Genomic DNA, 56502 nt, shown 5'->3' with positions numbered 1-56502 from the left:
AAGGAGGACATCGTCCTCTCCGACGAGTACGACGCGCTCATGGAGCAGCTCCTGCGGGAGCGCCCCGCGGGTGAGCCGGTCGTCGAGTCGCTGCGGCACGTCCTGCACCACGCGGTCGGGCAGATCCAGGCGGGCGGCGAGGCGGAGCAACGCGAACTCCTCGTCCGCGCCCGGCTGATGATCCATTCCGTCCCCGTACGGTCCCGGCTGATGGAGTCGATGTCCCTGACCGGGCGCATCGTCTGCCGGGCCATCGGGGAGCGCACCGGCCGCGACCCGGACGACTTCGAGGTGCGGACGCTCGCGATGGGCATGATGGGCGCGCTCCTCGAAGCGATCATGTACTGGGCGGAACGCGACTGCCGCGACGACCTCACCGACCTCGTCGACCGCGCCCTCGACATCTTCGAGCGCCGCGCCTGAGCCTGGTGCGTGATGCACGCGGCGGCCTTCGCAGACACGTGCGAACGGCAGCCACCGCGGCGAAAGGCCGGCGGGGCACTACGGTGAGGCGGGAAGGCCTCCGCGCGGTGCAGATTCGACACCTCCACCACGCGGGGGCCTTCGCTTGCTCGAGCCCGGCAGTCCGGCAGCCCGGCAGGGCGATCCGCCTAGCCCGCAGAGCAGTCCAGGTGGCCCTTCCACATGTAGCCCAAGTGGTCGCCGTTGCCCGAGTGGTAGACCCGGAAGTAGTCGGACGTGCCTCCGGTGGCACCGACCGGGGTTCCCTGGTTGATCCAGTGGGCGACCGCGCTGGGCCGCGCCTCGGTGTAGATCGGTGACTGCCCCTGCGGCGCGACGGTGCAGACCGCCCCGGCCGCCGCGGGGCCGGCCTGGGCGACGGTGAACCCGGCGGCGAGCGCGGTCACGGCAGCCGCCGAGGCGGTCGCGCGGGCGATACGTGAGACAGGCATGGGTGAAGCCTCCTGACGGCGTGCGGGTACGGCCGGCTGGTCGGGCCGGTCGGTCCTTCCGGCGGTGCCGGGGCACCTGGCCCGGTGTCCTGCCCGGGCCCGGACGACCTATGCAGACTGCCTCGGCGCGGAGCCCGATCCGTGCGACACGGCCGTTGTCAGTGGCGGGTGGCACCATCCGTAGCCATGGACGGACAGGTGGCGCTGCGGGACGTACAGGACGCGGATCTCGAGGTGTTCCTCGAGCAGGAACACGATCCGGAGGCCGCTCGACGGTCGAATTTCCCGCCGCGGGAGCGGGAGAGCTTCATGACGCACTGGCGGACGCGGGTCCTCGGCGACCCCACCGTCCGCGTTCGAGCCATCCTCCACGAGGGCGAGTTGGCGGGCAGCGCCGTGGCGTGGTGGGAGGGCGACCGGCGCTTCGTCGGGTACTGGCTCGGCAGGCCGTACTGGGGCCGGGGCGTCGGCACCCGGGCACTGACGCTGTTCCTGGAGCAGGAGACCGAGCGCCCGCTCCACGCCGACCCGCATGCGGGGAACACGGCGTCGGTGCGGCTGCTCGAGAAGCTCGGATTCCGGCGCAGTGGCACGGTCCGGCACGGCGAGCACGAGCACATCATGCTGGTGCTCACCGATGCCGGACCATCGACCCCCCGGCCCACAACCGACAGCTGAGCGGCGGCAGTCGGCCTACCTTCGGCGCAGATCCGCCTTGCCGCAGGCGCGGCCGTCGTCGTTCGGGTCCAGGCGGAGCGGGTCCTCCTGGCCGTTGACCTCCAGCGGGCCGTAGCCGTTGTCCTTCAGCCAGGTGCAGCGTTCCTTCGTGGCCGGGGCCACGGTGTCGGGGAACGTGGTCGGGACGCAGACGTCGGCGCTGCCGTAGTGCCGGTCGCAGCCCGAGATCTGCGGGGCGACCGGGACGGAGTCCTTGCGTGCGGCCGGCTTCTTCGGGGACTCGGCGGGGTCGCCCGCGAAGTCGTGGACGTGGGCCGACGGGGCGTCCTTCGCCAGAGCCGCCGGGCCGCCGAGCTTCACCCACCGGGCGACCGAGGGCACGCCGTTCGCGTCGGTGGCGAAGAGCATGTACCAGCCGGGCGGGGCCAGGTTCGGGTTGGCGGTGACGTTCAGGTCGATGTTGTCGCCGTCGACGGTGAGGGGCAGGTCCACCGACCGCTGGTTCGGGTCGGAGGAGTGGGTGACCGCGGCCGGGCGGATCAGCTGGGCCTTGGCGATCGGCTTGTCCACGGTGATCCGCTGGACGTCGCCGTAGGTCCACTCCTTGTCGATCACCGAAGTGATCTTCGGACGCTCGCCCTTGAAGAGGTACGGCGGCGAGTAGACCGACACGTCGTGGTTCCAGGAACCGTCGCCGGGATTGTCGCCGTTGGTCATCACGCGGCCGTCCGGGAGCAGGAAGGCGGAGGAGTGGTAACCGCGCTCCTCCGGGTCCGTGGACACCGCGTCGAAGGTCTCTGTCGCCGGGTCGAAGAGCGAGGACTCGTAGACCGGGTTGGCGCGGTTGTGCAGGGCGCCGCCGGACTCCAGGACCTTGCCGTCCGGCAGCAGCACCGCCGAGCCGTACATCTTGCCCTGGGCGCCTGTCTGGTCGACCTTGCCGTCGCCGAGGTCGACCTCGCCCTGCGGCAGCAACGGACCGTTGCGGTAGGCGGGGTTCGCCTCCTTGAGGTCGACGATGTCGGTGAGGCGGTTGGCCTCCGGGTTGGAGTCGACGTTGCCGCCGCCCATGGTGAGGACCTTCTGGTCCTGGGCCGGGGGCAGCAGCACGCTCACCGACTGGTCGCGCTCGTCCTTGTTCTGCAGGCCGGGCACGTCGGTGATCGTGTTCGCGTCGTAGTCGTAGAAGGAGGCGCCGGTGCCGGGCGTGCCGTTGCCGAAGGTGTGGCTGCCGGAGTAGAAGAGCCTGCCGTCCTGCATCAGAATCATCGCCGGGTACAGACCCCAGTACGACCAGGTCTGGTTGACCTCGGCGGTCGGCAGCCACTGGTTCTGCTCGGCCGACCAGCGCTCGGCGGTCACCGAGCCGGTCGAGTCCTCGCGCAGACCGCCGAACGACAGGACGTCACCGTCACCCATGATCGTCGCCGACGGGTACCAGTGGCCGTCGTTCATGTCGTTGGTCTTCGTGTACGCCTCGGTCGCCGGGTCGAAGACGTAACTGTCCTTGTAGCCCTGATAGCCGACCGTGCCGTCCGCCGTCGGGTAGCCCTGGGTGCCGCTCATCACCAGGACCTTGCCGTCCTTCAACTGCACATGTCCCGCGCAGAACATGTCCTTCGGCGTCGGGATGTCCTTGTACGAGCCGTCCTCGGGGTCGTAGAGGGCGGTGCTGAAGGTGCCGGCGTCGAACTTCTCCGGGTCGTTCCCGGAGCCGGCGATCAGCAGCACCTTGCCGTTGTGAAGGACGACCGAATGCATGGAGCGCACCGGGTTCTTGGTGGGCAGCACCTCCCAACTGCCGTCCTCGCACTCCTCGGCCGTCCCCGTGCAGTCCGGGCCGACGACCGGCGGAGGCACCTCCTCCATCACGTGGTCGTCGGTGGTGACCGAGCCGACGCCGTACACCGAGACGCCCCAGCTGATCTGCTCGGTGCCGGGCGGGACGGGCGGGGTGCGCACCTCGGTGCGGGCGTAAGTCCCGCTCACCGGGAGGGTCTTGAGGTCGGTCCAGTACTGCCAGCCGCCCTCCGCGTCCTTGCGGAAGAGGGTCAGGGAGGCGTCCGGGGTCGTCGACTTGTACCAGAGCGAGAGGTCGTACTGGCGGTCCTCGGTGACCGTGGGCGCGCAGTCGGCGTTCTCGGTGATCAGCGCCTTGCGGTCGCCGTCCGTGCGGCGGGTGATGTCGACCTTCATGGCCTTGGTTCCGGAGTGCGCGTCGGCGACGGTCTCGAAGGTGAAGTCGTTGTCGCCCCAGCCGCCCTCGGTCCAGCACTCCGGCATGTCACCGGTGCCGGACTGCTCGAAGCCCGGGTTCGTGACCAGGTTGGGTGCCGCGGTGGCGGTGCCCGGCGGCAGCGCGAGCAGCAGGCCGGCGGTGAGCGCGCCCACGCCGAGCAGCGCGGTCGCGCCGCGTCTGCGTGCGGGGCGCGGGGTACGGGGTCTGCCCGAGGTACGGGGCGAGAGCCTGGGCCGGCTTCGGCGCGTGCTGCTGAACAAGGTGCTGTGCATGAGAGATCCCCCCTGGGATGCGGCTCGTACGGCGATACGTGACGTCCGGCTCTCACCTCCCTCGGCGGGTGCGGGTGCGAGTGCGGGTACGCGTGCGGGTGGCGGTACGGCGCGGAGCCGGGGCGGCAGGGAGCGTGGCCGCCGTGGGAGGCGTCACCGGTCGTCGCCCGCGGAAGACCCGTCACGAACCCGCCGGATCTCCACCCGGTCCGCGCCCTCCCCGAACTCCGCGACCTTCTCCGAGTGTCGGAGCGCCGCCTTCACCGTCGGCAGGTCCGTCGCGTCACGGCGGACCGTCGGCGAGGCCACCACGTAGTCCAGATCGCGCCAGCCGCGCGGCATCGTCCTCGTCACCGCCGGGTCCAGGTCCGCCTTGTAGAACCAGATCGCCCCGAGGCCCGGCTCGTAGCCCGCGTGCACCAGGTCGAGCCAGAGCGCGTCGTCGACCAGCACCCGGGCGTCCGGGCGGTCCTTCACCTCCGTCGCCATCCACGCCGCGGCCGCCCGGTAGGGGCCGTTGGCGTCGACGGTGGCCGCGATGCGGTTCCCGTCGTACCAGCGGGGCGCCACGTACCCGACGGCGCTCGCCGCCAGCGCGAGCGCCACCGCCCAGCGCACCCCCGTGAACAGCACCGGCTCCCCCGGCTCGCGGAACCTGCGCAGCACCGCGTGCGCCACGCTCGCCACCGCCCCGGCGAGCACCAACGCGAGGAACGGCAGCGCCTGGATGACGTACATCGCCGGCAGATAGCCCGAGGGCCGCATCGCGACGAGCGCCAGGATCGCCACCGCGAGCGCGGGCCCGGCCAGCGCCCGCGCCGTCACCGACCACCGCAGTACGAGGAGCAGCAACAGGGCCGCGGCGAGCCCGCCGATCGGCAGCACCCGGTCGTAGTACAGCCAGGACTGCAGGACGCCGTACGACCCCGAACCCGTGTCGAGGATGAAGCCGCTGCCCGGCCGGCCCATCTGGAAGGTGATGCCGTCCCAGAGCGACACGTGCCCGGCGCCCGGCAGCAACTCGCCCTTGAGCAGCGCGTACAGCGGATAGCCCAGGCCGATCAGGGCGCAGGCGGTGACGGCGCCGGTGATCGCGAACTTCCGGGTGTCGCGGTGGCTGTATCGCCACATCGTCACCAGGAGCGCGGGCAGCACCACCAGCATCGTCTCCTTGGTGAGCACCCCGACGGCGGCCGCCATCCCCGCCCCGAAGTGATGCCACAGATGCCGGCTCGGCGAGGCGGCGAGACAGAACGCCAGGAGCATCCACAGCACCGCGAGGTTGTCCAGGAAGATCTCCCGCTGCAGCACCACGGCCAGCGGCGAGAGGCCGAAGAGCACCATCGCCAGACCCGCCGCCCACCGCGGCAACCACAGGCGCCGGGCCAGGACATAGAGCAGCACCGCGCTCACGGCGCTGACCAGGAGCATCGCCAGGCGCATCGTTCCGACGTCCATGGAGTCGGGCGCGATCGCCGCCGGGATCCAGGTGAGCAGTGCGATCTGGATCCAGCCGAGCGGCGGGTGGTCGTACCAGTACGTGTAGTGGGCCAGGCCGTCGCCCTGCTGCACCGCCCAGGCCTGTGCCAGATAGGTGCCCTCGTCGTCGCTGAGCGCCGGGTATCCGGCGATGTTCCAGCCCTGTACGAGAAGGATCGCGGCGAGCAGGACCGCGCAGAGGATCAGGTCGGGCGGCGATCCGCGGAACCTGACGACCGGCCGAACTGTCAGGCTGCGCTTGTCACTTGACGGCGAGGCCTGAGTCGACGGCAGCTGGACAGGAGCGGCCGCCGCGGCGGCGTCCGAGGCCACCGCGGGAAGGGTGGAGGTCACGCGCTGATCTCCTCTCGGGAGTCGTACGTGAGGTGCGCTCCGACATGGCTGGTCAGCTCCCACTCGCCGCGACCGCGCAGCTCCCGCCAGACCGCTCGGATCGCCGCACCGGCCAGCAGCACCTGGTAGAACGGCCCGCCGACGACGAGCAACAGATAGTGCGTGAACCTGACCCTGAGCCCGTACTGCCGCCCGAAGTCGTGCAGCCCGACCACCTCGAACACGAAGGTCACGGCCGCGGTGATCAGCGGCAGGAAGGTGATGAAGGCGATACCCACCGGCACGTCGAGGAGCAGCGCGATGGCGACGTTCAGCGGGATGATCACGCCGGTGAAAGCCTGCAGGAACGGCGTCATCAGCGTGTAGCGGGCCAGCAACCGCTGCCCTGCGCCCGGCAGTCGGCGCCAGTCCTGTTTGCGGTAGACCTGCAGGAAGCCCTGGTTCCAGCGGGTGCGCTGCTTGAGCAGCGAGACCAGCGTGCCCGGCGTCTCCTCACGCGTCACCATGTCGCTGTCGTACGCGACGACGACGCGCTTGCCCGCACTGGACAGGCGTACACCGAGATCGCAGTCCTCCGCCAGACAGTCCGGGTCCCAGCCGCCTGCCTCGCGCAGCACCGGAGTACGTACGAACACGGTGTTGCCGCCCAGCGGGATGAAGCCCTTCTGCGCGTGCAGATGGAGCCGCGAGCGGAACCAGAAGAAGTACTCCAGGCAGTTGCGCAGGCTGTACCAGCTGGAGTGGAAGTTGATCAGCTGGACGCCGCCCTGGACGACGTCCGCACCCGTGGACCGGAAGGCGTGGTCGACATGGGTGAGCAGCTCCGGATGGACCTGGTCCTCCGCGTCGAACACACCGACCACATCGCCCCGGCAGTGCGGCAGCGCCGTGTTCAGGGCCTTCGGCTTGTTCTTGGCCTCATGAGTGTCGGTGATCACGCGTACCCGCGGATCACGGGCGGCCGCACGCACCGCGACGTCGGCCGTCCCGGGATCGTCGTGCCCGACGATCACCAGGACCTCGAAGCCGGCGTGGCTGGATTCGAGCAGCCGCCTGATCGTGTGGTCGAGCACCAGCTGCTCGTGCCGGGCCGGCACGAGCAGCGAGAACGTCAACCCCGTCCCGCCCCGCGGCGGTTCGAACCGGGTGGACGCCAGCATCTCCGGCGTGCGCCAGGCATGCATCTGCCACCACAACGTGAAGGCAGCCATCCAGAACAGCGTCAGCGAAACCACGGATATGACAACAGATGTGAGCAAAAGTCCCCCCAGACCCCCGAGGCGCGACCGGACCGGCCACACCTCCCCCACCTTCGTGGTGAGGATATGGGGGGAACGTGAAACTCAGGCTCTCTTCTGATAAATCCCACGTTTCATCCAAGCCCCCTGATGTACGACAAGCGCCCCCTGCCTACGGTTGCGCCAGCTTCGCGGCCAGGTCCTGTACGTCCGTTGACGGAGCGTCGCAGGTGAAATTGCGGCAGACGTACGCCGCCGGGCGCCCGTCCACCAGGGGACGGTCGACCAGCAGGGGCAGTTCGTCACTGCCCGCCCGGCCGAAGGCGACCACCGCGCCGGGCGCGGTGCTCAGGAACGCCGTACGGCGCAGTTCGCGGGCCTCCGGGTCGGCCTCGGCGCCGCCGTCCGCGCCACCCGCGACCGCACCGCCGGGCTCCGCGCCCCCGCCGTCCGCGGGTCCACCCGCCCTGCCCACCACGGCGATCTCGCGAGGCCCGTCGAGCAGCGCCTCCGCCACCGCGAGTCCGTGGCCGATGAACCGCGGCGCCCTCGGGCCGAGCGCCCGCACCACGCCGAGGGCCCCTTCGGCCGCCGTACGGTGCGGTTCCGAGCCGGTGTGCGCGGCGTACGAGAGCAGCGCGCCGGCGGCCGCGGACCAGCCGGACGGGGTGGCGTTGTCCGTCGGGTCCTGCGGGCGGCGGATCAGCCGCTCGGCGTCGTGCGCCGTGTCGTAGAGCATCCCGCCCTCGCCGGTGAACTGGTCGAGCACGATGTCGAGCAGGAATCCGGCGAACTCGAGCCACACGCCCTCGCCGGTGACCCCGGCCAGCGTGAGGAAGCCCTCGGCGACGTCCGCATAGTCCTCCAGGACACCGGAGTTGGCGCCCACCCGGCCGTCCCTGCTGGTCCGGCTCAGCCGCGCCTGGTCGTCCAGGTGCACGCGCAGCAGCAGGTCCGCGGCCTCCACCGCGGCCGCGACGTAGGACGGCTCCTCGAACAGCGCGCCGACCTCGGCGAGTGCCGCGATCGCCAGGCCGTTCCAGGCGGCGACCACCTTGTCGTCGCGGCCGGGCGCGGGACGGGTGCCGCGCGCCGCGAGCAGCCGCTGCTTCGCGCCGGCGATCCGGTCCGCGTCGAAGACCCGTTCCGACTGCGGGAGTTGGAGGACGGAGGAGCCCTCTTCGAAGGTGCCCTCCTCGGTCACTCCGAAGTAGGCGGCGGCCAGTTCGGCGTCCTCGTCACCGAGAGTCTCGCGCAGTTGCCGCGGCGTCCACACGTAGTACGCGCCCTCGACGTGCTTGCCGGTGCCGTCGTCGCTGTCCGCGTCCAGGGCCGAGGCGAACGCGCCCTCGGGCGTGCGCAGTTCACGCAGCATGAAGTCCGCGGTCTCCAGCGCGATCCGCTTGGCCAGGTCACTGCCGGTGGCCCGCCACAGGTGGGCGTAGGCACGGCAGAGGAGGGCGTTGTCATAGAGCATCTTCTCGAAGTGCGGCACCGTCCACTCGCGGTCGACCGAGTAGCGCGCGAAGCCGCCGCCGAGTTGGTCGTAGATGCCGCCCCTGGCCATTCGCTCGCAGGTGTCGACCGCCATCTGCAGCGCGCCCTCCGAGCCGGTGCGGGCGTGGTGCCGCAGCAGGAACTCGATCACCATCGGGGGCGGGAACTTGGGCGCTCCGCCGAAGCCGCCGCGCGTCGCGTCGTAGTCGCGGGTGAGGCCGAGCAGCGCCTGCGCGAGCTCCTCCTCTCCGGGCAAACCGCCTCCGCCGTGGGCGAGTTCACGCCCGGCGAGGTCCTGGACGATCTGCCCGGCGACCTCGGTGACCTCGCCTCTGCGGTCGGTCCAGGCCGCGTGCACGCCCTGCAGCACCTGGCGGAACGACGGCATGCCGTGGCGCGGCTCGGGCGGGAAGTACGTGCCGAAGTAGAAGGGTTCGGCGTCGTGGGTGAGGAACACGGTCATCGGCCAGCCGCCCTGGCCCGTCGCGGCCTGCACGGCCTCCATGTACACGGCGTCCAGGTCGGGACGTTCCTCGCGGTCCACCTTGACGCTCACGAAGTGCTCGTTCAGATACGCGGCCGTCACCTCGTCCTCGAAGGACTCGTGCGCCATGACGTGACACCAGTGACAGGCGCTGTAGCCGACGCTGAGCAGCACCGGCACGTCCCGCTTCCGTGCCTCCTCGAAGGCGGCGTCCGACCAGGGCCACCAGTCGACCGGGTTCTCGGCGTGCTGCAGGAGGTAGGGGGAGGTCTCATGAGCGAGTCGGTTGGGCATGCCCCAATCCTGACGCACGCGGCACGCTCACGCCGATGCGGCACGGGCCGGCGCGCGGCACGGGCGGCTCCGGCAGCCGGGACGACTGCGGCGGCGGGCGCCTGCCCCGGCTCGGGCCCGGCGAATCAATCGCGCCCGGCCTCGTCCGGCGGCGCCAGGAACTCGGTGAGCAGGGCGTACGGCCCGAGGCGGCGGGCCCGGCGGCCGTGCGGGGCCCGGGTGCTGCCGGGAAGGCGGCGCGGGGACCGGCACGGCGGGCGACCGGCGGGGGCAGGCGGCCGGAGGTGGCGTGGACGGGGCCGCCGCGGTATCGATCAGGCGGTGGCGTTCGCCGGGCCGCCGTCTTCGTCCAGGCGGGCAGTTCGCCTGACGCCCGCGACTCGGCGGTAGGAGGCGTCCAGGAGTTCGGCGACCTCCTGCCAGTCCACGTCCTCGGGGGCCGTGGCTCCGCCGGCGGCGAGATCGATGCCGATCCAGCCGGACGGGGCGAGGTAGGCGGGCTCGAAGCAGCGCGCGTCCTCGGCGAGGGCCGCGCGGTCCGTGTCGTCCGGCAGGACGATCAGAGCCTGCTCGTACGGGATGCGCGTATCGGCCGAGCCCTTTGTCGAACCCCCGTACCAGGCAAAGAACTTGCCTGCCCGGAAGCCCGGCCTGCCGTGCGCGATCCGCTCCTCCGCGTCCGGGAACGCGAGCGCCACCCGGCGCAGGCGCAGCAGGTAGGGGTCGTCGTCCTCGAACATCAGGGGATGCGGCATGTCACCAGAATCCGGTCTCGACCACTCGGTTTCGCTCCCACACTGCCATCCTCGCCCGACCGGCGGAACCGGACGTACCGCCGCCCTCCACGCACGGGCGTGGAGGGCGGCGGCGGATCGCGGGGCGGCGGGGCGGCTCTGCCGGACTGCGCGGGTCAGCAGGCGGCGCGGGCTTCGGCGGCGGCCTTCAGGTCCTTCAGCCAGATCTCGAGCCCCGCGCCGAGTGCCTCGGTCGAGGTGGGTACGTCGGCCTCGGCCTGGTCGCCGGTCCAGGTCTCCTCGGTGCGGACCAGGACGCCACCCTTGACCTTGGTGAACGTCCACACGTGGGTGCCCTCGTCGATGTGGATCCCCTCGCCGTCCGCGGGTCCGGTCCAGCGGACGCACTGGTTGCGCTCGAGCTGCTCGACGCTGGAGGTGATGTCGAGCGTGGTGGCGGGGGTCGAGGGCGTGGCCGGCACCGGGGTGGTCCAGTGGAAGGACGAACCGGCGCGCAGCGGACCGGAGTCGAGTCGCTGACTGGTCAGGACGGCGTCCTGCCAGGACGGCCAACTCTCCACGTCCGTCTGGGTCTTGAAGACCGTGCGCAACGGGGCGTCGATCAGGATCTCGGAGCGGTAGCGGACCAGCGCGTCCGGGTCGACGCCCTGCCCGCCGCACTCGGGAGCGCCTGTGTGGTGGCCGGAACGCGCCTGGGCGGAGGGAGCGGCGGCCTGGGCGGGCGAGGCGGCGACACCGAGGGCTCCGATCGCGGCGAGCGAGATCGCGAGGGCTGCGGTGCGGGAGCGGGTGGTGAACATGAGAGGGGGTTCCTTCCGTAACAGGCCTATGGGTGAGGGGAGTTCACGGGCTCCCGAGCGTGCGGCCGCTCAGCGCCGGTGGGCGCGACGGACGGCGATGAGGAGTGCGGCGGAGGCGGCGACGATCAGGACGACGAATCCGGGATGGATGTCCTTCGTCAGGCTCTGCGCCCCGTCGGGCCTCAACTGCCAGATGGCGAACGGGATCGCGTAGCCGACGGCGAGCACCGCGGCCGCCGCCTTGACCACGGCGTCGCGGCCGCGGACCAGGGCACCGACCAGCGCGACGAGGACGGGTGCGAACGCGACGAACGCGAATCCGGTGAGGACCAGGAGCGGGGCGAGCCAGGCGGAGACCGAGACCGCGAGGGGGGTGCGTCGCTCTGCACGGGCTACGACGCCGGAGGTGCCTGCCATGACCTGCTCCTTCACTCGCCGCCGCGGGGGCGACACGTGGCTTGTCCGCTGCGACCGGCGCCGGGGAACCGGTGACACCCCGGGGTCGCCGGGCGTGGTTCCTGCCGATCGATAACCTTACAGCCGTAAGACTACAGATATTAGCCTTACGCGCAAGAGGTAACGGCAATAAACTTCACGGTGTAAGGTCACGCATGGAGGATGCCGGCGTAGAGGGAAGGTGCCGGCGTAGAGGGCGGGCCGCAGGCCGGACCATGGGCCGGACCGCAGGTCAGGCGACGGTCCCGACAGGGGCTCGGGCGGTGGATCGAGTAGCGGCTCGGGCGGCGGGACCGGCGGCACCGAAGCGGACGGCACGCGCACGTCCCCCTCGCGGCCAAGGCGGCCGGCCGCGGGACGACATCACCTCCGCCGCCGCGGGGGAGGCGGACGAGACCGGCGACCAGCGGACGACCTCCCTGCGGCCGGCCTGCGACGACGTACGCCCCCTTCGGACCCGCGGGCTGCAGCTCACAGCGACGACGCATTTACCACTGGAAATTCCGTCGCAACCGCCATTGTGCGATGGCCCGACTCCCCCGCAATTATTCGCGCAATACGTTGTAGCTTCCTATAGAGAATTACCGGTCGGAGCAGGCCGTCTTGACGGTGGGTCCCCGGCTACCTAGGTTCGAGCGAACCGACTCGTGAGTTGCTGCCGGAAGGAGGCGAAGTCGGATGTCGACCATCTCCGATCTGCATCGCCTCGCCCAGCAGGCCGCCTGGGTCCCGGGCCGTGTAGCACACGGCTCCTGAGCATCCCCTCTTCCCGGCGTGCCCGATCGCGGCCCCGGTGCCTCCCCATCTCCGCCACCGCCTGCGGCGCATCGTTGCGTGCTGATCCATGCCCGGGCTCTCAGGCCGCGTCACCGATAGAGAAAGCCCTTGAAATGGCGACTACGATAAACAGAACGACCGCGCACCGAAATGAGGATCTGCCATGGTAGCGGCGCGGATCACGGTCAATGGGAAGGTCACACCGATTTCCCCGGCCGCTCCCCAGACGACGGTCCTGGATTTCCTGCGCGACCGCGGCCTCACCGGGTCCAAGGAGGGTTGCGCCGAAGGCGAATGCGGTGCGTGCTCGGTCATGGTCGCCCGTCCCGGGGTGAACAAGCCCACCGACTGGGTGCCGGTCAATGCCTGCCTGGTCCCGGTCGCGGCGCTCGACGGCCAGGAAGTCGTCACCTCCGAGGGCCTCGCCACCGCCGGTGAGCCCGGTACGCCGGCCACCCTGCACCCGGTGCAGGAGGAGATGGCCTCGCGCGGCGGCTCCCAATGCGGTTACTGCACACCGGGGTTCATCTGCAGCATGGCGGCCGAGTACTACCGGCCCGACCGCTGCGCGCACGCGGCAGCCGGCCGGACCACGGACGCCGACCAGGCGCAGGCCGACGGCACCGACGCCGGGCACGGTGACTCCGAGCACGGTCCGAACGGCTTCGATCTGCACTCGCTGAGCGGCAACCTCTGCCGCTGTACGGGCTACCGTCCGATCCGCGACGCCGCCTTCGCCGTCGGTACACCCGAGGAGGACGACCCGCTGGCGCAGCGCCGCGAGCAGGCCGCGCCCGAGCCGGTCGCCACCCGATACGCCCAGGGCGACAGCGAGTTCGTACGCCCCGGCACCCTCGCCGAAGCGTTGCGGACGCTGCGCGAGCGGCCCGACGCGGTCGTCGTCGCCGGCAGCACCGACTGGGGCGTGGAGGTCAACATCCGCTCCCGCAGGGCGGATTACGTCGTCGCCATCGACCGCCTGCCCGAACTGCGGGAGCTGCGCGTCGAGGACGACTTCATCCAGATCGGTGCGGCCCAGACGCTCACCGAGATCGAGCGGCGCCTCGACGGCACCGTCCCGCTGCTGGCCGAGCTCTTCCCCCAGTTCGCCTCCCGGCTCATCCGCAACAGCGCGACCATCGGCGGCAACCTGGGCACCGGCTCGCCCATCGGCGACACCCCGCCGGTACTGCTCGCACTCGACGCGTCCCTGGTCCTCGCCGACGCGGACGGTGAGCGCGAGGTGCCGCTGGCCGACTACTTCACCGGGTACCGGCAGAGCGTGCGCCGTCCGGGCGAGCTGATCCGTGCCGTACGCATCCCGCTGCCGCTGGCGCCCGTCACGGCGTTCCACAAGATCGCCAAGCGGCGCTTCGACGACATTTCCAGCGTGGCGGTCGCCCTCGCGCTCGAGATCGAGGACGGGATCGTCACCAAGGCGCGCATCGGCCTCGGCGGCGTGGCCGCCACCCCGATCCGCGCGCTGGCCACCGAGGCCGCCCTGGAGGGCAAGCCCTGGACGACCGAGACCGTGTCGGCCGCGGCGCAGGTGCTGCAGGCCCAGGGCACACCGATGAACGATCACCGCGCCAGCGCCGAGTACCGTTCCGCGATGCTCGGCCAGAGCCTGCTGAAGCTGTACGCACAGACCAACGAGGCGGTGCCGTCATGAGCCATCTGTCCGAGCGCCCCGAGAAGCCCCTTGTCGGTGTGGCCCAGCCGCACGAGAGTGCCTTCCAGCACGTCACCGGCAGCGCGCTGTACACCGACGACCTGGTGCAGCGTACGAAGGACGTCCTGCACGCCTATCCCGTACAGGCCATGAAGGCCCACGGCCGGATCACCGCACTGCGCACCGGGGCCGCGCTCGAGGTGCCCGGTGTGGTCCGGGTGCTGACCGGGGCCGATGTGCCCGGTGAGAACGACGCCGGTATGAAGCACGACGAGCCGCTCTTCCCCGACGAGGTCATGTTCCACGGCCACGCGGTGGCCTGGGTGCTCGGCGAGACGCTGGAGGCGGCCCGGCTCGGCGCTGCGGCCGTCGAGGTGGAGCTCGACGAGCTGCCGTCCCTGGTGACGCTCCAGGACGCGATCGGGGCCGAGAGCTACCACGGCGCCAAGCCCCTGATGGAGACCGGTGACCTGGACGCCGGCTTCGCCGAGTCCGCGCATGTGATCACCGGCGAGTTCCAGTTCGCCGGCCAGGAGCACTTCTACCTGGAGACGCACGCGGCTCTCGCCCAGGTCGACGAGAACGGGCAGGTGTTCATCCAGAGCAGCACCCAGCACCCGTCGGAGACCCAGGAGATCGTCTCGCACGTGCTCGGTGTGCCGTCGCACGAGGTGACGGTGCAGTGCCTGCGGATGGGCGGTGGCTTCGGCGGCAAGGAGATGCAGCCGCACGGGTTCGCGGCGGTCGCCGCGCTCGGCGCCAAGCTGACCGGCCGGCCGGTGCGGTTCCGGCTCAACCGGACGCAGGACCTGACCATGTCCGGCAAGCGGCACGGCTTCCACTCCACCTGGCGGATCGGGTTCGACGAGGACGGCCGCATCCAGGCCCTGGACGCCACGCTGACCGCGGACGGCGGCTGGAGCCTCGACCTGTCCGAACCGGTGCTCGCCCGCGCGCTGTGCCACATCGACAACACGTACTGGATCCCGAACGCGCGGGTCGCCGGCCGTATCGCCAAGACCCACACGGTCTCCAACACCGCGTTCCGTGGCTTCGGCGGCCCGCAGGGCATGCTGGTGATCGAGGACATCCTGGGTCGCTGCGCACCTCAACTGGGCCTGGACCCGATGGAGTTGCGCGAGCGCAACTTCTACCGTCCGGGCCAGGGCCAGACCACGCCGTACGGTCAGCCGGTCACTCAGGCCGACCGGATCTCCGCCGTCTGGGAGCAGGTGAAGGAGAGCGGCGAGGTCGCCGACCGCAAGCGCGAGATCGCGGCCTTCAACGCCGCGCATCCGCACACGAAGCGGGCGCTCGCCATCACCGGCATCAAGTTCGGCATCTCGTTCAACCTGACCGCCTTCAACCAGGGTGGCGCCCTCGTCCTGATCTACAAGGACGGCTCCGTCCTGATCAACCACGGCGGCACCGAGATGGGCCAGGGCCTGCACACCAAGATGCTGCAGGTGGCCGCGACCACCCTGGGCATCCCGCTGCACAAGGTGCGACTCGCCCCGACCCGTACCGACAAGGTGCCCAACACCTCTGCCACAGCGGCCAGTTCGGGTGCCGACCTGAACGGCGGTGCGATCAAGAACGCCTGCGAGCAGCTGCGCGAGCGGCTCCTGTCGGTGGCCGGATCCCAGCTGGGTGCGAACGCCTCCGACGTACGCATCACCGAGGGCGTCGCCCGTGCGCTCGGCCAGGACAAGGAGCTGGCCTGGGACGACCTGGTGCGGACCGCGTACTTCCAGCGGGTGCAGCTGTCGGCGGCCGGTTACTACCGGACCGAGGGGCTGCACTGGGACGCGAAGACCTTCCGCGGCTCGCCGTTCAAGTACTTCGCGAACGGTGCGGCGGCGGCCGAGGTGGAGGTCGACGGGTTCACCGGTGCGTACCGCATCCGGCGGGTCGACATCGTGCACGACGTCGGCGACAGCCTCTCCCCGATGATCGACATCGGGCAGATCGAGGGCGGTTTCGTGCAGGGCGCCGGCTGGCTGACGCTCGAGGACCTGCGCTGGGACACCGGCGACGGGCCCGGCCGTGGACGGCTGCTCACGCAGGCGGCGAGCACGTACAAGCTGCCGAGCTTCTCGGAGATGCCCGAGGAGTTCAACGTCACGCTCCTGGAGAACGCCACCGAAGAGGGCGCGGTCTACGGGTCCAAGGCCGTCGGCGAGCCACCGCTGATGCTGGCCTTCTCGGTACGGGAGGCGCTGCGGCAGGCCGCCGCGGCGTTCGGCCCCGCCGGGGTCGGCCTGCATCTCGCCTCGCCCGCGACGCCGGAGGCGGTGTACTGGGCGATCGAGACGGCCCGCAAGGGCGGCACCGAGGCCGACGGCCTCACGGGTGACGCCGGCGAGATCACCACCGGGACGAGTGCGCTCAGCCATGCCTGACATGACCTGGGTGACCGCGGTCGCGCGGTTGCGAGCACGCCGGGAGGCCGGCGTGCTCGTGACCGTGGCGACCGTGCGGGGCCATGCGCCCCGCCGGGCCGGGGCCAAACTCGTGGTGGGTCCCTCCGAGGCCTGGGGGTCGATCGGTGGCGGCAACATCGAGGCCGTCGCGATCGACCGGGCCAGGGAGCTGATGGATGCGTCCGGCACCGAGCCGGAGCTGATGGAGTTCGCTCTCAACGACAAGGTCACCAACCAGCACGGTGTGCAGTGCTGCGGTGGCGTCGTCTCCGTACTGCTCGAACCGCTGCCGGTGGTACCGGCGTTGGCGGTCTTCGGGGTCGGGCACGTGGGCCTCGAACTGGCGCGCGTGATGGCCCGCCACAACATCGACCTGCACCTGATCGACACCCGCCCCGACATGCTCACCGACGAGCGGCTCGCCGTGCTTTCGGACGCGGCGGCGCAGGTCCACGTGCACCACCAGCCGCTTCTCCCGGAGGAGGTCCTCGAGGAGCTGGCCCCCGGCACCCACGTCCTGATCATGACCCACGATCACGCGGAGGACGCGGCGCTTGCCGATGCCGCCCTGCGCACGCCCGGTCTGGGCTCGATCGGCCTGATCGGCTCGTCCGCGAAGTGGGCCCGCTTCCGGCACCGGCTGGCCACCGAGGGCGGCCACGACGCCGCCACCATCGCTCGGATCAAGACGCCGATCGGCATGCCCGAGATCTCCGGCAAGGAGCCGGCCACGATCGCGGTGAGCGTGGCGGCGGATCTGCTGCTGATGTTCGAACGGGCGGGAGAGCAGGACCACTTGAGGGCGGTGCCGGATGCGGCCTCCGCCGATTCGGCCGGCTCCACTCCGGGGGACACCTCGAAGTCCACGTATCCGCCGGTCGCCGACAGTGCTTGAGCGCACCGCCAATTCCCCTGCGGCATACCCTTCTTGACGCGGCACCTCTTGACGCGGCGCCTCTTGACGCGGCACTTCTTAACACGCACCTTTTAACACGCACCTCTTAAAGAGGGGCCCAATTAGCCCTCGCCAGCGGGCCTTTGTAGAAGTCCACGAACATTCGGTCCACCCCCGGTTGCGACTTCATGGCATCCGTTGCTGGCTGACTCCCCGAAGCTGCCTGTGTACTTCTTGCACACATGACCGAAGCGCGGGGGCCTTTTGAACTCCCTGCGCTCATCAGGGAGTTGTTTTGGCGATCCAGCGTAAACACACGATGTATCACTCGACCGTCATCGATGCCGATCCGGACACCGTGTGGGCCGTGGTCCGCGACGCCCTGAAGGTGGTGTCGATCGTGTCCGGTGAGGGCGCGAAGAAGGTGGGCTGGGCCGAGGGCGGCGCACCCGAAAAGGTGCCTGCCCGCTACGACTTCACGCTTGCCTTCAACGACGGTCTCGTCCAGCAGGAAGTCGCCGGACGCAACGAGGTGGACCGCGCCCAGACCTACCGCGCCGTCGCACCGGCGACCGGCGTCGACGCCTATCTCGCCACCATTCAGGTCCGGCCGATCACCAACGATCCGAGCCGCTGCTTCTTCGACTGGTCGCGTGAGCTGACGATCGCCGAGGACGCCGACACCGAGGTCGTCGAGACGATCATCGCCATCATGGCGAAGCAGACCGACCTCATGCGGGACCACTTCGCACAGAAATAGCCGCCGCCGACACCCCGCGTCGCCCTGTTGGCGGCGTCTTCCCGACATCTCTCGACGCGAAGGAAATTCTGTGCCCCAGCCGTTGTCGCACGACGCAACTCCCCTGCCCCAGAAGTCCGTACGGAATATCGAGATAGCCTGGCCCGATCTGGGAATCACCGTCACCGCCGAACTCGACGGCCGGAACCCGGAGTTGGCCGACACACTGTGGAATTCACTGCCCTACCAGAGCCTCCAGGGGCATGCCCTTGTGGCGGGCAGCCACCTCTATCACGTGGCACCGGTCCACGAATTGCTGCACACCCACCCGTCCCACCGGATCGCCGACCGACGCGAGGCGCCCGACGGGACGGTTTTCCTTTCCGGGCTTCAGCATCTGGGCATCAAATACGGCGAGTTGACCGAGCCGATGCCGGCCGCGCCGGTCGGCCGGATCCGTGAGCGGGACCTGCCGGGTCTGCTGGAGGCCGGGCAGGCGATCTGGGACGCGGTCTACTCGACGAAGAAGCAGATCCTGGTGGAGGTCCGTGCGGCCGGCACCGAGGGCGGCCACCGCATCCCCCGGCTCACCGCCACCGACCCGGACGCCGACCGCTTGATCCGCGACGTGCACGCCGAGACCGAGCGGATCTGGCTCGCCGAGCCGGTCGAACTCGCCGATCTGCACCGCGGATCGATCCACTCGGGTGCCGGCAGCTTCGACACGGTGCTGCCCACCCTGCTTTTCGTCAACGGCGAGACCCGGCCGCTGGGTTACGCCTCCTACGGCGGCCTGGTCCGCGGCGCCGTGAGCGACATGCCGCTGGAGTCGCTGCGCCAGATGGCCCGCCTGCTCGTCGGCGTACCGGCGGAGTTCCTCGGCTACTGCGGCCTGGAGAAGCTGTGGGCCTTCACCCAGCGCTTCCTGGACTGCCTCGACCGCCTGGAACGGGACGAGTTCCAGGCGGTGGTGAGCCAACTGGCCCTCTACATCAACTGCCTGGGCGGCTGGAACCTGCACCTGTTCCCCTGGGACGCCGGCGACGCACTGCGCCAGGAACGGCCCGACGCCGCACTCCGGGAACGTCCCGAGTCCGCGGTCGAGGCACCCGCCGAAGCGGGCCGCCCGGCATGAGCGCACTCCCCGCACGCACGGACGTCGTCGTCATCGGCGGCGGCGTCATCGGCACCTCCATCGCCTGCCAACTCGCCGAAGCCGGCGTCGACACCGTCCTGCTCGAACGCGGCGCGCTGGGATCGGGATCGTCCGCGAACACCGCGGGCGTCGTCCGCAGCTACTTCCCCGGCAGCCCCCTCACCAGCAGCCTCGCCGTGCGCAGCACGGAGGCGTACCACGCCTTCGCCGAGCGGACCGGGACCGATCTCGGCCTGCAGCGCGTCGGATTCCTCGAGCTGTTCACCGAGGAGCGGCAGGTCGAGGCCTTCCGGCGCGACCGCGCCGCCCAGCATGCCGCGGGTGTGGCCGTCGAGCTGGTCACCGCAGCCGAGGCCGCGCGACTCAACCCGCTGCTCGACGATCAGACCGTCGTGGGGGCGGCCTGGTCGCCCGAGGCGTACGCCTGCGACCCCGCCGCGATCGTGCGCGGTTACGCCACCGCCGCCGAACGGGCCGGGGCCCTCGTCCGTACGCACACACCCGTGACCGGTATCGACCCCGACGGGCGGGTACACACGTCCGCGGGCAGCATCCGCGCCGACACGGTCGTCTGCGCGGCCGGTCCCTGGGCGGATCAGGTCGCCGACCTCGCCGGTGTGCGCCTGCCGGTGACCACGTATCCCATCGAGCTGCTGCTCACCGATGCGCCGCGCCCCGCACCGCGGGCGCCGCTGCCGATGACGCTGCATCCGACGAGCCTGCGGATCCGCACCTGGGGAGACCGCATCCTGGTCGGCATGGGCCGCCCCGGCACCGACGAGTCCCGGGAGGCGTGGCTGGGACGGGTGGCCCGTCAACTCGGCGCCACCTACCCGTCGTTGGCGGGCCGACGACTCGAGCGCGGCTGGAGCGGAGACCTCGACGTGAGCCCGGACGGCACCGCCTTCATCGGCCGCGACCCGTCGCGACCGTTCGTCTACGCGGCCGGGTTCTCCGGCCAGGGACTGTGCCAGGCGCCCGCCGCCGGCGAGATCGTCCGCGATCTCCTGCTCGGTAAGCAGCCCTGGACCGACATCGCCGGACTCGCCACCGCCCGATGCACCGGCGGGCCGGCGCCGAGTCCGGCCGACGGAGAAGGGACACCGTCATGATCGTCTTGGGCTGCAACGGTTTCACCCGCGTATCGGAGGTCTTCGCCGAGCACTTCGGCGCGGTCGGCAAGGACAAGCACTACCTGCTCGGCCACGATGCGGCCGCCTCACTGCTCGTCGACGGCGAACTCGTCGCCGCGGTGGAGGAGGAGCGGCTCAACCGGGAGAAGAAGACCACCGACTTCCCGGTCCGTTCGATCGCCTGGTGCCTGGAGCAGGCGGGGCTGCAGTTCTCCGACATCGACCTGATCGCCATCCCGTTCGACTTCTCCGCCGGGGTGCTCGACGAGATGCTGTCGGGCATCGTGTCCGCGCCCGTGCCACCGGCTGCGAAGCTTCAACTCCTGGGCAGTATCGGCACCTTGTACTCCGAGGTCGTCAGCCACGAGGCGATCCTCGCCGATTTCGCGGCACGCACGGGCTTCACTCCCGACCCGGACAAGGTGGTGTTCGTACCCCACCACCTCGCACACGCCATGACCGGCTATTACGCGGCAGGCATGCGGGACAGCGCGTTCCTCATCAGCGACGGCCGCGCCGAAGTGCTCTCGACCCTCACGGGCGAGATCCGCGACGGCCGGGTCCGCGTCTTCGAGGAGTCGGCCATCGGCGCCGAGTACTCGATGGGCATGCTGTTCAGCGCCATCACCCGCTTCCTCGGGTTCGTCCCGAACAACGACGAGTACAAGGTGATGGGCCTGTCCGGATACGCGGACCCGCCGTCGCCGAACCCGTTCGTCGAGCAGTTCGTGGAGCTCGGCGACCAGGGCACGTACCGCTTCGCCAGGCCGCTGGAGACGGACAACCCGCAGAGCCTCGACCCGCTCTTCGAGGAGTACTTCGGGCCGTTCCGCGACTCCCTGGAGTACCGGTCCCGGGTGGCCGCCGCCGCACAGGAGATGCTGTCCGTCGTCACGCGTCACCAGCTCCGCGCTCTGGAGGCGAGGACCGATCTGGACCACCTCCTCTTCGAGGGAGGCGTGGCGCTCAACTGCCTCAACAACACGCCTCTGCTCCAGAGTTCACGCTTCGACGACATGGACGTGAGCTTCGGCGCCAGCGACACGGGAGTCACCCTGGGCGCCGCGGTCCACGCCTGGCTCCACCACCCGGACAGCGCGGGCGAGCCGAGACCCGCGCATCGGGTCACCCCGTACCTCGGGCCGGAGTACGACGACTCGGTGATCGAGAAGGCCCTCGCGGAGTGCGACGGCCGGATCGAGTGGAGGCGGCTGAGCGGCGACGAGGAGGTCGTCGAGAAGGTGGCGCAGCTGCTCACCGAGAAGGTCGTCATCGGCTGGTACGAGGGCCGGCTCGAGCACGGGCCCCGGGCGCTCGGCCACCGCAGCATCCTGGCCAACCCGAACTTCCCCGACATCAAGGACGTGATCAACACCCGGGTGAAGCACCGCGAACCGTTCCGCCCGTTCGCTCCGATCGTCCTCGAGTCGGACGCACCGAAGATCTTCGACATGGGCCGCAAGACGCGCTCGCCGTACATGACGTTCGTGTTCCCGGTGCGTCCGGAGTTCCAGGACGTGATCCCGGGGGCGACCCATGTGGACGGTACGTCCAGGGTGCAGACCGTCACGGACGAGGACACCCCGCGCCTGGCGTCGCTGCTGCGCCGGTTCACGGCACTCACCGATGTGCCGTGCCTGCTCAACACGTCGTTCAACGTGGCGGGTGAGCCGATCGTCTGTACACCGGCCGATGCGCTGAAGTGCTTCCTCGGCACGGAGATCGACCACCTCGTCCTGGGCGACTACCTCGTCTCGAAGACGGGTACGCCGGCGTGACCGAGGGGCAGGCCGGGGCGCCGACGACCCTGCTCCTGCTGCGGCACGGCGAGACCGCGCTGACTTCCCAGCGGCGCATCTCGGGCAGCGGCGGCGGCGACCCGGCGCTCTCGGCCACCGGTCGGCGGCAGGCGGAGGCCGTGGCGGGGGCTCTCGCGGCGCGCGGCACGGTGCAGGACGTGGTGTCCTCGCCGCTGGCCCGCTGCCGCGAGACGGCCCGGACGGTGGCCCTGCGCCTCGGTCTGGACGTGACCATCGACGAGGGGCTGCGGGAGGCGGACTACGGCGCCTGGGAGGGGCTCACGTTCGCCGAGGTGCGCGAGCGCTTCCCGCAGGAGCTGGCGGCCTGGCGTCGGTCGCCGACGGTCGCGCCGGGCCGCACGGGCGAGACGTTCGCGTCGGTGTCACGCCGGGTCTCCCGGTCGCGGGACCGGATCCTGGCGCGGCATGCGGGGCGTACGGTGCTGGTCGTCTCGCACGTCGCACCGCTGCGCACCCTGGTCCGCCTGGCGCTCGGCGCGCCCCCCGCGTCCCTGTTCCGGATGGAACTCGCGGCGGCCTCCGTGTCGGTCCTGTCCTACGACAGCCACGGCACCGCGTCCGTACGGGCGCTGAACGACATCTCCCATCTGGGCTGAACCGGCCGCAGGAACGGACGGGCCGGGCGTCATCACGACGCCCGGCCCGTCCGCCTGGATGGTCGGCTCCCGAACGCGGGACCCGCGGTGTGTCAGTAGTCGACGCGGTCCGACTTGGCCAGCCACGCGTCGAACGGCGCGGTGCGGTTCGGCAGGTCGATCTGCTCGACGTCCACCGGCCACATCGACGCAGGCTGCTTCTGGAACAGGTCGTAGAACTTACGGTCGTCGAAGCCGGCCACCGCGGCGTCGTGCCGGTCGGCGGAGAACACGATCCGGTCCACGCGCGCCCACAGCGCGGAGGACAGGCACATCGGACACGGCTCGCACGACGTGACCAGGACGCAGCCCTCGAGCGAGAAGCTGCCGAGCTTCTGACAGGCGGCGCGCATCGCGCTCACCTCGGCGTGTGCGGTGGGGTCCAGGTTCGAGGTGACCTGGTTGTTCCCGAGCGTGACGATCTCGCCGTCCTTGGCGATCAGGGCGCCGAAGGGACCGCCGCCGTTCGCCACGCTGGTGGTGGCGAGGTCGATCGCCTCGTTCAGCCACGCACGCTCGGCCTCGTGGACGCTGGTTTCTTGGGTCTGCGCGCTCACTTGTCACTTCTTTCGGAGTCGATGGAAGTTCCCCGGCTGCTCTGCCCGTACGGGGTGCGGGTCAAGTGGCCACGGACCACTCAGAGTTGTTGCTCTCGGTCATCATGTCGATACCGTCCGCGACCGCCGTCGCGTCCGGATGCTGAGCCGCCGCATCGAGCGCTTCCGCCCGCGGGGACGCCGGAGAAGGTTCCACGTCGTTCACCCCTTGCTTCGTTCAGCGTATGTGAGGAGTACACAGGCGACGCGGCGAAGTCAGCCAGGGGTGGAAGGCATGAAGACGCCCGGGGGCAGAGTCCGGCTCTTTGTAGGGTCCTACAAGTGCAGGATCCGCCGCGCGCACCACCCTGGGTCACGGCACAGGCGCCCAGCATCACGGCGCGACCGCGCGGCAACCCGCCGACCCGGAAGCCTTCCGCTGCGGGCCCGCACACCAACCGGCCCCCGCGGTACGTCACTTCACACAGCCGGGGCCACCCCTGCGGAGATCCGCCGAGCCGCCCACCCCCCGACGTCGCCCCCTCCGCCACCCCTCGACAAGCGAATGCATACCTATACGCTACTACGCATATTCATCCGCAATCCCGGCCTTGCAGCGAGGTGCACCCGGCCATGCAGCCACAGCCCCAGACGCAACCCCACACCCAGCCCCGCACGCCGTACCCGCGGGGCTTTCGCGGCGTCTCGACGAACATGGGCCTCAAGGACGTCGAGGACGACTTCACCGCCGTGGTGTCCGAGGTGCCCGCACGATCCGCCGCGGTGTTCACCCGGTCCCGTTTCGCCGGCCCGAGCGTCGTACTCAGCCGCGCATCGGCGGCCCGGCAGCGCAGCCGCGGCATGGTCGTACTCTCCCGCAACGCGAACGTGGCCACGGGGCGCGCAGGCGCCGCACATGCCGAGGAGGTACGCCGCAAGGTCGCCACGATCGCGGGGATCGCGCCGGACGAGCTGGTCATCGGCTCCACCGGCGTGATCGGCCGCCCTTACCCGATGGACAGCATCCGGACCGGCCTCGACGCCCTCACCCGGCCGTTCCCCGAGGCGGACTTCGCCGCGGCCGCAGCAGCGATGATGACGACGGACACCCGCCCCAAGTACGTATCGGTGCGCTGCGGGGACGCGGTGATCACCGGCATCGCCAAGGGCGTCGGCATGATCGAGCCGGACATGGCCACCCTGCTGACGTTCTTCTTCACCGACGCGGACGTCCCGGCCGCCGAACTCGACGCGGTCTTCCGGCGCGTGACGGACCGGACGTTCAACGCCCTGAGCATCGACACGGACACCTCGACCAGCGACACCGCCGCTGTGTTCGCCAACGGCCTCGCGGGCCCGGTCGACCCGGCCGCCTTCGAACAGGCGCTGTACGACTGCGCCCTGCACCTGGTGCGGGACATCGCCTCGGACGGCGAAGGCGCGGGCAAACTCATCGAGGTCCACGTCACCGGCGCCCGCGACGACGCCCAGGCCAAGCGCGTCGGCAAGAGCGTGGTCAACTCCCCACTCGTCAAAGCCGCAGTACACGGCAGCGACCCGAACTGGGGCCGGGTGGCGATGGCCGTCGGCAAACTCCACGAGGAGACCGACATCGAACCCTCCCGCGTCCGCATCCAGTTCGGCGACCTGCCGATGCACCCGGACGAGCCCACCGACACCCTCCTCCACCAGGCCGCCGAGTACCTCTCCGGCACCGAGGTCACCATCCGCATCGACCTGGGCCTCTCCCGGGGAGACTTCACGGTCTACGGCTGCGACCTCACCGAGAGCTACGTGAGAATCAACGCGGACTACACGACCTGACCCGGCCGACGGGGCGCACGGATGTTTGCCCGAAGGCTCAAGAAGGGCTCAGGGAAACGGTGCAGCGGGTAGGGGCCCTCGCGAAGTGCCGTTGTGCGCAGGACACTTGTTGCTCACGATCAGTCAGGCGTAGTCGTGGAGCATGGAATGCCGGTGTCCGGCAGCGAACCGGCTGCGGGCGGACTCCAAAGGGGGATGCAGATGCGGGACAGCCATCGGGTGGAGGCCGAGGGCCTGTTGGCGCGGGCCGTGGAGGAGGAGGTCAGGCGCTCCGGAGGCCGGGCCGACGGGAACGTGCTGCTCAGCCGGGCGCGCGGGTCCCTGGACGCGATGGCCGAGACATCGGCGGAGGAGTACGCGGCCTATCTGCAGGCTCTCGACGAGGCGGAGGCGGGCCGCAGAACCTTCGGGCAGCGGTTCGCGGAACAGGGCACAACTCCCGTACTGGTGACGGCAGTTGCCGCCCTCGCGGCGAGTGTCGCGGACCTTTCTTTCGGCACCGGGGCGGGCACCGCGCTCGCCGCGGGCGCGGTGGTCGCGGTCGCGGGCGCGGCCACCACCGTCGGCCGGGTGACCGCCGCACACTGGCCGGCCGCGCACCGGCAGGCCGGGGCACTGCACCAGCCGGGCGGGCCCGAGCAGTTGCGGCTGCAGTGGCTCACCGCGCTCGAGGTACGGGGCATCCGCCCGTACCTGGACCAGCAGCGCGTGGTGGCCGCGGCGACCACCACCGGCGCGAAGAAGCCGCCGCCCCTGCGGCGTACGGACAAGAGCGCGGCCGCGCGGCGACGTACCGTACTCGCCAACTCCTTCGGTCAACTGCCCGAACCTCAGGGCCCGTTCGCGGGCCGCAGGCAGGACATGGCGCAGATCGGGCAGTGGGTGCACGCGGCACGGGCCTCCACCGAGACCCGGCCCACCGTGGTGGTCCTGCACGGGCCGCCGGGCTCCGGACGCAGCACCCTCGCCCTGCGGGCCGCGCACGGGCTCAAGGACCAGTTCCGCGGCGCGTGCGTGGTGGACCTGCGCGGCAACAGCACCACCGACGGACCGCTCTCGACCCGGGACGCGCTCCTGCACCTCCTGAACCGGCTCGGCGCTCCGCGCGAGCAGCTCCTGTTCCGCGAACGGGTCTCCCAGGAACAGCAGTTGCGCCGCCTGACCGAGCTCTACCACCAGCACCTGACCGGCCTCCCGGTCACCGTGATCCTGGACGACGCCAACGACGCCGAACAGGTCCGCACCCTCGTACCCGACCGCTCCGACAGCCTGGTCCTCGTCACCTCGCGGCGCCCGCTGGAACTCGACCCCGAACTGCCCGCCTGGGTGCACCACCTGCCCGTCGGACCGCTCGACGCGGCCGGCGCCGAGGAGCTGCTGAGGGAGTCCGCGCAGGACTCCTCCGAGCCGTACGACGCCGATTCCTCCGACCTCGTACGGGAGTTGTGCGGCGGGCTGCCGCTCGCGCTGCGCGTCGCCGGATCGGCCATCGGCCCGCGCAGCACCCGGGAGCTGGCCGCCGACCTGTCGGCGTACGGCCCCGTCGACCCGGTGGAACGCGCCCTGTGGCTGCGCTACACCGACCAGCCCGATCCCGCACGGCGCCTCCTGCGCCGGCTCGCGCTCGCCGGGCGGGCCTCGCTCGGCGCCGCCGCCGCGGCTGCGCTCCTGTCCACGGACGAGACCGAGGCGGGCCGGCGACTCGACGGGCTCGCCGACGCGGGACTCGTGGTGCGGGTACGGGGCAGCAGGTACCGGCTGCACGGCCTGGTGCGGTCGTTCGCCCGAGCCCGGCTGCTCGACGAGGAGGAGCCCGGCGAGCGCACGGCCGCGCAGGAACGCCTGATCGCCAACTACGCCGAGCTGGCGGACTCGGTGATCCGCCTGGTCGACGGCAAGACCTCGACCCGCGCCGACCAGTTCGGTCCGCACGGCTTCACCTCCCTGGACGCCGCCCTGCGCTGGCTCGACGACGAGTCGAGCTTCATCACGGCGGCGCTCAGGCACGCGGAGGGCGTCGACCAGCAGGCCGTACTGAACCTGCTCGGCGCCCTGTGCGACTACTGCCTGCTGCGCGGTGACCTCTACCGCCTCGGGGAGATCTCCGAGCTCACCCAGGCCGTGGACCAGGGACTGCTCGGCCGGTCCGTGCAGTGGCGTACCGGTATCGCGGCCCGTCAGCTCGGCGAGCTGGACCGGGCGCGCAGCACCCTGTCCTCGGTGGTCGACCTGTACTTCGAGGCGCACCACGAGTCGGGCGCCGCACGCGCGCTCTGCTCGCTCGGCATCACGCTCCACCACCAGGGCCAGCTCACCGAGGCCGCGGCCAAACTGCGGGAGGCCCTCGACCTGCAGTCCTCCGAGGCACTCGCCGGCGACCGCGCCTGGACCCAGCACGCCCTCGCGGCGGTCGAACGGGACCGCGCGCACGTCACCGAGGCGCTCGCCCTGCTGAACTCGGCGCTCACCCTGCACCGCGAGAGCGAGTCCGTGCACGGCCAGGCCTGGGCCCACTTCCAGCTCGGCCAGCTCTGCCTGCGGATGGACGACGTACCGCGCGCCGAGTCCGAACTGCGCGAGGCCCTCGACCTGTACGGACGCACCCGGGACGGCCGTGGCGAGGCCTGGGCCCTGACCCAGCTGGCACGGGCCCGCCTGGTCGCCGGCGATCCGTCGGCGGCGGTGGACGGACTGCGCCAGGCGGTCTCGAGGCACCGCGACAACGAGGACGCACGCGGCGAGGCCTGGTCGCTGTACTACCTGGGTCAGGCCCTGGAGGGGACCGGCAGCCTCGATCAGGCGGTACGCGATCTGGAGCGCGCCCGGACGATGTTCTCGCGGATGCGGGACGTGTACGGGCTCGCCTGCGCGCGGCACCACTCGGGGCGGGTGACCCGGGACCAGAACGCGGCCCGCACCGGTTCGCTGCGCAACTCCGGCTTCGCCCGGCAACTCCTCGCGGACGCCCGGGCGGACTTCCAGCGGATCAAGGTCGCGCACGGCGAGGCATGGACCTGCCTGGAACTCGCGGTGGTCGACGCGGGCAACGCCCGCAGCCAGCAGGCGCTCGGCCTCTGCGACGACGCGGCGGGCCTGTTCGCCTCGTACGGGGACCGGCGCGGCGAGGACTGGGCGCGCTTCCTGCGCTGCACGCTGCTGCCGTACGCCTCGCCCGGCGGCTCGGAGGTGGGCACGGCCGTCGCCCAGGAGGAACTGTCCCAACTGAGCAGGTCGGGCCACCCGATCCGGGACCCCAAACTCGGCGACTATCTGGCCACGTACGCGCTGATGCTGGAGCGCGGCGTCGACCTGGAGTCCGGCTGGCAGGCCTGGCGCCTCGGTATGGTCCCGGGCCGGCACTCCCGGGAGGTCATGGGAGTGCCGGTGGGTGCGGACGCCGCGTAGCGCCCGCGCCGGATTCCGGCGAGTCGTGCCGAGCGGCCCGGCAACGGCGGCGGCCCTCGCCGAACACCCGTCACTCATGGCGTTCGTGCGCCACCACGGTGACGCACGAACGCCCCCACGAGGTCGGTGGTCGTGGGGGCGGGGCGCCGGGAGTCCGGCTACGTGTCGCCGTCCGCGCCGCGCCCGGTGCCGGCGGCCGGACCGCCGGCGCTCGCGGGCGCCTTCTTCGCCGTCGCCGGGGACCCGTCCTCCGGCTCCTCCTCGAAGTCGACCCTGCCCATGTGCCGGTTCATCGACTTCATCAGGAACCAGACGCCGATCGCGAGGGCCGCGAAGACGAGGAAGCCGAGGACACCCGGGGTGACCTTGTCCTTGTCGAGCTCCTCGGCCAGCGGGAGCAGCTGCGTCAGTGCCAGATTCGCGTTCACACTAGGCATTGTCCCGGATGCCCTCGAAGAGGTCCGCCTCGGGGAGGGAAGTGTCCACGAGGGACTTCGCCAGCTCGTACTCCTCGGTCGGCCAGACCTCCCGCTGGATCTCCATCGGGATACGGAACCAGCCGCCGTCGGGGTCGATCTGCGTGGCGTGCGCGATCAGCGCCTTGTCGCGGATCTCGAAGAACTCCGCGCACGGGACGTAGGTGGTCAGCGTGCGCTCGGCACGGTCGACCTCGGTCCAGCGCTTCAGCCAGTCGCCGTACGGGGACTCGAGGCCGCGGGCCAGGAGCGCCTCGTGCAGGGCGACCGTGCGGGGACGGTTGAAGCCCTGGTTGTAGTACATCTTCTGGGGCTGGAAGGCCGGGCCGAACTCGTCCTCGGGATACTTCGCGGTGTCGGCCGCACCGTCGAAGGCCACCATCGAGATCTTGTGGGTCATGATGTGGTCCGGGTGCGGGTATCCGCCGTTCTCGTCGTAGGTCGTGATGACCTGCGGGCGGAACGACCGGATCAGGCGGACCAGACGGCCCGCCGCCTCGTCGACGTCCTGGAGGGCGAAGCAACCGTCCGGCAGCGGCGGCAGCGGGTCGCCCTCGGGCAGCCCCGAGTCGACGTACCCGAGCCATTCCTGGCGGACGCCGAGAATCTCTCGGGCCTCGTCCATCTCCTTGGCACGGACCTCGTGGATGTGCTCCTCGATGTAGGTGTCCCCCTGGAGCTTGGGGTTGAGGATGGAACCGCGCTCCCCGCCCGTGCAGGTGGCGACCAGGACGTCCACCCCCTCGGACACGTACTTGGCCATGGTGGCCGCGCCCTTGCTCGACTCGTCGTCGGGGTGGGCGTGAACGGCCATCAGTCGCAGCTGGTCAGTCAAGACTCGATCCTCGTGATTGTGTCGCCCCAGGAACGCGCCCCCAGGGGACGCCCCCTAGTGGATTCGACGCGTCGGGCGGCTTCTATAGTGACCGAATCGGGGGGCGAATAATTCCGGGACCCCGGTCCCGTACATTTCGGGACCCCGCTCCCGTATCCCGCCTGCCGTGTCAGGCCCGGAGAGGACGATCATGAGCACGGTCCCCGACCAGCGCGAACAGCTCCCCGAAGGCCGTTACGGCCGGTCCGAGGACGCCCGCGCCGACCGCAAGCTGAAGATCGTCGGATCGGTCCTCGCGGTGGTGATGCTCGGGGTGATCGCCTGGATCGGCGTGGACTACATCGGCGGGAAGAACGCCTTCAACGGCGAGATGATCAGGTCCAAGGTGGTGTCGGACGAATCCGTCGCGGTGCATCTGGAGATCCACAAGGACCCCGGCACGCGCGGCGTGTGCACCGTACGGGCGCTCGCGGAGAACGGCGCCGAGGTCGGCCGCAAGAACGTCACCTTCGCCCAGCACACCGACCGCCTCGACGAGGTCGTCACCGTGCGCACGACGTCCCGCGCGACGGCGGCAGAACTCATCTCCTGCGAATCGGACTGACCGCCCGGCGTTTTCAGCCGGTAGCCCAATGCCTGGAAGGTTCCGGGCCCGCAGGCCACACTGAGAGAACACCCGCCGCACGGCGAGAAAACCGGCGAACCCCGGCCCGCACGGGCGAGGCCGTCCCCCTTCCGCGCCGGAATTGTTAGGCTCGTGGTTTCGCCCACCCAGAAGCGAACATGCTTCTGGGTAGGGCGTTGCTTTGTATTCCCAGTACGGACGAGGAGCACCTGTGACCCAGACCAGCGACAACGTCACCTGGCTGACCCAGGCGGCGTATGACCAGCTCAAGGCCGAGCTGGAGTATCTGTCTGGTCCCGCGCGCGGCGAGATCTCTGCGAAGATCGCCGCGGCCCGCGAGGAGGGCGACCTGCGGGAGAACGGCGGGTACCACGCGGCCAAGGAGGAGCAGGGCAAGCAGGAGCTCCGGGTGCGCCAGCTCACCCAGCTCCTCGAGCACGCGAAGGTCGGTGAGGCCCCGCCGGACGACGGCGTCGTCGAGCCGGGCATGGTCGTCACGATCGCCTTCGACGGCGACGATGACGACCCCCTCACCTTCCTGCTCGCCTCGCGCGAGTACGCCTCGGCGGAGATCGACACCTACTCGCCGCAGTCCCCCCTCGGCGAGGGCGTGAACGGCAAGAAGGTCGGCGAGCAGGCGGAGTACGAGCTGCCCAACGGCAAGATGGCCAAGGTCAAGATCCTCGGCGCGAAGCCGTACGCCTCGTGAGCGTCCGCCGTCTCCGGGCACCGGGGACGGCGGCAGGAGGGCCGGAACGCACTGCGCGTTCCGGCCCTCGTGCATGTGCGGGGACCGCTCCGGTGGCACGAGTCGCGCACCGAGCCGACCCTTTTCTTGACTGAGCGTTCTGGAAATGCCTAGGGTGTGCGTATGGCCAGAACCAAGGAATTCGACCCGGACGCCGCACTCCAGTCCGCCCTCGAGCTGTTCTGGCGGCGCGGGTACGAGGCGACCTCGATGGCGGACCTCGTCGAGCAGCTCGGCATCGGTCGCGCGAGCCTGTACGCCACCTTCGGGAACAAGCACGACCTGTACCTGAAGGCCATGGACCGCTACATCCAGTCCCGGGACCCGGCCCTCATCGACGAACTGTCCCAGCCGGGCCCGGTACTGCCGGCGGTACGCACCCTGGTGCGCCGCTTCGCGGACGAGGCGGCGGACGAGGCGACCCGGCGCGACGGCTGCCTGGTGACCAACACCGCTGTCGAACTGGGCCCGCACGACCGGGAGTCGACCCGCCGGGTGGAGAGCAGCTGGGAGCACATCGAGACCCCGCTGCACTCCGCGCTCGTCCGGGCCCGGGCACAGGGCGAGCTCGCCGCGCACCACGACCCGCAGGCGCTCGCCCGGATGCTGCTCGTACTGCTGCAAGGGCTGCGCGTGGTGGGCAAGGCGTCGAGCGATCCGGCGCGCGTGCGGGACGCGGCGGACCAGGCGCTGAAACTCCTGGACGACTGAGGCCCGCACCCTCCCCCGCCGACCGCGCCGATCGCGCCGGTCGCGCCGGTCGCGCCGGTCGCGAATCCCTTCACCTCGAACCCGCCCGGCACCCGAGCGACCCATGCCCCAAAAATGGAACGACTGGTCAAGAAAGGTTGGACCATGCCCCACACCCGGGAGCTCGGACCACCCCGGCGGTCCACCGCGTTCGCCCTCCTGGGCACGATCCAGGTCACCCTGATCTTCACGCTCGCCGCGATCGCCGTACCGCTGCCCCGCATCGGCCGCGAACTCGGTGTCGCCCGGGCCGATCTGATCCTGCTCAGCGCCGCATACGGGCTCACTTTCGCCGGCCTGCTGCTGCTCGGCGGGCGGGTGGCCGACCGGTACGGGGCCCGCAACGCCCTCACCGCCGGACTCCTGGTCTTCGCCGTCGCCTCGGCAGCGGCACCCCTCGCCCCGACGTACGCGACGCTGCTCGGCGCCCGGTTCGCGCAGGGCGTGGGCGCAGCCGTCGTGACCCCGGCCGCGATGGCCGCGCTGCGGACGGTGTTCCCCGGACCCGCCGCGTACGGCAGGGCGATGGCGACCTGGGGCGGCCTCTCCATCATCGGCGCGACCACGGGCAACCTGCTCTCCGGAGTCCTGTCCGCCCTGTGGTCCTGGCGGCTCGCCCTCGCCGCGCCCCTCCTGGTGGCGGCCGCCGGACTCGTCCTCGTGCCGCGTCTCCTGCCCGTCACGCCGCCGACCCCCGGCCGCCGACTCGACCTGCGCGGGGCCGTACTCGCCACCGGCGGTGTCACGGCGGCGAGTTACGGGCTGGTGATGACGGACGCCCGCGCCTGGACCTCGGCGCAGGTACTGGTCCCGCTGTCGGCCGGCGTCGTCCTGCTCGCCGCGTTCGCGGCAGCCGAGCGGCGCACCCCGGATCCGCTGCTGCCGCCCGGCTTCCTGCGCGACGGGCGCCGCAGGCTCGGGCTCGCCGCGATCTCCCTGACCGCCTCGGGCACCGCCCTCACCTTCGTCCTGCTCTCCCTCCGGCTGCAGCAGGAGCGCGGCTGGTCGGCGCTCGCCACCTCCGCGGCCTTCGTACCGTTCGCCGTGTCCCTGCTGACCGCCGGACGCGCGGCCGGAGCATTGACCGGTCGTTACGGCGCCCCTCGGGTGACCGGCGCAGGGCTCACCACCGGCGCGGCCGGGCTCGCACTGCTCGCCGCCACCGGGTTCACGACGCTCCCGTACGCGTACGGACTGCTGCCCGGCCTCGTGCTGCTGCCCGCCGGGGCCGCGCTCTCCTTCGCGGGGGCGTCGGTGCTGGCGACCGAAGGGGTGCCGCAGTCGCAGTCGGGGCTCGCCGGCGGAAGCCTCAACACGGCGATGGAACTGGGCCCCACCGCACTCTTCGCCCTCCTCCTGACGCTCGGCGGCGATCCGGCGTCCATGGCGGCCACGGCGGCGCTCTTCGCCGTCCTCGCCGCGCTGACCCTCGCGCGGACCCGTGCGCCCGCCCGTCCGACCGCAACAGCCGGCGGCCCCCGCACCACCCTCCCCGCACCCGACTCCACCGCACCAACCACCCACCTCACCAAGGGAGTTCACTGATGACCAGCAACGCCACCAGCCGCGGCCGTTTCGCCGCACAGACCGCTCTCGTCACCGGCGCCGGTACGGGCATCGGCCGCGCCATCGCCCTCGCCTTCGCCGCGGAAGGCGCGAACGTCGTCGTCGCCGGCCGCACCGAGGCCTCGCTCAAGGAGACCGTCCGCCTCATCGAGGCCGCGTCCGGCACCGCACTCGCCGTAACCACTGACGTCACCCGCGCCGAGGACCTGCGGACCCTGGTCGAGACGGCCGTCGGCCGCTTCGGCTCCCTGGACGTCGCCGTGAACAACGCGGGTGTCCTGCGCGGCGGCCCCGCCGTCGCCGACCTGCCCGAGGACGACTGGGGCACCGTCGTCGACACCAACCTGACCGGCGTCTTCCTGGCCCTGCGGGCCGAGGTCGGCCAGATGCGCACCCAGCCCTCCGGCGGCGCGATCGTCAACATCTCCTCGAACCTCGGCGCCCACCTGAGCGTCCCGGGCCTCACCGCCTACTCCGCGTCCAAGGCGGCCGTCACCGCGCTCACCCGCGGCGCGGCCCTCGACCACATCCAGGACGGCGTACGGATCAACGCGGTCAGCCCCGGCTCCACGCAGACCACGATGTCGATGCGCCCCGGCGAGACCGAGGCCGAACGCACCGAACGCATGCGCAGTGAGGCGCCGGTCGGCCGGACCTCCACCACCGCCGAGATCGCCGCCGCCGTCCTCTACCTCGCCTCCTCCGACGCGGCCTCCGCCGTCGGCACCGACCTGGTCGTGGACGGCGGCTCCTCGGCCTGACACCCGTCGTGTCACGTCGTCGGCCGCGCACCCCGGACTCCTGGGGTGCGCGGCCGACACGGGTTCCAACTACCGCACTTTCAGGCCGAATTGACGCTCGAGCCGACGCCGCGCCGCAGGCTCAGGCCGTCGCGTTGCGGTACTTGCGGACCGCCAGGGTGCGGAAGACGGCGATGATCACGACGGACCAGATGACCGAGGCGATGATCGGGTGCTCCATCGGCCAGGCTCCGGTGACCGACTTCGGCACGCCCTCCATCGTGTTCCCGAAGAGTTCGCGGGCGCCCGCGACGGTGGCGCTGAAGGGGTTCCACTCCGCGACGTGCTGCAGGAACTTCGGCATCCCGCTGACCGGCACGAAGGCGTTCGAGATGAACGTCAGCGGGAACAGCCAGATCAGTCCGCCGGAGGTGGCCGCTTCGGGAGTGCGTACGGACAGGCCGATCAGGGCGCCGATCCAGGAGAACGCGTACCCGAGCAGGAGCAGCAGCAGGAAGCCGAGGATCACCTTGCCGATGTTCTCGTGGACGCGCCAGCCGACGAGCAGGGCGACGCCCGCGAGCACCACGATGGTCAGTGTGGTCTGCACCAGGTCGGCGAGGGTGCGGCCGGTGAGGACCGCACCGCGTGCCATGGGCAGCGAGCGGAAGCGGTCGATGAGGCCCTTGTGCATGTCGTCGGCGATGCCCGCGCCCGCACCCGCCGTGGCGAAGGTGACGGTCTGCGCGAAGATGCCGGCCATCAGGAACTCTTTGTAGAGCCCCGCGTCGGTGGAGCCACCGACGCTGATGGAGCCGCCGAAGACGTACGTGAACAGCACGACGAACATGATCGGCTGGAAGAGCCCGAACAGCAGGATCTCGGGAATCCTGGCCATCCGGATCAAGTTGCGCTGGGCCACCACCAGGGAGTCCCGGATCGACTGGCGTGCGCCACCCATGGACCTGGGGACCGCGGCCCGTTCGGTGTCGGATACGACGCTCACGCCTGCTCCTCGTGGTCGGTGCTGTCGGTCCGGTTGCCCTCGTTCTCCTCGGCCGAGTGGCCGGTGAGGGAGATGAAGACGTCGTCCAGGGTCGGGCGGCGCAGGCCGATGTCGTCGATCTCCACGCCGCGGGCGTCGAGTTCACGGATGACCTCGGCGAGCAGCTTGGCGCCGCCGCTGACCGGGACCGTGAGCTTGCGTGTGTGGTGCTCGACGGTGCTGCCGGTGGTCGACTTGGCGAAGGCCGCGAGCACCTCCTGGGCGGTGCCGATGAGTTCGCGGTCCTGCACCACGACCTCGACTCGCTCACCGCCGGTCCGGGCCTTGAGCTCGTCGGAGGTGCCGCGGGCGATGGCGCGGCCGTGGTCGATGACGCAGATGTCGTGCGCGAGGTGGTCGGCCTCCTCCAGGTACTGGGTGGTGAGGAGCAACGTCGTGCCCCCGCCGACCAGTTCCTTGATGACCTCCCACAGGGCCTGCCGGTTGCGCGGGTCGAGCCCGGTCGTGGGCTCGTCCATGAACATCACGGGCGGCGAGACCACCAGGGCCGCCGCGAGGTCGAGGCGTCGGCGCATGCCGCCGGAGTACGTCTTCGAGGTGCGGTCGGCGGCGTCCGCGAGGTTGAAGCGCTCGAGCAGTTCGCTCGCGCGTGCCTTCGCCGCCTTCGCGGACATCTGGTAGAGGCGACCGACCATCTGGAGGTTCTCGCGACCGGTCAAGTACTCGTCGACAGCCGCGAATTGGCCGGACAGGCCGATCGAACGCCGTACGGCGTCGGGGTCCTTGACGACGTCGATGCCTGCCACCACGGCCTTGCCCGAGGTGGGGGTGAGCAGAGTCGTCAGGCAGCGCACCGCGGTGGTCTTGCCCGCACCGTTCGGCCCGAGCAGGCCGAGGACCGTGCCTTCGGGGACATCGAGGTCGACGCCGTCCAGAGCCTTTACGTCGCCGAAGTGCTTGACCAGCCCCTCGGCGTAGATGGCGCCTGGCATGTGGGTTCTCCCAGTGTGTGGGTGTGGCGTGAACAGCAGGTGAGCTTTGGGGTGATTGCTACCCGAAAGCTTAGATTTGCCGAGCGGTCGATGCCCGGCGACCCGTTACGTGGCTCACACCATAACGCGATACATCGCGTCCCGTCTCAGGGCAGCGCGAAATCCCTGCCGTCGGCCGTCGGTTCGTACGGCCGGTCGGCCCGCCGGCCGGTCAGTCGCGCACGGTGTAGCCCGCATCGCGCAGCGCCGCAGCGACCTCGACGCAGTGCGCGGGACCCTTCGTCTCCAAGTGCAGTTCGACCTCCGCCTCCGTGAGCCCCAGCCGCGGATCGGTCCTGGCGTGACTCACGTCCAACACGTTCGCGTCCACCCCTGACAACACCCCGAGGAGCGTGGCCAGAGCGCCGGGACGGTCGGTGAGACGCAACCGCAGCGACAGGTAGCGGCCCGCCGCGGCCATGCCGTGCCGCAGAATCCGCTGCATCAGGAGCGGATCCACATTGCCCCCGGACAGCAGCGCCACGACCGGTCCCGAGTACGCACCGGGGTCACTGAGCAGCGCGGCCACCGGACTGGCGCCGGCCGGCTCGACCACCAGCTTCGCCCGCTCCAGGCAGAGCAGCAGCGCACTCGAGAGCTCGTCCTCGGAGACCGTACGGACCTCGTCCACCAGATCGCAGACGATCTCGAACGGCAGGTCTCCCGGGCGCCCGACCTTGATCCCGTCGGCCATGGTGACGGGGCGGTCCACGGCCACCGGCCGTCCGGCGGCCAGCGAGGCCGGGTACGCCGCGGCCCCCGCCGCCTGCACGCCCACGATCCGCACATCGGGCCGCAGGGCCTTCACCGCGACGGCCACTCCGGCCGCTAGCCCGCCGCCGCCGACCCCGAGGACGAGGGTGCGCATCTCGGGGCACTGCTCGAGGATCTCCAGGCCGAGGGTGCCCTGTCCGGCGATCACATCGGGGTGGTCGAAGGGGTGGATGAAGACCGCGCCCGTCTCGCGCGCGTAGTCCTGCGCCGCGGCGAGCGTCTCGTCGACCACCTGCCCGTGCATGCGCACCTCCGCGCCGTACTCCCGGGTGGCCGCCACCTTGGGCAGCGGTGCGCCGGTCGGCATGAAGACCGTGGAGCGTACGCCGAGCAGCGAGGAGGCGAGTGCGACACCCTGCGCATGGTTTCCGGCACTCGCCGCGACCACTCCTGCCGCGCGCTCCTCGGGCAGCAGGCCGGAGATCCGCACGTAGGCACCGCGCAGCTTGAACGAACCGGTCCGCTGCAGGTTCTCGCACTTGAGGTGGACCGGTGCGCCGACCAGTTGGGACAGGTGGCGGCTGCCTTCCATCGCGGTCACCCGAGCCACTCCGGCGAGCATCTTCTGCGCGCCGCGCACATCGTCGAGCGTCACGGGGTGCGAGCGGTCGGGCGTCTGGTAGCTCATGGGAGAAGTCTTGCAGCTCGCGACGGGTACGGCGGCCGGGCGACGGGGGCTCCGCCCGATTGTGCGTGGCCGCTACACCCCGGCCCGCGGCCGCGTACCCTGTCCTGCATCCACCCTCGACGCGTGAAGTGAGATCCCGGCCATGCCCACACCTTCGGACATGACGACGGACAGGACTACGGACGTGACCCACGACCCGGATTCCGGTCTCCTCGACCAGCTCCAGCATCAGGTGGCCGTTTTCGCACGCCGCGCCGAGCAGACCCGGCTCGGCGGCGTGGGACAACTGCGCAACTCGATGGACCGAGCCGCTTACCTGCTGCTCAACCGCCTGGACCGGGAAGGCCCGATGGGCGTCAAGGCGCTCGCCGCGAGCATGGGCATCGACTCCTCCACGGTCACCCGGCAGGTCGCTCCGCTCGTGGAGTCGGGCCTGGTCAAGCGCACCTCGCACCCGGAGGACGGCCGCGCCGTGGTACTCGAGCTGTCGCCGCGGGGCCAGAGCCGCCTCGATGACGTACGGGCTTCACGGCGCGAGCTGATGGCGCAGTTGACGGACGACTGGGACGCGGACGAGCGCGACGCGTTCTGCGCGCTCCTGACCCGGTTCAATTCGGCGCTGCTCGCCCGCCAGGCCGGGCCCGGCGGCTCCGGCGACGAGGCCGAAGAGGTACCGCCCGCCTCTTGACCCCGGGCTCGCGGCCGACCTCAATGGAGATCAGAGGCCGCAGTCCGGCCCTGCCGCAGCCACGGCGGGGACCCGGGCCGGCCCGGGTCCCCGGTGCACGGGAGGCACGGTGCGCGAACGGCAGGCGGTACAACGCGCCCGCCGGGCCCGTGAGTTCGAGTCGTTCGTCGCGGGCGCGGCAGGGCGTCTGCTGCATGCCGCGACGCTGCTCACCGCGGAGACCGCCGACGCCAACCCGTACGCCCGGCGGCTTCTGACCGGCGCTCTGGCGCACACCTACGCCTGCTGGCACCGGCTGCGCGGTGAGGATCCCTACGCGGCGACCCGGCTGGAGCTCTCCGTACGGTTCGCGCGGGCCGCCGTCCGTCACCACCGCACGCACGGCGGGGTGCTCGCCTCGCTCGGTCCGCAGGAGCGCCTGATCCTCGTTCTGCGGTTCTACGAGGGCGTGGCCGAGGAACAGGCCGCCGCACAGCTCGGGTTGCCGGTGGAGCGGGTCAGGACGGTCTGCCATCGGGCCGCTGCCGCGCTGCTCCGTCCGTCACCACTCCTGCCGTCGTCGGGCACGCGCGCGAGGGAGACGGTCCGGTGAGTCTGTCCGAACGCAGGGAGGACCAGGTGCGGCAGCTGCTCGCCGGGCCGCTGCCCGCAGTGCCGCCGGGGCTCGCCGCGGCGGCGGCCGCGCGCGGTGAGCGGCGGTTGCGCCGGCAGCGGGCGCTGCGCCGGGTCATGTGGCTGCTGCTGTGCCTGGCCGTGGTGGCGTTCACGGTGTGGGCCTCGGTGGAACAGCCGTGGGTACGGCCTCCGGCGGAGACGACGCCGCCGCTGCAGGGCTGGTAGACGGCTGCGGGGCGGCCGCGCACGCGGCCGCCCCGACAGGACCGTCGGCAGTCCGGCGCCGTCAGCCCAGCGCCTGGCGCAGGTCGGTCAGCAGGTCGTCCACCGACTCGATGCCCACCGAGAGCCGCACCAGGTCCGCGGGCACCTCGAGCGCCGAACCGGCCGCCGACGCGTGCGTCATCCGCCCCGGGTGCTCGATCAGCGACTCGACACCGCCGAGGGACTCTCCGAGCGTGAAGAGCTGCGCACGGTTGCAGACCTCGACCGCCGCCTCCTCGCCGCCCGCCACCTGGAAGGACAGCATTCCGCCGAAGGACCGCATCTGCTTGGCGGCGGTCTCGTGCCCCGGGTGCCCGGACAGACCGGGGTACAGAACGCGGGTCACGCGCGCGTGGCCACCGAGCATCTCCGCGATCCGGGCCGCGTTCTCGCTGTGCCGGTCCATGCGTACGGCGAGGGTCTTGATGCCCCGCAGCACCAGCCACGCGTCGAACGGTCCGGCGACCGCGCCCATCGCGTTCTGGTGGAAGACCAACTCATCGGCGAGGTCCGGGTCGTTCACCACCAGGGCGCCGCCGACCACGTCCGAGTGACCGCCCATGTACTTGGTCGTCGAATGCACCACCACGTCGGCGCCGAGCGCCAGCGGCCGCTGCAGGTACGGGCTCGCGAAGGTGTTGTCGACGACGAGGCGGGCGCCCGCCGACCTGGCGACCGCCGCGACCGCGGCGATGTCGGTGATCCCGAGCAGCGGGTTCGACGGCGTCTCGACCCAGATCGCCTTCGTACGGTCGGTGACCGCCGCGCGCACGGCGGCCGGGTCGCTGGTGTCGGCCACCGTGAACTCGACGCCCCAGCGCGAGACGACCTTCGCGAACAGGCGGAACGTGCCGCCGTACGCGTCGTTCGGGATGACCACGTGGTCACCGGGCTCGAGGAGTGTGCGCAGCAGGCAGTCCTCGGCCGCGAGACCCGAGGCGAAGGCGAGCCCGCGCCGGCCGCCCTCCAGGGCCGCGAGGTTCTCCTCGAGGGCCGTACGCGTCGGGTTGGCGCTGCGGCTGTACTCGTAGCCGCCGCGCAGTCCTCCGACGCCGTCCTGCTTGTACGTGGAGACCTGGTAGATCGGCGGTACGACCGCGCCGGTCTGCGGATCCGCGGTGTTGCCCGCGTGGATCGCGAGGGTCTCGAAACTGTTCGTGGGGTGCCTGTCGCTCATGCGGCCCGAGCGTAGCCCCGCGCCCGGCCGCGCGGGCGGGCGATCGGCGGCCGACACCCTCAAGAGGGCGTCCGCGCCCGGGTTTTCCACAGGCCCTCACCCGAACCGGAACCCGGGTTTTCCACAGGCTCGGGGACGGGTTCGCCGTTTGTCCGTCCGGTCTGGTTCGCTTGAGACATGGGAATTCTCTGGGCGCTGATGGCAGTGATCATGTTGGGGGCGGTTCTGGGGCCGATCCTGCTGCGCAGGCGTGGCGGTATCCGCCTCGCCGCCCCGGGGTCGCCGGACGCCGCGGACCCGGCGGACTACGACTTCGTGCGCCAGGAGGACCTCGACATCCGGATGCCCGGCCCCGACCAGGACCTGCTCGACGTCCTGGACGTGGTGCAGCGCACCCAGGACTGGCGCGCCGCGTCCCAGCTCCTGGCCGGTACGGGCATCGAGGGCGAGGTGCGCTGGCAGCGCGTGCAGGCCTTCGCCGGCGCCGCCTCCCTCGAGCTGCAGCAGCACCCCGGCGGGGTCTCCGAGTCGCCCGGAGGCCAGTGGCTGCGGGTGTGGCGGTCCGAGGCGCCCAAGGACGCGGGCGGTGCGGCCGTGCACGCGGAGTTCCTCGTCCAGCAGGCCTTCCGCACGGCGACGCCCGGCACCGACGAGCACCGGATCATCCTCGAGGAGGCCCGCACCGCCTGTGGAGAGGCCGCGCTACTCTCCCCCGGCGACCCCGTTCCGTACATCGTGGAGCTGGCGGTCGCGCGCGGACTCGGCTACTCCCGCGAGGAGTTCGAGCAGATCTGGCTGAAGATCCTGGACCGCGCCCCCCAGCACATGGGCGCCCATCTCTCCGCACTGCACTACTCCAGCGAGAAGTGGCACGGCTCCCGTGAGGCGGCCTACGAGTTCGCCGAGGCCGCTGCCGCCCGTTCCCCGCAGGGTTCGCTGCTGGCCGCGCTCCCGCTGTTCGCGGTCTACGACCACCTGCCCGAGGTCACCCTGGTGCGCTCCTTCTGGGAGAGCGCGGTGGTGCGCAACGCGATCGAGGGCGCCCGGTTCGCCGCCCACTCGGCCCGCCCCGGCGACCCGATGGCGGCGCACGTACGGCACCTGCTCGTCTGGTTCCTGGTCAGCTCCGAGCGCTGGGGCGAGGCCATGGAGCAGCTGATAGCGGTCGACGGCCACGTCGGCGCCCTGCCCTGGACGCTGTCCGCGGACCCGGCCGCCGAGTACGCGGTCTACCGCGCCCTGGCCGTCGCGGGGTACGAGGCGAACGGCGGCAGCCCTGCCACCCTGCCGCACTGATCACGCGCTGATCACGCACGACCCCGCCCCGGTCCCGTACGGATCCCCACGCGGTCACCGCGGCCGTCACCGCAGGTGCGCCGCGCCGCCTGTGGGATCACCTCGGTGAGGAATCCGGAGCCGTGTGCGGACGTTGTCCCCGATGTCGGGCCGGTTCCCGGCTTCAGGCCCGCTCTCAGGCCCCGCTCTACCTGGAGGACCCCATGCTGTTCGGCCGTACGCCCGTCCTGCCGACCCCCGAGGAGGCCCTGCGCGGTCGACCCGAGCCGTCCTTCACCGTCCCCGCGCGGCACACGGTGCTCGGCAATCCGCTGCTCGGCCCGTACCCCGAGGGCCTGGAGACCGCCGACTTCGGTCTCGGCTGCTTCTGGGGCGCCGAGCGGAAGTTCTGGCAGACGCCCGGCGTGTGGACCACCCTCGTCGGCTATCAGGGCGGCCGGACCGAGAACCCGACGTACGACGAGGTCTGCTCCGGCCTCACCGGCCACACGGAGGCCGTCCGCGTCGTCTTCGACCCGACCGTCGTCTCGTACGCACAGCTCCTGAAGGTCTTCTGGGAGAGCCACAACCCGACCCAGGGCTTCCGCCAGGGGAACGACGTGGGGACCCAGTACCGCTCCGCCATCCACACCCACGGCCCCGACCAGGCGGTGGCCGCGGAGGTCTCCCGCGACGCCTACCAGCAGGTGCTCACCGCGGCCGGCCACCGCACGATCACCACGGAGCTCCTGCCGGCCGAGGACCGCCCGTTCTACCCGGCGGAGGCGTACCACCAGCAGTACTTGGACAAGAATCCCGACGGATACTGCGGGATCGGCGGCACCGGCGCGACCCTCGAGTCCCCGTCCGAGACGAACTGGGGCCGCGCGTGCCCGACCGGCATCGCGCCCGTACAGGAGTAGGCAGGGCGGAGGGGGACGGCACATGGGCGGACGACCGCCGCACGACGCCGGGCGGGAGAGCCGGTGGGAGAAGGACGAGGCGACCGTCGAGATCATGTTCGCGCTGTTCAGCGCGACGGTCCTGGCGGCGCTCGGGTTCGGGGCGTGCGTGCTCGTCTTCGGGTCCGGGGCCGGCGTCGTGGTCGGCACGGTCGTCGCGCTCCTGACGTGGATCGCCCGTGTGGTGCGGGTACTGGTCGGCTACCGGCACCGCCGCGACCTGGGGCGCTGACCGCCCGGCCGTAAGAGGCCCGAAGTACCCGCCCCTCACGGCCGGTTGCCCGTCGGACAAGCCTCAGTGCGGCTGCCGCTTCGGGCGGATCGTGACCGTGTTGATGTCGACGCCGGCCGGCTGGCCGATCACCCAGACGATCGACTCGGCGATGCGGTCGGCGTCCAGGAGGATGCCGCCGTGGTTCGGCCCGGGCCCGTCCCAGAACGGGGTGTCCACCCGGCCCGGCGCGATCAGGGTGACCCCCACCTCGTCCTCCGTGACCAGGCGCCGGGTGTTCTCGGCGAGCCCGGTGACGGCCCACTTCGTGGCGCCGTAGACGTTCCCCGGGGTGTTGACCTGACCCGCGACGCTGCCGATCAGGACGATACGGCCGCGGGTCTCCTTGAGTGCGGGCAGCGCGTGCCGGATGAGCAGGGCGGGTCCGAGGACGTTGGTGAGCACCATGGAGCGCCAGACCTCGGGGTCGCCGTCCGCGACGGTGCCCTCGCCGGCGAACCCGGCGTTCGCGACGACCGTGTCGAGGCGGCCGTACTGCTCGACCGTCGCGGCCACCGCGGCCGCGACGGCGGCGTCGTCCGACGCGTCGCCCGGCAGGGTCAACAGGGCGTCCCCCGCGTCGAGTTCGGCGGCGAGCCGGTCCAGCTTGGCACTCCTCCGGCCGGTGACGGCGACGCGCCCGCCGCGCGCGAGGAGCCGGCGGGCGGTCGCGGCACCGATGCCGGTCGAACCGCCGGTGATGAGGGTGACGTCGTGCGCGGTGTTGGTGGTCATGCCGAGCACCCTAGGAACTGGAGTGCGCTCCATGGCAAGTGGCGTACCCACACGGGACGTTGGAGCCCCCGCATCCCCGGCGGAGAACGACGGCGCCCCGCACCCCCGGTCTCGGCCGGGGATGCGGGGCGCCGCGCGTGGGGTCCCGCAGGGCGCTGTCAGGCGGCGGAGCCGGCCTTCCACTCGGACCAGCTCATGTTCCAGCCGTTGAGGCCGTTGTCCGGCTGGACGGTCTTGTCCGGCGAGTTCTTGACCACCACGACGTCACCGATCAGCGAGTTGTCGTAGAACCAGGCGCCGGGCTGCTTCGGGTCGTTCGCACCCTTGGCGTCGTTCAGGCCGACGCAGCCGTGGCTGGTGTTGGCACCACCGAAGATCGAGTCGTCGCCCCAGTAGTTGCCGTGGATGAACGTGCCGGAGGTCGACAGGCGCATCGCGTGCGGCACGTCCTTGATGTCGTACTCGCCCTTGCCGTCGTCGTCGGTGAAGCCGACCGTGGCACCGTCCATCCGGGTCTCCTTGTGCTTCTCGGAGATCACCATCCGGCCGTTGTACGTGGGGTTGTCCGGGGAGCCCGCGGAGATCGGGATCGTCCTGATGGTCTTGCCGTCCTGGGTGACGGTCATCTTCTTCGTCTTGGCGTCGACGGTGGAGACCTGGTCGCGGCCGATCTTGAAGGTGACGGTCTTCTCCTGGACGCCGTAGACGCCGTCCGCGCCCTCGACGCCGTCGAGGGCCAGCTTCAGGGTGACCGTCGAGTTGCCGTCCCAGTAGTCCTCGGGCCGGAAGTCCAGGCGGTTGGCGTTGAACCAGTGGCCGACGACCTCCTGGCCACTGCTGGAGGACACCGTGATCTTCGACTGGACGTCGGCCTTGTTGGTGATCGCCTTGTCGAAGTTGATCGAGACGGGCATTCCGACGCCGACGGTCTTGCCGTCGTCCGGCGTGTAGTTGCCGATGAAGCTGTTGTCCGGCGACACGGTGGTGAACTTGGAGTTCTCGTGCGCCTCGCGGCCGTCCGAGTCCTTCGCCGCCGCGCTGATCTGGTACGTGGTGGCCCGCTCGAGCTGGTCGTCCGGCTTCCAGCTCTTCTTGTCCGCGGATATGGAGCCGGCGACCGCGGTGCCCTCCGTGGTGGTCATCTCGACCTCGGTGAGCTCGCCGTCACTGACGCTGACCTTGGCGGCGCTGTTGATCCCGGCCTTGTTGGAGCCGTTCTTGGGCGTGATCTTTATTCGGGCGCTCGACGAATCCTTGGCGGCTGCCTTGTCCGCCTGATCCTGGGTCTTCTCGGTGCCGCCGTCGGACCCCTTGTCCCCACCGCCGTCGTCGCTGCTGCACGCAGAGAGCACCAGTACGCCGCCGAGCAGCGCGGACACCGCCGCCATGCCCCGACGCCGCTTGCTTCCCGTCATCACACGCTTCTCCATCGTTGCCGAATCCCCAAAACCCCGAAGCAGGCTGCCAGGCCTTCCCCGCAACCTCTTAAACCGTCTTTCCGGTACGTCCGGTTCCAAATCGGCGGCGGATGTGTGGAATGCCACGCTGATCACCGGGTGTCTTGACAGCCCGCCGCAGCGTGTTCGCGCCTCCGACTCCCTGTCGCTCCCGCCCCTACGGGAGCCGTGGCCCCGGCTCCCTCACCGGCCGGCCCGCTCCCTTCGGGGACGCACCCCGCCTGCCCCCACACACATGCCGGAACCCCGGCGACGACTCCGCCGGGGTCCGTATGCGATCGCTCCGGATACCACCTCTGAGGTTACGCCCTGCCGCCGGCCCCCTGACCCGCGTACGAGGTGATCTCCTCCGCCTCGGCCTCCGTGTCCTCGTCGACATCCGTGTCCTCGTCGACATCCGTGTCCTCGTCGACATCCGCGTCCACGTCGACATCCACGTCGTCGTCCCAGTCCGGGTCGTCGGGGTCGTAGTCGACGGGTTCGCTGCTCCACGAGGCCTGAGTGAGGGCGACGCCCGGCACCTGTCCGACCAGGTCCACCGGGTCGACGAGAAAGGCCAGCGCCTCCGACTCGTCCTCACGTACCGCCGCCTCGGCGTGCGCGCGCTCATCGGCCGGCATGTAGGCGTCGTCACCGATGCGGGTCAAAGCCGCGTCGGCGAGGTCGCCGGAGTCGGTGACCTCGAGGACGAGCTCTACTCGCAGTCGGACAAAACGGGATGCTTCGGGTGCGTTCATATGACGGAGCGTACGACTCCGGGCCCTCCTGGCTTTCCCACGACCCGCGCCTTTCATTAGCATCGGCTCCTACGGCAGGAGGATGCCCCATCGCCTCCAAGTCACCAGCGCCACAAAGGGGATCGATTCCGTGTCCGTCGCTCGTCGCTTCGTGATCACCGCGTCCGCAGCAGGTTCGCTGCTCGCGGCCCTGTGGTTCGTCCCTTCCGCCAACGCGACGGCGGACCTGGAGGAACAGCGCGTCGAGCAGGAGCAGCAGGCCCGGCAGGCGATCCACGGCCAGGCCGAGTCGGTCGAGGGCACGGACACCGCACGGGCGGACGAGCCCCGGCTCGCGGACACCGGTTCGGTCGACACCACGCCCTACTTGATCGGCGGTACGGCCTTCCTCGGCGTGGGCGCGGGCTTCGTGGCCCACGCCGTACGCCGAGGCCGCTCGAGCTCCCGCCCCGACGGGGCGACGGCCTGATCCGCCCCGGCCGCCAACCCCGTTCCTTCCCGTACCCGCCGAAGCGGCAGTAGTGCGTCCGGGAGCGCCCGGCCAGGTCAGTCCAGCGCGCCCGTCACCGACTCGGCCGCGGCGAGCAGACCGCCGTGGCCCACGAACTCCTCCGCGGCGGCCAGGTCCGGAGCCAGGAACCGGTCGGGTCCCGGGCCGGCGACGCCCGCCGCACGCGCCGCGGTGATCACCGCACGGCCGGCCGGCGCCGGCTCGAGGCCGTGGCGGAGTTCGATGCCGCGGGTGGCGGCGTAGAGCTCGACGGCGATGATCCGGGTGAGGTTCCCCACCGCGGTACGGAGCTTGCGGGCCGCGGACCAGCCCATCGACACGTGGTCCTCCTGCATCGCGGAGGACGGGATGGAGTCGACCGAGGCGGGAACGGCGAGCCGCTTCAACTCGCTGACCAGGGCGGCCTGCGTGTACTGGGCGATCATCAGACCCGAGTCGACGCCCGCGTCGTCGGCGAGGAACGGCGGCAGTCCGTGGCTGCGGTTCTTGTCGAGCAGCCGGTCGGTGCGGCGTTCGGCGATCGACCCGAGGTCGGCCGCCGCGATCGCCAGGAAGTCGAGTACGTACGCGACGGGCGCGCCGTGGAAGTTGCCGTTCGACTCGACCCGCCCTCCCCCTACGACTCCGTCGTGGGAGGTACCCCCGGGAAGCACCACCGGATTGTCGACGGCGGCGGCGAGTTCGCGCTCGGCGACCAGGCGCGCGTGGGCGAGGGTGTCGCGGCCGGCGCCCGCGACCTGCGGTGCGCAGCGCACCGAGTAGGCGTCCTGGACCCGCGGCGAGTCGTCCTGGTGGTGGCCGGTGAGGCCCGAACCGGCAAGCACCTTCAGCATGTTGGCGGCCGCGGCGCCCTGACCCGGGTGCGGGCGGATGGCGTGCAGCTCGGGTGCGAGGACCTTCTCCGTGCCGAGCAGGGCCTCCAGGCTGAGCGCGGCGGTGATGTCGGCGCTGCGGTAGAGGCGTTCGAGGTCGTCGATGGCCATGATCAGCATGCCGAGCATGCCGTCGGTGCCGTTGAGGAGGGCAAGGCCTTCCTTCTCGCGCAGCTCGACGGGCTCGATGCCGTGCGCGGCGAGCAGTTCGGCGGCGGGCCGTACGGTCCCGTCGGGGCCCTCCGCATCGCCCTCGCCCATCAGCGTCAGGGCGCAGTGGCTGAGCGGCGCCAGGTCGCCGGAGCAGCCGAGCGAGCCGTACTCGTGGACGGCCGGGGTGATCGAGGCGTTGAGCAGGGCGGCCATGGCCTGCGCGACCTCGGGGCGTACGCCGGTCCGCCCGGAGCACACCGTCTTCAGGCGCAGGAACATCAGGGCGCGTACGACCTCGCGCTCGACCAGCGGGCCCATGCCCGCGGCGTGCGAACGCACGATGTTGCGCTGCAGCTGGGCGCGGAGGTCGGGGCTGATGTGCCGGGTGGCGAGGGCGCCGAAGCCGGTGGAGACGCCGTACACGGGCTCCGGTTTGGCGGCGAGTGCGTCGATCACGGCCCGCGAGGCGGCCAGTGCGTCGAGTGCTTCCGGCGACAGCTCCACCCGGGCGTTCCCGCGCGCCACGGCGACGACATCCGCCGTGGACACTCCGGCCACCCCGAGAACCACAGTGTGCATATCCATATTCAGCAGCGTACGGACTGAATCGACGACTGTCACGGGTGGGCCCCGGGCACCAGGGACCGCCGGGCACCGGCCGACGGCCACTGCGAAGGCGGTCGCGTGGCCGGCGGACCGGGCGGGCGTTCCGGCGCAGGGTTCACCGGGTACGGGCCCAACGCACGGCTGCGACAGGGGAGTTGAGCGTGGCGCACCACCTCGCCGCACCGGCCGGAGAACTCACCGCCATGGCCGGGGCCGGCCGGCGGGCCTCGGTTCACGCGAACAGCGACCACCCCGCCGAGCAGCCGCCCTGGCGGCGCCTCACCACACAGCACGCCGACCGGCTCGGCGCCATCATGGACGCCTACGGCCGGCCGACGGCGGACCGAGCCGGCGAGGAGGCCGAGCCGCCTGGCTGATCGCCCAGCACGCCGACCGACAGCTCGACCTCCGGCGCCGAGCGCTCGGGCTGCTCGAGCAGGCGGTCGCCGCCGGCACGGCCGGCAGGCCCGAACCGGCCTTCCTGCGGGACCGAACCCTGGTCGACGAGGGCCATCCGCGGATCTACGGCACCCAGATCGCCGGAGTGCAGGACGGCGCACCGGTGCCGTGGCCCTGCGAGGAGCCCGAGCGCGTGGACGACCTCCGCGCCGAGGCCGGCATCGACCCCTTCGACACGTACGTGAGCCGATACACCGGGCCCGGAGCCCTGCACCCTGAGAACACTCGACCCCGAGGCCCACCGCCCCGGCCACCTGAGACCCCGCACACCCGAGCCTCCCCAGGCCGGCGACTGCGATGGCCGGCGACTCCGACGGCCCCCGACAGCCCAACAGCCCACCGACACCGAGGCCAGACCCACGACGGAGCCCGCCCCGGCCCCTCCCGTACAGAGGCCGGAGGCGATCAAGGGCGGACCACCAAGCCAACCCCCGGACCGCCGTCACCCGCCTCAGCGCCAGAAGCGGCGACATTCGCCCAGAGTGTCCGGGTCGCGGTCGGGGGCGTCGGCCAGGCGGACCACCGACACTCCCCAGGCCGGCCACTCCGACGACCCCAGCAGCCCAACGGCCCACCGGCCCCGAGACCAGACCCACCGACAGAGCCGCCCCGGACCCTCCCGTACAGAGGCCGGAGGAGATCAAGGGCGGACCACCGGGCCCCCCAGACCGCCGTCACCCGCCTCAGCGCCGGAAGCGGCGACGTTCGCCCGGAGTGTCCGGGTCGGGGTCGGGGGCGTCGGCCAGGCGGACCACCGGGTCGTCGGGGCCCGCGCGACCCGCGACCACGGGCGCGACGGCCCGGGCCGCCTTCGCCCGGTACTGCGCGGCGTCCGCGAGGCGGAACAGCCGGCGGGCCGAGCCGACCGGGCCGATCTGGTCGCCGGTGGACGCGATCCCGCAGGCCACGCCCTCACCGAGGCCCAGTTCGAGGGCCCGTGCACAGAGGTCCTGCGCCACCCGCACCACGTCGTCGGCGGGCGGCCCCACCGCGAGCAGACAGAACTCGTCGCCGCCGAGCCGTGCCGCGAGCGCGCCGGGCAGCATCGCGCCGCACAGGGACAGGACCGAGCCGAACCGTTCCAGCAGCCGGTCGCCGACCGCGTGCCCGTGCGTGTCGTTGACGCGCTTCAGGCCGTTCAGATCGCAGACGACCAGGGAGACCACGGTGCCGACCGCGCGGTGCCGGTCCACCGCCTCCTCCAGGCGGGCGTCGAGCGCGCGCCGGTTGGCGAGACCGGTCAGTGCGTCCGTGAAGGCGAGGCGCCTGGCCTCCTCCAGGCGCTCGGTCTGCGCGATGCCCGCAGCGGCCACGGCGGCGAGCACGGTGGCCAGCTCCGCATCGGCCGGCCCGAACACCGGGTCCCCGCCCGCGCGGGCCACGTACAGCTCGCCCCAGGCCCGCCCGTGCAGCACGATCGGGGCGACGACGCAGCAGCCGCGGCCGCGGCGGCGCAGCGCGGCGACCCGCTGATGGCAGTACCCGGCGTCGCCGGGCGCGGGGCCCGCGGCGGTCTCCACCCAGGCGTCGGGCTCGCCGCCACCGGCCCACCGCTCGTGCAGGAACTCGGCGATCTCCGGAAACTGATGCACCGGATACGCCTCCTCCGCCGGGAACTCCTCCTCCCCCGGCGCCAGGTGGCCCACGTTCACCAGGACCCTGAGCCTGCCCCGGTCGCGCTCCCAGACCGACAGCGCCGCGAAGCTGCCCGCCAGCGCGTGCCGTGCGCCCTGCGCCGCAGCCCGCCACGACGCACGCGGCGTATGAGCGGCTGCCATGGCCTGGGCCAGCGTCACCACGGCACGCAGGCGATCATCCTCACCCATTGCCCCAGATTACGTAGTGATGTCGCATCGTGAGGCTTTTATACGGCGAACCGGGGTCCACCGGGAGACTGCGGCGGACCATCCCGGCCAGGGGTTTCCCGGGACGGCGCGGCCTGCGATGATCGGCGGGTTAACCGACGTTAACCGGCGCGGGCCGGCAACCAGGAGGACGCGATCATGGCCGAGCAGCGGTTCGGGGAATTCGTCGAGGTACGGCGGCACGGGCACGTCGCCGAGTTCGTGCTCGACCGGCCGAAGGCGATGAACGCGGTGTCCACCGAGATGGCCCGTTCCGTGGCCGCGGCCTGCACGGCACTGGGCGAGGACCCCGGCGTACGGGCGGTGGTCCTGACCTCCACGCACCCCAAGGCGTTCTGCGTCGGCGCGGACCTCAAGGAGCGCAACTCCTTCACGGACGCGGACCTCGTCGCCCAGCGGCCGACCGCGCGGGCCGCGTACACCGGCGTACTGGACCTGCCGGTGCCGACGATCGCCGCGGTGCACGGTTTCGCACTCGGCGGCGGCTTCGAACTGGCCCTCGCCTGCGACCTGATCGTGGCCGACAGCACCGCCGTGGTCGGCCTGCCGGAGGTGTCGGTCGGCGTGATCCCGGGCGGCGGGGGTACACAACTGCTGCCGCGGCGGGTGGGTGCGGCCCGGGCCGCGGAACTGATCTTCACGGCCCGTCGGGTGCCGGCCGCGGAGGCCGCCTCGATCGGACTCGTGGACCAGCTCGTCGACGAGGGTGCGGACCGTACGGAAGCACTGGCGCTCGCGGACCGGATCGCCGCGCACTCCCCCGTGGGCCTGCGGGCGGCGAAGCGTGCGCTCCGCCTCGGCCACGGTCTCGACCTCCGGGCGGGCCTGGAGGTCGAGGACGCCGCGTGGCGCTCGGTGGCGTTCTCCCCGGACCGCGCGGAGGGTGTGGCCGCCTTCGCCGAGAAGCGGAAGCCGAACTGGTAGTACACGAGCCCGGGCCCGGGAGGCCGCCCTGCCCTCGCACGCCGGAGGGGCTCGTACCGGCGGCCCCCGAAACCGGACGACCTACCGCCGCGTGAGCAGCCACGGCTCCACGACACCGAGCCCGCGCACGGGCCGCTGCCACATCGGCTGCAGTGCGAACCGATAGGAGGGCACCTCCACCCCCTCCTTCTCCGCCCGGGAAGCCACTTCCGCCGCTTCCGCCTCGGAAGCAGGGGCATCCCCGGTGCGCGTCAGGTCCTCCGCGAAGGCCGTGTCCACGAGGACCGAGTCCTTGGGGGCTATCGACGTGAGCCGGCTGGCCAGATTCACCGTCGTACCGAACACGTCGCCCATCCGCGTGGTCACGGTCCCGAAGGCGATCCCGACCCGCAGTTCCGGCATCGTCTCGTCGTTCGCCATCGTCTCGATGAGCCGGAAGGCGATCTCCGCGGCCGTCCCCGCGTCGTCCGCGGAGAAGAGCACCTCGTCGCCGAGGGTCTTGATCAGCCGGCCGCCGTTCGCGGCGACCAGATCCGCACAGGTGGTCTCGAAGGCCTCGACCAGCTCGCCGAGCTCCTCCTCCTCCATCCGCCGGGTCAGCCGCGTGAACCCGACCAGGTCCGCGAAGCCGACCGCCAGCCGCCGGTCGACCATCTCCTCGTCGTCGGCGACCTGGACGACCCGTCCCGTCGCGGCCGCGAGCTGCCGCCGCCAGACGTAGACCAGGAACTCCTCGAGCTCCGGCAGCAGCAGCTGCATCAGCGGATACGTGACCTCGGTACGGGTCATCCCGGGCTCGGGAGGCTCGGTGAGGCCCTCGAGGAACGAGTCGATCTGCCAGTCGGCGAGCCGCGCGGTGGTCTGGCCGGTGGAACGCGCCACCTGCACCGCCATCGCCTCACTGAGCAGGCCCGCCTCGACCAGGCCGGCGAGTCGCCGCAGGGCGAGCACGTCGGCCTCGGTGAGCGCCTTGGCCTGGCCGATGTCGGCGAAGCCCATGGCCCGCCAGAAACGGGAGGCGAGCTCCATCGAGACACCGGCGGAACGGGCCGCCTGGAAGGCGGTGTAGCGGCGCTCGGCCCCGAGGATCAGCTGCTCGAGGCGGAGCGCCAGCGGGTCCTCGCCGGGCTCGGCCGCGCTGTCCGGAGCGGGCGAGGTCACATCGGGCACCTGCCGCAGCATGGGGACGTCGTCGCCGTCGGGCAGATCGGTCGCCCAGACGCCGGCCTGATGGCCGCCCGGAGCCTCGTCGCGTGGCGGGCCGCTCTCCGCTGGACCGGCCGGCTCCGGAAGACCGGTCGCGTGCGCTCCGGATTCGTCCCCGCCGGGACCGCCATCCGGGTCGCTCGAGGGTGTGCGGGGCTCGTCGCGGGGCTCTGCCGCGAGGGACGGATCCGGGGCCCCCTTCGGGGCGCCACCTCCGCCGGGCTCCGACTGGCCGCCGCCTCCGGGCCCGTCGGCAGGCCGAGGGGCGGGACGGGAACCCGAGCCTGAGCCGCTGTCGTCGACGGTCACTGCGTGTTGCCCTTCCGATCTGCCGCGGCCTGATAACGACCGGCCTCAACGATACGGCAGGTGTGCCCTGGCTCACTCCGCTCGGCACGGTCCGGACGTACGGCACGGCACACCTCGCCGGGCCGTACGACTCCGGGGGCCGGTCAGCGCCCCGTACCGCCGCGGCTCACCTCGTACAGCGTCCGCAGGCTCCGCAGGAAGGCGGCGCGGTCGGCTGGCGGGAGGCGCTCGAGCAGGTGGGCCTCCTCCTGCTGGATGCCGTCCCGGACGGTGTCCCGGAGCCGGCGGCCCTCGGGGGTGAGGGAGAGCAGGCGCGCGCGGCGGTCCGCCGGGTCCGGCTCGCGGGTGAGCAGACCGCGGGCCTCCAGATCGTCGAGCACGGCGATGATCCGGGTCTTGTCGGCATGGATGGCCCCGGCCAGCGCGGCCTGGGTGCGCAGCGGTGTCTCGTCGAGGTGGGACAGCACCGCGTACGCCCACATGGTCAGGCCGTGGGTGTCGAGGACGGGCTGCTCGGCGGCCGTCAGGGCGCGGCCCAGGGGGACGACCATCGCGGCGAGGTCGGGACGCGGCGGGTTCCCGGGAGCTGCGTTCATGCGGACGAACGTACCCGTTGACAAATAATAAGCTCAGGCAGATCGTAAGCAGATGCGTACGAACTTGTTGAGGGCGTCGTGGACGTCCGGGCCCGACGACGGACAGGGCGGTCCCGTCCTCGTCAGCGTCACCGATTTCCGGCTCGACCGGCTCCTCGACCTGCCGGGGGTGCACCGGGCCGCGCGGCGGCTCGCGGCGGGCTGGCCGGAACTGGAGGGAGCGCACGGGATGTGGCTCTGGGCGCGGCCCGCCGCACGGCGCTGCGGTGCGGTCGCCGTGTGGCGCGACGAGGCGGCGCTGCGGGGATTCGTGGCGTGGCCGCCGCATGTCGAGATCATGCGGGCCTATCGGGGGCGTGGGTCGCTGACGTCGACGACGTGGACCTCTCCTGGCTTCGACCCGCGGGAGACCTGGGCGCGGGCCCGCGCGGGACTGCTCACGGACTGAGCCCCGGCGCCGTCCGTCCGCCGCCGCCCGCCGCAGTCGCCGAGCGGCCGGGCCCCGCCCGGGTCACCGAAGCGGCACCCGCCTCACTCCGCCGCCCGCAGATGCACCACGTCCCCTGCCGACACCGGCTCCTTCACCCCGGCCGATGTCCCGATCACCAGTCGCCCGTCCCCGTCGATGGCCAGCGCCTCGCCCGTCAGGGAGCTGCCGCCGGGAAGCTCCGCACGCACCGGCCGCCCGAGCGTCACGCAGCCCGCCGCGTAGGTCTCCTGCAGCCGGGACTCCGCCGGATCGCCGCCGGCCGCACGCCAGTCGCCGTACCACTGCTCCAGGGACCGCAGGACGGCCCGCAGGAGCGGGTCGCGGTCGGTGGACTTCGCGCCGGCCAGCGCGAGCGATCCCGCGGCCGGTACGGGCAGTTCGTCCGCGCGCAGCGAGACGTTGAGCCCGATGCCGAGTACCACCGCGTCGCCGGCGCGCTCCGCGAGGATGCCGCCCGCCTTGCGCTCCTCGCCGTCGACGGTGACGAGCAGGTCGTTGGGCCACTTCAGACCGGTGTCGACGCCGGCCGCACGGGCGAGCCCGGTGGCGACGGCGACACCGGCGAGCAGTGGCAGCCAGCCCCAGCGCTCCACCGGCACCTCGTCCCCCGGCTCGAGGCGTACCGAGAAGAACAGGCCGGAGCGCGCGGGCGCGCTCCAGGTCCGCTCCAGGCGCCCACGGCCCGCGGTCTGCTCCTCGGCCACGAGCACCGCGCCCGCGCGGCCGTCGGCGCGCCCGGCCAGGTCCGAGTTGGTCGACCCGGTCGCCTCGACCACGTCGATCGAGGTCCACAGTGAGCCGGGGCGTACCAGGGCGCGGCGCAGGGCGGTCACGTCGAGGGGCGGGCGGTCCAGGTCCGACCAACGGCCGGCGGATCCGCTCGCGTCGCCCTTGTCGCTCCCGTGGGAGGGGTCCGGTGTCGTCATGCAAGACAGCCTAGGTGTGGGATACGACGCACTGCCCCCGCGCGGTCGCGCCGATACGCTACGGATCAGTAGCCCATGTCGATCAGCACGCCATGTCAGAGCCCCTTGCGAACAGTTCCGTCCGCACGGAACCGTTCCGTCCCCCATCGAAACCGTGAACAGGCAGGGAGCCGCATCCCGATGTCCGAGCCGGAACAGCTGCAGCAGACGCAAGCCATTGACATCCACACGACCGCCGGAAAGCTCGCGGATCTGCAGCGGCGGGTCGACGAGGCGAACAATGCGGGCTCGCAGCGTGCGGTGGAGAAGCAACATGCGAAGGGCAAGCTGACCGCGCGGGAGCGGATCGAACTGCTCCTCGACGAGGGCTCCTTCGTCGAGCTCGACGAGTTCGCGCGGCACCGTTCGACGGCGTTCGGCCTGGAGCAGAACCGGCCGTACGGGGACGGTGTGGTGACCGGTTACGGCACGGTCGACGGGCGTCCGGTGGCGGTCTTCTCACAGGACTTCACTGTGTTCGGCGGCGCGCTCGGCGAGGTCTACGGGCAGAAGATCATGAAGGTGATGGACTTCGCCCTCAAGACGGGCTGTCCGATCATCGGCATCAACGACTCCGGCGGTGCCCGTATCCAGGAGGGCGTCGCGGCGCTCGGGATGTACGGCGAGATCTTCCGCCGCAACACCCATGCGTCCGGCGTGATTCCGCAGATCTCGCTGGTCGTCGGACCCTGCGCGGGTGGCGCGGTCTACTCGCCGGCGATCACCGACTTCACGGTGATGGTCGATCAGACCTCGCACATGTTCATCACCGGACCGGACGTCATCAAGACGGTCACCGGCGAGGACGTCGGCTTCGAGGAGCTCGGCGGTGCCCGTACGCACAATGCGACCTCGGGCGTCGCGCACCACATGGCGAGCGACGAGAAGGACGCCATCGAGTACGTCAAGTCCCTTCTGTCGTACCTGCCTTCGAACAATCTCAGCGAGCCGCCGGCCTTCCCCGAGGAGGCCGATCTGGAGACCTCGGACGAGGACCGCGAACTCGACACGCTGGTCCCGGACAGCGCGAACCAGCCCTACGACATGCACACCGTGATCGAGCACGTCCTCGACGACGGTGAATTCCTGGAGACGCAGACCCTGTTCGCGCCGAACATCCTCACCGGCTTCGGCCGCGTGGAGGGCCGGCCGGTGGGCATCGTCGCCAACCAGCCGATGCAGTTCGCCGGTTGCCTGGACATCGACGCCTCGGAGAAGGCGGCACGCTTCGTGCGTTCCTGCGACGCGTTCAACGTCCCGGTCCTGACCTTCGTCGACGTCCCCGGCTTCCTGCCGGGCACGGACCAGGAGTACGGCGGGATCATCCGCCGCGGCGCCAAGCTGATCTACGCCTACGCCGAGGCGACCGTGCCGCTGATCACGATCATCACCCGCAAGGCGTTCGGCGGCGCGTACGACGTGATGGGCTCCAAGCATCTCGGCGCGGACATCAACCTGGCGTGGCCGACCGCGCAGATCGCGGTGATGGGCGCGCAGGGCGCGGTGAACATCCTGCACCGGCGCACCATCGCCTCCGCCCCCGACGACACCCGCGAGACGGTCCGCACGGAGCTCATCCAGGAGTACGAGGACACCCTCCTCAATCCCTACGCCGCCGCCGAGCGCGGCTACATCGACTCCGTCGTGATGCCCTCCGAGACCCGCCGCCAGATCGTCCGCGGCCTGCGCCAACTGCGCACCAAGCGCGAGT

50 protein-coding genes and 2 pseudogenes (2 of these 52 only partly in view) are annotated in these 56502 nt (G+C 71.4%); 28 read left to right on the top strand and 24 right to left on the bottom strand.

All coding sequences use genetic code 11. The features are described 5' to 3' along the window. A protein-coding gene (locus tag DSC45_RS02485) for a TetR/AcrR family transcriptional regulator (RefSeq protein WP_119286860.1) crosses the window boundary here: on the top strand, positions 1-423 show its 3' portion. It extends 216 nt beyond the left edge of the window; 423 of the gene's 639 nt are visible here — the last part of the coding sequence; its start codon lies off the left edge, out of view; the stop codon is at positions 421-423. Between the two features lie 188 nt (positions 424-611). Here the strand turns inward: DSC45_RS02485 and DSC45_RS02480 are convergent, their stop codons facing one another. Beyond that, a complete protein-coding gene (locus DSC45_RS02480; protein ID WP_119286535.1) occupies positions 612-914 on the bottom strand; it encodes a hypothetical protein in 303 nt (100 codons plus the stop codon). 186 nt (positions 915-1100) lie between these two features. On the opposite strand from DSC45_RS02480, the gene DSC45_RS02475 reads away from it, so the two are divergent. Beyond that, entirely contained in the window at positions 1101-1592 is a 492-nt protein-coding gene (locus tag DSC45_RS02475) for a GNAT family N-acetyltransferase (RefSeq protein WP_119286533.1), read from the top strand. A 15-nt stretch (positions 1593-1607) separates the two neighbouring features. Here DSC45_RS02475 and DSC45_RS02470 read toward each other — a convergent pair whose 3' ends face one another. The 7 genes from DSC45_RS02470 to DSC45_RS02440 form a co-directional block, all read right to left on the bottom strand. Then, complete coding sequence (locus DSC45_RS02470) at positions 1608-4103, bottom strand: galactose oxidase family protein (protein ID WP_119286531.1); 2496 nt, start codon at positions 4101-4103, stop codon at positions 1608-1610. A 153-nt stretch (positions 4104-4256) separates the two neighbouring features. Beyond that, positions 4257-5876, bottom strand: coding sequence for an ArnT family glycosyltransferase (locus DSC45_RS02465; protein ID WP_119286859.1), 1620 nt, complete (start codon positions 5874-5876; stop codon positions 4257-4259). A 56-nt stretch (positions 5877-5932) separates the two neighbouring features. After that, positions 5933-7195, bottom strand: a complete 1263-nt coding sequence (locus DSC45_RS02460; RefSeq protein WP_119286529.1) for a glycosyltransferase — start codon at positions 7193-7195, stop codon at positions 5933-5935. Positions 7196-7346: 151 nt separating this feature from the next. Continuing rightward, positions 7347-9449, bottom strand: a complete 2103-nt coding sequence (locus DSC45_RS02455; protein ID WP_162929092.1) for a thioredoxin domain-containing protein — start codon at positions 9447-9449, stop codon at positions 7347-7349. Positions 9450-9763: 314 nt separating this feature from the next. Further along, positions 9764-10204: an MmcQ/YjbR family DNA-binding protein gene (locus DSC45_RS02450; RefSeq protein ID WP_119286526.1), complete on the bottom strand. Its 441-nt coding sequence runs from the start codon at positions 10202-10204 to the stop codon at positions 9764-9766. Positions 10205-10359: 155 nt separating this feature from the next. After that, on the bottom strand, positions 10360-11004 hold the full coding sequence (locus DSC45_RS02445) for an SRPBCC family protein (protein ID WP_119286524.1): 645 nt from the start codon (positions 11002-11004) through the stop codon (positions 10360-10362). Between the two features lie 69 nt (positions 11005-11073). Next, complete coding sequence (locus DSC45_RS02440; RefSeq protein WP_119286522.1) at positions 11074-11421, bottom strand: hypothetical protein; 348 nt, start codon at positions 11419-11421, stop codon at positions 11074-11076. Positions 11422-12400: 979 nt separating this feature from the next. Between DSC45_RS02440 and DSC45_RS02435 the strand changes: the two genes are divergently transcribed. The 8 genes and pseudogenes from DSC45_RS02435 to DSC45_RS02400 form a co-directional block, all read left to right on the top strand. Continuing rightward, positions 12401-13909, top strand: coding sequence for a xanthine dehydrogenase small subunit (locus DSC45_RS02435; RefSeq protein ID WP_119286520.1), 1509 nt, complete (start codon positions 12401-12403; stop codon positions 13907-13909). Beyond that, positions 13906-16311, top strand: a complete 2406-nt coding sequence (gene xdhB / locus DSC45_RS02430; RefSeq protein ID WP_119286518.1) for a xanthine dehydrogenase molybdopterin binding subunit — start codon at positions 13906-13908, stop codon at positions 16309-16311. Before DSC45_RS02435 ends, xdhB begins: the two co-directional genes overlap by 4 nt. 1 nt (position 16312) lies before the next feature. After that, positions 16313-17227, top strand: coding sequence for a xanthine dehydrogenase accessory protein XdhC (gene xdhC / locus DSC45_RS02425; protein WP_205571231.1), 915 nt, complete (start codon positions 16313-16315; stop codon positions 17225-17227). Positions 17228-17522: 295 nt separating this feature from the next. Then, positions 17523-17987, top strand: coding sequence for an SRPBCC family protein (locus DSC45_RS02420; RefSeq protein ID WP_162929091.1), 465 nt, complete (start codon positions 17523-17525; stop codon positions 17985-17987). Between the two features lie 70 nt (positions 17988-18057). Further along, entirely contained in the window at positions 18058-19101 is a 1044-nt protein-coding gene (locus DSC45_RS02415; protein ID WP_240434333.1) for a cucumopine synthase-related protein, read from the top strand. Then, positions 19098-20234 carry an NAD(P)/FAD-dependent oxidoreductase gene (locus tag DSC45_RS02410; protein ID WP_119286515.1) on the top strand — a complete coding sequence of 379 codons (1137 nt, stop codon included), beginning with the start codon at positions 19098-19100 and terminating at the stop codon, positions 20232-20234. Before DSC45_RS02415 ends, DSC45_RS02410 begins: the two co-directional genes overlap by 4 nt. Then, positions 20231-22033, top strand: coding sequence for a carbamoyltransferase family protein (locus tag DSC45_RS02405; protein WP_119286855.1), 1803 nt, complete (start codon positions 20231-20233; stop codon positions 22031-22033). Before DSC45_RS02410 ends, DSC45_RS02405 begins: the two co-directional genes overlap by 4 nt. A 14-nt stretch (positions 22034-22047) precedes the next feature. Further along, positions 22048-22671, top strand: a pseudogene (locus DSC45_RS02400) (histidine phosphatase family protein); the annotation flags it as partial. Between the two features lie 92 nt (positions 22672-22763). Here the strand turns inward: DSC45_RS02400 and DSC45_RS02395 are convergent. Then, positions 22764-23267 carry a nucleoside deaminase gene (locus DSC45_RS02395; protein ID WP_119286511.1) on the bottom strand — a complete coding sequence of 168 codons (504 nt, stop codon included), beginning with the start codon at positions 23265-23267 and terminating at the stop codon, positions 22764-22766. 61 nt (positions 23268-23328) lie between these two features. Further along, entirely contained in the window at positions 23329-23463 is a 135-nt protein-coding gene (locus DSC45_RS36760; protein WP_276145435.1) for a hypothetical protein, read from the bottom strand. 416 nt (positions 23464-23879) lie between these two features. Here DSC45_RS36760 and argJ point away from each other — a divergent pair, with 416 nt between their 5' ends. After that, positions 23880-25070 (top strand): bifunctional glutamate N-acetyltransferase/amino-acid acetyltransferase ArgJ, encoded by a 1191-nt coding sequence (gene argJ, locus DSC45_RS02390; protein ID WP_119286510.1) that lies wholly within the window; start codon positions 23880-23882, stop codon positions 25068-25070. A gap of 201 nt (positions 25071-25271) precedes the next feature. Beyond that, positions 25272-28475 carry a tetratricopeptide repeat protein gene (locus tag DSC45_RS02385; RefSeq protein WP_119286853.1) on the top strand — a complete coding sequence of 1068 codons (3204 nt, stop codon included), beginning with the start codon at positions 25272-25274 and terminating at the stop codon, positions 28473-28475. Positions 28476-28633: 158 nt separating this feature from the next. Here DSC45_RS02385 and DSC45_RS02380 read toward each other — a convergent pair whose 3' ends face one another. After that, a complete protein-coding gene (locus DSC45_RS02380; RefSeq protein WP_119286508.1) occupies positions 28634-28903 on the bottom strand; it encodes a hypothetical protein in 270 nt (89 codons plus the stop codon). A 1-nt stretch (position 28904) separates the two neighbouring features. Beyond that, a complete protein-coding gene (mca, locus tag DSC45_RS02375; protein ID WP_119286507.1) occupies positions 28905-29786 on the bottom strand; it encodes a mycothiol conjugate amidase Mca in 882 nt (293 codons plus the stop codon). 190 nt (positions 29787-29976) lie between these two features. On the opposite strand from mca, the gene DSC45_RS02370 reads away from it, so the two are divergent. From DSC45_RS02370 to DSC45_RS02350, 5 genes are all read left to right on the top strand, one after another. Further along, the gene (locus tag DSC45_RS02370) at positions 29977-30390 is read left to right on the top strand and encodes a DUF4307 domain-containing protein (RefSeq protein ID WP_119286505.1); all 414 of its coding nucleotides are present in this window, start codon (positions 29977-29979) and stop codon (positions 30388-30390) included. A gap of 232 nt (positions 30391-30622) precedes the next feature. Next, the gene (greA, locus tag DSC45_RS02365) at positions 30623-31120 is read left to right on the top strand and encodes a transcription elongation factor GreA (RefSeq protein WP_119286504.1); all 498 of its coding nucleotides are present in this window, start codon (positions 30623-30625) and stop codon (positions 31118-31120) included. A 162-nt stretch (positions 31121-31282) separates the two neighbouring features. Continuing rightward, positions 31283-31870 (top strand): TetR/AcrR family transcriptional regulator, encoded by a 588-nt coding sequence (locus DSC45_RS02360; protein WP_119286502.1) that lies wholly within the window; start codon positions 31283-31285, stop codon positions 31868-31870. Between the two features lie 144 nt (positions 31871-32014). Further along, positions 32015-33454: an MFS transporter gene (locus DSC45_RS02355; protein ID WP_119286851.1), complete on the top strand. Its 1440-nt coding sequence runs from the start codon at positions 32015-32017 to the stop codon at positions 33452-33454. Beyond that, on the top strand, positions 33454-34236 hold the full coding sequence (locus DSC45_RS02350; protein ID WP_119286500.1) for an SDR family NAD(P)-dependent oxidoreductase: 783 nt from the start codon (positions 33454-33456) through the stop codon (positions 34234-34236). Before DSC45_RS02355 ends, DSC45_RS02350 begins: the two co-directional genes overlap by 1 nt. Positions 34237-34357: 121 nt before the next feature. Here DSC45_RS02350 and DSC45_RS02345 read toward each other — a convergent pair whose 3' ends face one another. The 3 genes from DSC45_RS02345 to ilvA all read right to left on the bottom strand — a co-directional run bounded on the left by DSC45_RS02345 (position 34358) and on the right by ilvA (position 37654). After that, a complete protein-coding gene (locus DSC45_RS02345; RefSeq protein ID WP_119286849.1) occupies positions 34358-35176 on the bottom strand; it encodes an ABC transporter permease in 819 nt (272 codons plus the stop codon). Between the two features lie 41 nt (positions 35177-35217). After that, positions 35218-36213 carry an ATP-binding cassette domain-containing protein gene (locus DSC45_RS02340; RefSeq protein WP_119286499.1) on the bottom strand — a complete coding sequence of 332 codons (996 nt, stop codon included), beginning with the start codon at positions 36211-36213 and terminating at the stop codon, positions 35218-35220. A 211-nt stretch (positions 36214-36424) separates the two neighbouring features. After that, entirely contained in the window at positions 36425-37654 is a 1230-nt protein-coding gene (gene ilvA / locus DSC45_RS02335; RefSeq protein ID WP_119286497.1) for a threonine ammonia-lyase, read from the bottom strand. Positions 37655-37796: 142 nt separating this feature from the next. On the opposite strand from ilvA, the gene DSC45_RS02330 reads away from it, so the two are divergent. The 3 genes from DSC45_RS02330 to DSC45_RS02320 all read left to right on the top strand — a co-directional run bounded on the left by DSC45_RS02330 (position 37797) and on the right by DSC45_RS02320 (position 39182). Beyond that, positions 37797-38342: a MarR family winged helix-turn-helix transcriptional regulator gene (locus tag DSC45_RS02330; protein WP_205571219.1), complete on the top strand. Its 546-nt coding sequence runs from the start codon at positions 37797-37799 to the stop codon at positions 38340-38342. Between the two features lie 109 nt (positions 38343-38451). Then, the gene (locus DSC45_RS02325; protein ID WP_162929089.1) at positions 38452-38934 is read left to right on the top strand and encodes a sigma factor-like helix-turn-helix DNA-binding protein; all 483 of its coding nucleotides are present in this window, start codon (positions 38452-38454) and stop codon (positions 38932-38934) included. Beyond that, positions 38931-39182, top strand: a complete 252-nt coding sequence (locus DSC45_RS02320) for a hypothetical protein (RefSeq protein ID WP_119286493.1) — start codon at positions 38931-38933, stop codon at positions 39180-39182. Before DSC45_RS02325 ends, DSC45_RS02320 begins: the two co-directional genes overlap by 4 nt. Positions 39183-39243: 61 nt before the next feature. Here DSC45_RS02320 and DSC45_RS02315 read toward each other — a convergent pair whose 3' ends face one another. Next, a complete protein-coding gene (locus tag DSC45_RS02315; RefSeq protein ID WP_119286847.1) occupies positions 39244-40398 on the bottom strand; it encodes a cystathionine gamma-synthase in 1155 nt (384 codons plus the stop codon). Between the two features lie 177 nt (positions 40399-40575). On the opposite strand from DSC45_RS02315, the gene DSC45_RS02310 reads away from it, so the two are divergent. The 3 genes from DSC45_RS02310 (at position 40576) to DSC45_RS02300 (ending at position 42867) form a co-directional block, all read left to right on the top strand. Beyond that, positions 40576-41694, top strand: a complete 1119-nt coding sequence (locus DSC45_RS02310; protein WP_119286491.1) for a hypothetical protein — start codon at positions 40576-40578, stop codon at positions 41692-41694. A 203-nt stretch (positions 41695-41897) separates the two neighbouring features. Then, entirely contained in the window at positions 41898-42596 is a 699-nt protein-coding gene (msrA, locus tag DSC45_RS02305) for a peptide-methionine (S)-S-oxide reductase MsrA (RefSeq protein ID WP_119286489.1), read from the top strand. Between the two features lie 22 nt (positions 42597-42618). Beyond that, complete coding sequence (locus tag DSC45_RS02300; RefSeq protein WP_119286487.1) at positions 42619-42867, top strand: DUF6332 family protein; 249 nt, start codon at positions 42619-42621, stop codon at positions 42865-42867. 63 nt (positions 42868-42930) lie between these two features. Here the strand turns inward: DSC45_RS02300 and DSC45_RS02295 are convergent, their stop codons facing one another. From DSC45_RS02295 to DSC45_RS02285, 3 genes are all read right to left on the bottom strand, one after another. Further along, positions 42931-43641, bottom strand: coding sequence for an SDR family oxidoreductase (locus tag DSC45_RS02295; RefSeq protein WP_119286845.1), 711 nt, complete (start codon positions 43639-43641; stop codon positions 42931-42933). 158 nt (positions 43642-43799) lie between these two features. Beyond that, positions 43800-45071 carry a L,D-transpeptidase gene (locus DSC45_RS02290; RefSeq protein ID WP_119286486.1) on the bottom strand — a complete coding sequence of 424 codons (1272 nt, stop codon included), beginning with the start codon at positions 45069-45071 and terminating at the stop codon, positions 43800-43802. A gap of 329 nt (positions 45072-45400) precedes the next feature. Then, positions 45401-45835 carry a hypothetical protein gene (locus DSC45_RS02285; protein ID WP_240434332.1) on the bottom strand — a complete coding sequence of 145 codons (435 nt, stop codon included), beginning with the start codon at positions 45833-45835 and terminating at the stop codon, positions 45401-45403. 130 nt (positions 45836-45965) lie between these two features. On the opposite strand from DSC45_RS02285, the gene DSC45_RS02280 reads away from it, so the two are divergent. Further along, positions 45966-46304, top strand: a complete 339-nt coding sequence (locus DSC45_RS02280) for a hypothetical protein (protein ID WP_119286484.1) — start codon at positions 45966-45968, stop codon at positions 46302-46304. 77 nt (positions 46305-46381) lie between these two features. Here the strand turns inward: DSC45_RS02280 and hutH are convergent, their stop codons facing one another. After that, positions 46382-47950: a histidine ammonia-lyase gene (gene hutH / locus DSC45_RS02275; RefSeq protein ID WP_119286482.1), complete on the bottom strand. Its 1569-nt coding sequence runs from the start codon at positions 47948-47950 to the stop codon at positions 46382-46384. A gap of 230 nt (positions 47951-48180) precedes the next feature. On the opposite strand from hutH, the pseudogene DSC45_RS02270 reads away from it, so the two are divergent. Continuing rightward, positions 48181-48632 (top strand): annotated as a pseudogene (locus DSC45_RS02270) (DUF6624 domain-containing protein); the annotation flags it as partial. 487 nt (positions 48633-49119) lie between these two features. Here the strand turns inward: DSC45_RS02270 and DSC45_RS02265 are convergent. Further along, the gene (locus DSC45_RS02265; protein WP_119286480.1) at positions 49120-50262 is read right to left on the bottom strand and encodes a GGDEF domain-containing protein; all 1143 of its coding nucleotides are present in this window, start codon (positions 50260-50262) and stop codon (positions 49120-49122) included. A gap of 177 nt (positions 50263-50439) precedes the next feature. Between DSC45_RS02265 and DSC45_RS02260 the strand changes: the two genes are divergently transcribed. Further along, positions 50440-51225 (top strand): enoyl-CoA hydratase/isomerase family protein, encoded by a 786-nt coding sequence (locus tag DSC45_RS02260; RefSeq protein WP_119286478.1) that lies wholly within the window; start codon positions 50440-50442, stop codon positions 51223-51225. An 81-nt stretch (positions 51226-51306) separates the two neighbouring features. On the opposite strand, the gene DSC45_RS02255 is transcribed toward DSC45_RS02260, so the two are convergent. After that, a complete protein-coding gene (locus tag DSC45_RS02255; RefSeq protein WP_119286843.1) occupies positions 51307-52407 on the bottom strand; it encodes an adenylate/guanylate cyclase domain-containing protein in 1101 nt (366 codons plus the stop codon). Positions 52408-52883: 476 nt separating this feature from the next. Next, on the bottom strand, positions 52884-53336 hold the full coding sequence (locus tag DSC45_RS02250; protein ID WP_119286476.1) for a MarR family winged helix-turn-helix transcriptional regulator: 453 nt from the start codon (positions 53334-53336) through the stop codon (positions 52884-52886). Between the two features lie 52 nt (positions 53337-53388). On the opposite strand from DSC45_RS02250, the gene DSC45_RS02245 reads away from it, so the two are divergent. After that, entirely contained in the window at positions 53389-53784 is a 396-nt protein-coding gene (locus tag DSC45_RS02245; protein ID WP_119286474.1) for a hypothetical protein, read from the top strand. Positions 53785-53867: 83 nt separating this feature from the next. Here DSC45_RS02245 and DSC45_RS02240 read toward each other — a convergent pair whose 3' ends face one another. Then, positions 53868-54752, bottom strand: a complete 885-nt coding sequence (locus DSC45_RS02240; RefSeq protein ID WP_119286473.1) for a biotin--[acetyl-CoA-carboxylase] ligase — start codon at positions 54750-54752, stop codon at positions 53868-53870. A 180-nt stretch (positions 54753-54932) separates the two neighbouring features. On the opposite strand from DSC45_RS02240, the gene DSC45_RS02235 reads away from it, so the two are divergent. After that, positions 54933-56502, top strand: partial view of an acyl-CoA carboxylase subunit beta gene (locus DSC45_RS02235; RefSeq protein WP_119286471.1) — the 5' portion only. It continues 38 nt past the right edge of the window; the window shows 1570 of its 1608 coding nt (coding positions 1-1570); it begins with the start codon at positions 54933-54935; its stop codon lies off the right edge, out of view.

Source organism: Streptomyces sp. YIM 130001 (genome assembly GCF_003574445.1).
Taxonomy (GTDB): Bacteria; Actinomycetota; Actinomycetes; order Streptomycetales; family Streptomycetaceae; genus Streptomyces.
The sequence above is the reverse complement of the archived record's forward strand: the minus strand, read 5'-3'. Positions and strand labels throughout refer to the sequence as shown.

Excerpts from the sequence above, each read along its gene's own strand:
- xdhB (WP_119286518.1), top strand. The coding sequence starts at position 13,906 with ATGAGCCATCTGTCCGAGCGCCCCGAGAAGCCCCTTGTCGGTGTGGCC.
- DSC45_RS02295 (WP_119286845.1), bottom strand. The coding sequence starts at position 43,641 with ATGACCACCAACACCGCGCACGACGTCACCCTCATCACCGGCGGTTCG.
- msrA (WP_119286489.1), top strand. The coding sequence starts at position 41,898 with ATGCTGTTCGGCCGTACGCCCGTCCTGCCGACCCCCGAGGAGGCCCTG.
- xdhC (WP_205571231.1), top strand. The coding sequence starts at position 16,313 with ATGACCTGGGTGACCGCGGTCGCGCGGTTGCGAGCACGCCGGGAGGCC.
- DSC45_RS02350 (WP_119286500.1), top strand. The coding sequence starts at position 33,454 with ATGACCAGCAACGCCACCAGCCGCGGCCGTTTCGCCGCACAGACCGCT.
- DSC45_RS02330 (WP_205571219.1), top strand. The coding sequence starts at position 37,797 with ATGCCCACACCTTCGGACATGACGACGGACAGGACTACGGACGTGACC.
- DSC45_RS02340 (WP_119286499.1), bottom strand. The coding sequence starts at position 36,213 with ATGCCAGGCGCCATCTACGCCGAGGGGCTGGTCAAGCACTTCGGCGAC.
- ilvA (WP_119286497.1), bottom strand. The coding sequence starts at position 37,654 with ATGAGCTACCAGACGCCCGACCGCTCGCACCCCGTGACGCTCGACGAT.
- DSC45_RS02290 (WP_119286486.1), bottom strand. The coding sequence starts at position 45,071 with ATGGAGAAGCGTGTGATGACGGGAAGCAAGCGGCGTCGGGGCATGGCG.
- DSC45_RS02250 (WP_119286476.1), bottom strand. The coding sequence starts at position 53,336 with ATGAACGCAGCTCCCGGGAACCCGCCGCGTCCCGACCTCGCCGCGATG.
- DSC45_RS02315 (WP_119286847.1), bottom strand. The coding sequence starts at position 40,398 with ATGAGCGACAGGCACCCCACGAACAGTTTCGAGACCCTCGCGATCCAC.
- DSC45_RS02475 (WP_119286533.1), top strand. The coding sequence starts at position 1,101 with ATGGACGGACAGGTGGCGCTGCGGGACGTACAGGACGCGGATCTCGAG.
- DSC45_RS02300 (WP_119286487.1), top strand. The coding sequence starts at position 42,619 with ATGGGCGGACGACCGCCGCACGACGCCGGGCGGGAGAGCCGGTGGGAG.
- argJ (WP_119286510.1), top strand. The coding sequence starts at position 23,880 with ATGCAGCCACAGCCCCAGACGCAACCCCACACCCAGCCCCGCACGCCG.
- DSC45_RS02480 (WP_119286535.1), bottom strand. The coding sequence starts at position 914 with ATGCCTGTCTCACGTATCGCCCGCGCGACCGCCTCGGCGGCTGCCGTG.
- DSC45_RS02255 (WP_119286843.1), bottom strand. The coding sequence starts at position 52,407 with ATGCTGCGGCAGGTGCCCGATGTGACCTCGCCCGCTCCGGACAGCGCG.
- DSC45_RS02265 (WP_119286480.1), bottom strand. The coding sequence starts at position 50,262 with ATGGGTGAGGATGATCGCCTGCGTGCCGTGGTGACGCTGGCCCAGGCC.
- DSC45_RS02405 (WP_119286855.1), top strand. The coding sequence starts at position 20,231 with ATGATCGTCTTGGGCTGCAACGGTTTCACCCGCGTATCGGAGGTCTTC.
- DSC45_RS02440 (WP_119286522.1), bottom strand. The coding sequence starts at position 11,421 with ATGGCAGGCACCTCCGGCGTCGTAGCCCGTGCAGAGCGACGCACCCCC.
- DSC45_RS02385 (WP_119286853.1), top strand. The coding sequence starts at position 25,272 with ATGCGGGACAGCCATCGGGTGGAGGCCGAGGGCCTGTTGGCGCGGGCC.
- DSC45_RS02445 (WP_119286524.1), bottom strand. The coding sequence starts at position 11,004 with ATGTTCACCACCCGCTCCCGCACCGCAGCCCTCGCGATCTCGCTCGCC.
- DSC45_RS02355 (WP_119286851.1), top strand. The coding sequence starts at position 32,015 with ATGCCCCACACCCGGGAGCTCGGACCACCCCGGCGGTCCACCGCGTTC.
- DSC45_RS02410 (WP_119286515.1), top strand. The coding sequence starts at position 19,098 with ATGAGCGCACTCCCCGCACGCACGGACGTCGTCGTCATCGGCGGCGGC.
- DSC45_RS02435 (WP_119286520.1), top strand. The coding sequence starts at position 12,401 with ATGGTAGCGGCGCGGATCACGGTCAATGGGAAGGTCACACCGATTTCC.
- DSC45_RS02310 (WP_119286491.1), top strand. The coding sequence starts at position 40,576 with ATGGGAATTCTCTGGGCGCTGATGGCAGTGATCATGTTGGGGGCGGTT.
- DSC45_RS02455 (WP_162929092.1), bottom strand. The coding sequence starts at position 9,449 with ATGCCCAACCGACTCGCTCATGAGACCTCCCCCTACCTCCTGCAGCAC.
- DSC45_RS02285 (WP_240434332.1), bottom strand. The coding sequence starts at position 45,835 with ATGAACGCACCCGAAGCATCCCGTTTTGTCCGACTGCGAGTAGAGCTC.
- DSC45_RS02260 (WP_119286478.1), top strand. The coding sequence starts at position 50,440 with ATGGCCGAGCAGCGGTTCGGGGAATTCGTCGAGGTACGGCGGCACGGG.
- DSC45_RS02245 (WP_119286474.1), top strand. The coding sequence starts at position 53,389 with ATGCGTACGAACTTGTTGAGGGCGTCGTGGACGTCCGGGCCCGACGAC.
- DSC45_RS02360 (WP_119286502.1), top strand. The coding sequence starts at position 31,283 with ATGGCCAGAACCAAGGAATTCGACCCGGACGCCGCACTCCAGTCCGCC.
- hutH (WP_119286482.1), bottom strand. The coding sequence starts at position 47,950 with ATGCACACTGTGGTTCTCGGGGTGGCCGGAGTGTCCACGGCGGATGTC.
- DSC45_RS02470 (WP_119286531.1), bottom strand. The coding sequence starts at position 4,103 with ATGCACAGCACCTTGTTCAGCAGCACGCGCCGAAGCCGGCCCAGGCTC.
- DSC45_RS02370 (WP_119286505.1), top strand. The coding sequence starts at position 29,977 with ATGAGCACGGTCCCCGACCAGCGCGAACAGCTCCCCGAAGGCCGTTAC.
- DSC45_RS02450 (WP_119286526.1), bottom strand. The coding sequence starts at position 10,204 with ATGCCGCATCCCCTGATGTTCGAGGACGACGACCCCTACCTGCTGCGC.
- DSC45_RS02240 (WP_119286473.1), bottom strand. The coding sequence starts at position 54,752 with ATGACGACACCGGACCCCTCCCACGGGAGCGACAAGGGCGACGCGAGC.
- DSC45_RS02345 (WP_119286849.1), bottom strand. The coding sequence starts at position 35,176 with ATGGGTGGCGCACGCCAGTCGATCCGGGACTCCCTGGTGGTGGCCCAG.